Annotated in this window: 31 protein-coding genes and 9 pseudogenes (1 of these 40 running past the window's edge); 17 read left to right on the plus strand and 23 right to left on the minus strand. The window is 48.8% G+C overall.

All coding sequences use genetic code 11. The features are described 5' to 3' along the window. Window positions 1-532: 532 nt before the first annotated feature. On the minus strand, window positions 533-676 hold the full coding sequence (locus tag DW830_RS15830) for a hypothetical protein (protein WP_158573461.1): 144 nt from the start codon (window positions 674-676) through the stop codon (window positions 533-535). 217 nt (window positions 677-893) lie between these two features. Next, entirely contained in the window at window positions 894-2,468 is a 1,575-nt protein-coding gene (locus tag DW830_RS08040) for an ATP-binding protein (RefSeq protein ID WP_119249511.1), read from the minus strand. 538 nt (window positions 2,469-3,006) lie between these two features. Between DW830_RS08040 and DW830_RS08045 the strand changes: the two genes are divergently transcribed. After that, complete coding sequence (locus tag DW830_RS08045) at window positions 3,007-3,606, plus strand: DNA-binding protein (protein WP_119249512.1); 600 nt, start codon at window positions 3,007-3,009, stop codon at window positions 3,604-3,606. A gap of 33 nt (window positions 3,607-3,639) precedes the next feature. After that, on the plus strand, window positions 3,640-3,732 hold the full coding sequence (locus DW830_RS15835) for a smalltalk protein (protein WP_158573462.1): 93 nt from the start codon (window positions 3,640-3,642) through the stop codon (window positions 3,730-3,732). Window positions 3,733-3,783: 51 nt separating this feature from the next. Here DW830_RS15835 and DW830_RS08050 read toward each other — a convergent pair whose 3' ends face one another. The 12 genes and pseudogenes from DW830_RS08050 to DW830_RS08100 form a co-directional block, all read right to left on the minus strand. Then, a complete protein-coding gene (locus DW830_RS08050) occupies window positions 3,784-6,411 on the minus strand; it encodes a glycoside hydrolase family 2 TIM barrel-domain containing protein (protein ID WP_119249513.1) in 2,628 nt (875 codons plus the stop codon). Between the two features lies 1 nt (window position 6,412). Further along, a pseudogene (locus DW830_RS08055) lies at window positions 6,413-9,365 on the minus strand (TIM-barrel domain-containing protein). 181 nt (window positions 9,366-9,546) lie between these two features. After that, entirely contained in the window at window positions 9,547-13,137 is a 3,591-nt protein-coding gene (locus DW830_RS08060; protein WP_119249514.1) for an ATP-binding protein, read from the minus strand. Beyond that, window positions 13,119-13,700, minus strand: a complete 582-nt coding sequence (locus DW830_RS08065; RefSeq protein WP_119249515.1) for a two-component regulator propeller domain-containing protein — start codon at window positions 13,698-13,700, stop codon at window positions 13,119-13,121. Before DW830_RS08065 ends, DW830_RS08060 begins: the two co-directional genes overlap by 19 nt. 148 nt (window positions 13,701-13,848) lie before the next feature. Next, window positions 13,849-14,486 (minus strand): annotated as a pseudogene (locus DW830_RS08070) (DNA-binding response regulator). Window positions 14,487-14,600: 114 nt separating this feature from the next. Continuing rightward, window positions 14,601-17,152, minus strand: a pseudogene (locus DW830_RS08075) (DUF5686 family protein). Between the two features lie 110 nt (window positions 17,153-17,262). After that, on the minus strand, window positions 17,263-18,117 hold the full coding sequence (locus tag DW830_RS08080) for an HAD family hydrolase (protein ID WP_119249516.1): 855 nt from the start codon (window positions 18,115-18,117) through the stop codon (window positions 17,263-17,265). Further along, a complete protein-coding gene (locus DW830_RS08085) occupies window positions 18,117-19,175 on the minus strand; it encodes a lysylphosphatidylglycerol synthase transmembrane domain-containing protein (protein ID WP_119249517.1) in 1,059 nt (352 codons plus the stop codon). Before DW830_RS08085 ends, DW830_RS08080 begins: the two co-directional genes overlap by 1 nt. Before the next feature lie 18 nt (window positions 19,176-19,193). Beyond that, window positions 19,194-20,108: a CDP-alcohol phosphatidyltransferase family protein gene (locus DW830_RS08090; protein WP_119249518.1), complete on the minus strand. Its 915-nt coding sequence runs from the start codon at window positions 20,106-20,108 to the stop codon at window positions 19,194-19,196. Between the two features lie 17 nt (window positions 20,109-20,125). Continuing rightward, entirely contained in the window at window positions 20,126-20,272 is a 147-nt protein-coding gene (locus tag DW830_RS17330) for a hypothetical protein (protein ID WP_199656086.1), read from the minus strand. Beyond that, a complete protein-coding gene (locus DW830_RS17335; RefSeq protein WP_199656087.1) occupies window positions 20,266-21,756 on the minus strand; it encodes an NTP transferase domain-containing protein in 1,491 nt (496 codons plus the stop codon). The genes DW830_RS17330 and DW830_RS17335 overlap by 7 nt, the downstream gene beginning before the upstream one ends. Window positions 21,757-21,795: 39 nt before the next feature. Beyond that, window positions 21,796-22,946 (minus strand): annotated as a pseudogene (locus DW830_RS08100) (N-acetyltransferase). A 207-nt stretch (window positions 22,947-23,153) separates the two neighbouring features. On the opposite strand from DW830_RS08100, the pseudogene DW830_RS08105 reads away from it, so the two are divergent. From DW830_RS08105 to DW830_RS08180, 15 genes and pseudogenes are all read left to right on the plus strand, one after another. Continuing rightward, window positions 23,154-24,499: pseudogene (locus DW830_RS08105) on the plus strand (MATE family efflux transporter). Window positions 24,500-24,587: 88 nt separating this feature from the next. Further along, window positions 24,588-25,528: pseudogene (locus DW830_RS08110) on the plus strand (serine O-acetyltransferase). Next, complete coding sequence (locus DW830_RS08115) at window positions 25,512-27,059, plus strand: class I SAM-dependent RNA methyltransferase (RefSeq protein WP_119249519.1); 1,548 nt, start codon at window positions 25,512-25,514, stop codon at window positions 27,057-27,059. The pseudogene DW830_RS08110 and the gene DW830_RS08115 overlap by 17 nt, the downstream one beginning before the upstream one ends. 212 nt (window positions 27,060-27,271) lie before the next feature. Continuing rightward, window positions 27,272-29,518, plus strand: coding sequence for a S9 family peptidase (locus DW830_RS08120; RefSeq protein ID WP_199656088.1), 2,247 nt, complete (start codon window positions 27,272-27,274; stop codon window positions 29,516-29,518). A gap of 101 nt (window positions 29,519-29,619) precedes the next feature. Next, complete coding sequence (locus DW830_RS08125) at window positions 29,620-31,584, plus strand: HD-GYP domain-containing protein (protein ID WP_119249521.1); 1,965 nt, start codon at window positions 29,620-29,622, stop codon at window positions 31,582-31,584. Between the two features lie 167 nt (window positions 31,585-31,751). Continuing rightward, window positions 31,752-33,020, plus strand: a complete 1,269-nt coding sequence (gene purD, locus DW830_RS08130) for a phosphoribosylamine--glycine ligase (RefSeq protein ID WP_117663491.1) — start codon at window positions 31,752-31,754, stop codon at window positions 33,018-33,020. Between the two features lie 124 nt (window positions 33,021-33,144). Further along, window positions 33,145-34,104 (plus strand): hypothetical protein, encoded by a 960-nt coding sequence (locus DW830_RS08135; RefSeq protein ID WP_147487238.1) that lies wholly within the window; start codon window positions 33,145-33,147, stop codon window positions 34,102-34,104. Window positions 34,105-34,119: 15 nt separating this feature from the next. Then, complete coding sequence (locus DW830_RS08140) at window positions 34,120-34,572, plus strand: YqaA family protein (RefSeq protein WP_089544912.1); 453 nt, start codon at window positions 34,120-34,122, stop codon at window positions 34,570-34,572. 74 nt (window positions 34,573-34,646) lie between these two features. Then, on the plus strand, window positions 34,647-35,561 hold the full coding sequence (locus DW830_RS08145) for a metal ABC transporter solute-binding protein, Zn/Mn family (protein ID WP_119249523.1): 915 nt from the start codon (window positions 34,647-34,649) through the stop codon (window positions 35,559-35,561). Window positions 35,562-35,581: 20 nt separating this feature from the next. Continuing rightward, the gene (locus DW830_RS08150; RefSeq protein WP_119249524.1) at window positions 35,582-36,328 is read left to right on the plus strand and encodes an HNH endonuclease; all 747 of its coding nucleotides are present in this window, start codon (window positions 35,582-35,584) and stop codon (window positions 36,326-36,328) included. A gap of 419 nt (window positions 36,329-36,747) precedes the next feature. After that, complete coding sequence (locus DW830_RS08155) at window positions 36,748-38,037, plus strand: DNA cytosine methyltransferase (protein ID WP_119249525.1); 1,290 nt, start codon at window positions 36,748-36,750, stop codon at window positions 38,035-38,037. A 327-nt stretch (window positions 38,038-38,364) separates the two neighbouring features. Then, the gene (locus tag DW830_RS08165) at window positions 38,365-39,117 is read left to right on the plus strand and encodes a metal ABC transporter ATP-binding protein (RefSeq protein WP_233544442.1); all 753 of its coding nucleotides are present in this window, start codon (window positions 38,365-38,367) and stop codon (window positions 39,115-39,117) included. A 269-nt stretch (window positions 39,118-39,386) separates the two neighbouring features. Further along, window positions 39,387-42,821, plus strand: coding sequence for a DUF2723 domain-containing protein (locus tag DW830_RS08170; RefSeq protein ID WP_119249528.1), 3,435 nt, complete (start codon window positions 39,387-39,389; stop codon window positions 42,819-42,821). Window positions 42,822-42,898: 77 nt separating this feature from the next. Next, entirely contained in the window at window positions 42,899-43,510 is a 612-nt protein-coding gene (locus tag DW830_RS08175) for a polysaccharide deacetylase family protein (RefSeq protein ID WP_089544915.1), read from the plus strand. 58 nt (window positions 43,511-43,568) lie between these two features. Beyond that, window positions 43,569-44,312, plus strand: a complete 744-nt coding sequence (locus DW830_RS08180; RefSeq protein ID WP_117663496.1) for a hypothetical protein — start codon at window positions 43,569-43,571, stop codon at window positions 44,310-44,312. Window positions 44,313-44,442: 130 nt separating this feature from the next. On the opposite strand, the pseudogene glmM reads toward DW830_RS08180, so the two are convergent. The 9 genes and pseudogenes from glmM to DW830_RS08225 all read right to left on the minus strand — a co-directional run. Next, window positions 44,443-45,833 (minus strand): annotated as a pseudogene (glmM, locus tag DW830_RS08185) (phosphoglucosamine mutase). Window positions 45,834-45,862: 29 nt separating this feature from the next. Then, window positions 45,863-46,573 (minus strand): DUF4827 domain-containing protein, encoded by a 711-nt coding sequence (locus DW830_RS08190; protein ID WP_119249529.1) that lies wholly within the window; start codon window positions 46,571-46,573, stop codon window positions 45,863-45,865. Window positions 46,574-46,738: 165 nt separating this feature from the next. Then, the gene (locus DW830_RS08195; protein WP_119249532.1) at window positions 46,739-47,773 is read right to left on the minus strand and encodes a DHH family phosphoesterase; all 1,035 of its coding nucleotides are present in this window, start codon (window positions 47,771-47,773) and stop codon (window positions 46,739-46,741) included. Window positions 47,774-47,788: 15 nt separating this feature from the next. Next, window positions 47,789-48,700: a nucleotidyltransferase gene (locus tag DW830_RS08200; protein ID WP_089544919.1), complete on the minus strand. Its 912-nt coding sequence runs from the start codon at window positions 48,698-48,700 to the stop codon at window positions 47,789-47,791. A 151-nt stretch (window positions 48,701-48,851) separates the two neighbouring features. After that, window positions 48,852-51,251 carry a BamA/TamA family outer membrane protein gene (locus DW830_RS17340; RefSeq protein ID WP_119249533.1) on the minus strand — a complete coding sequence of 800 codons (2,400 nt, stop codon included), beginning with the start codon at window positions 51,249-51,251 and terminating at the stop codon, window positions 48,852-48,854. Between the two features lie 93 nt (window positions 51,252-51,344). Further along, a pseudogene (locus DW830_RS17345) lies at window positions 51,345-55,991 on the minus strand (translocation/assembly module TamB domain-containing protein); the annotation flags it as partial. Window positions 55,992-56,010: 19 nt separating this feature from the next. Continuing rightward, on the minus strand, window positions 56,011-56,679 hold the full coding sequence (locus tag DW830_RS08215; RefSeq protein WP_117663501.1) for an RluA family pseudouridine synthase: 669 nt from the start codon (window positions 56,677-56,679) through the stop codon (window positions 56,011-56,013). A gap of 27 nt (window positions 56,680-56,706) precedes the next feature. Continuing rightward, window positions 56,707-57,465 (minus strand): 3-oxoacyl-[acyl-carrier-protein] reductase, encoded by a 759-nt coding sequence (gene fabG / locus DW830_RS08220; RefSeq protein ID WP_119249530.1) that lies wholly within the window; start codon window positions 57,463-57,465, stop codon window positions 56,707-56,709. A gap of 45 nt (window positions 57,466-57,510) precedes the next feature. Beyond that, window positions 57,511-57,671: pseudogene (locus DW830_RS08225) on the minus strand (TetR/AcrR family transcriptional regulator) (it continues 435 nt past the right edge of the window).

Raw genomic sequence — 57,671 nt, forward strand, 5'->3', positions numbered from 1 at the left:
ATCTCTCAAAGGTGTACCTGCTTTGATTGCTTCTCTTGGATAATGACCTGTAGGGATCAATACCATCGAAAAACACGCTCTATTAGTGTTCATATCGGCCATTTTAAGCCCTTATGACGAATTGTTTAACATAAACTAAAATTTTAAGATGAAAAAAGATATGCCTTAGAGGGGCTTAGGTGGAGTCGTGATAGCGGTTCTGCCCTCTATGATACACCCCCAAACGGCCGTTCTCGGACGGGCTGGGGGGGGTAATTTGTCTGATATTCATATAGTTACGTCGCTTTTTAGTTCTACATTCTATCAATTTACTCCCCCAAAGGTACAATAATATTTTGAAACTCGCAAGAGTTTTTCGATAAAAGTTTGGAAAATGTTTTTAGCAGTACGCTGGCAAGCTTGATTCTTATCCCCAGCTTAAGGTGAAAGTTTAGTAAAATGGGATGCAATATAAATTTCCCCCAAGTTGGGGGACTTTTATATTTATCTGATATTGAGCAGCATATAACTACCATCTAATACTCCTCTTTCATCAGAACAAAAATTCAAAGTCACACTTCTCTATATGGCGCAACTTCTCCAGTTGCTCAGCTTTATGAGCCTTCAGTTTCTTCAACCATTCTGCCATCTTGGGAGAAGAGCTCTTGATTACTATCGTTTCATTTACATATACCATAAGCCTATAGATTAAAATTCGAATATTTTTAAAACTTTTGCCCTTTCAGGGCGTTAGTTTATATTCCGTTAATACCCAGGGCGCTGCCCTGGGCTAGGAGCTTCTGCCCTTTCAGGGCGTGTGGGGCACAGTGAAGGAGCTTCAGGGCGTGTGGGGCACAGTGAATGAAGCTTCAGGGCGTGTCTGCACGGTGAATGAAAATTCTGCTTTTGTGATATTATACTTCCTTCCAATCAACCAGTCCCTTTCCCATATCATCCAGCTCTATGGCAAGGGCGATTACTTTTCTCTTATCCGCCTTGAAAGGTTCGGCATACTGCTTGGCTTTCATCTGCTCTTCGGCAGCATCCACGCCACCGTTGTTGCTCAGCTTCAGCTCCAATACATAGATGAAGTTGGTTACTTCTACCACCATATCAATCCTGCCCGTAGCTATCATCTTCTCTACTTCCACCCGGCAACCGATGGCATTGAAGATGGTGCTCATAATCAGGCGGTAGCGCTCCTCCATATCCATACTGGCAAGCTTCTTGTTGCTGTAGGGCACATCTGCAATGAGCGCCTTCAGGCATTTCATGGCTTCGGGAAGATTGCCCAAGCTGAGGTGAACATTCAGAAATGCCTGGGTTGACTGGAGGTCATTGTTCTTACGCATGGCCAATGTTGGCAACACGATTTCATTCAAGGCTTGCCTTACCTCGAAGTTAGGAATGCCAAGAAGATAAGTTCCGCTTACGTAACCCTTAATCGTGAGATAGCCCGACTGATAAAGAAACAGCTCTGCTCCGCCGCCCGTCACGTCAGAAGTCTCTATGATTGTGTCCAACAGGGCACTATGGTCAAAATCCTTCAAACGAATCTCCAGGTCATCCACAAACTTTGGAAGCAAAGAGGTTGCCCCAGATGAAGCCCAATAATTCCTCAGTTTGGAATCAGCAAGGGCATTGATAAGGCTGAAAGGATTAAAGATATCCACCATATTTTCATGGCTGAAATGATAGCCATCGTAATAAGCTGTCAATTGCGCTACGGCTTCATCGAACGTCCATCCTTTCCTTGATGCCAACTTATTGATTTCCGGCTTGAAATCACGTAGCACCTCTTCTTTCGTAATACCACAGATGGCTGCATATTCCGGCTCAAAGCTGATGTTGCTCAGATTATTGAGTACAGAGAAAAGCGAGATTTGCGTGAACTTGGTGATGCCGGTGATGAAGACAAACTTCTCGTATTTGTCATCTGCCTTGAGAATGGCAAAAACCTCTCGATAGATAGCGGTACATGCTTCGTGCTGAGGAGTGTTCCAGGAATGCTGCAATGGAGAGTCGTATTCGTCGATGAGGATGGCAACCTGCAGTCCGGTTTGCTCATACGCCCCCACGATTATTGCATTGAAGCGGTCGGCAAGCTGGGCAGTTGGCTTAGGAGTAATACCATATTCCTCCTCTAATCTGTCGAAAGTTATGTCAAGATAAGAGCGCAGTGTGTCCGGCTCTGCGCCGGCACGGCTCATATCCAGTCTGATGACAGGGCGCTTCACCCATTCCGTCTCCATCTGCATGATCTTCAAGCCCTCGAAGAGTTCTTTCTTACCCATGAAATAGGATTCGAGCGTATCGACAAGGACGGATTTACCGAAGCGGCGTGGGCGGCTCAGGTAATTATACTTTTTCCCCCTGTTGGCAAGTTGCCAGATGATATCTGTCTTGTCAACATAAAGGTATCCATCCTTTCTGATTTCCTCAAAAGACTGGATGCCTACTGGCAATCTTCTATCGTTTGTCTCTACCATAATTCCTAATCTGTCTTTAAATCAACTTTTCCGCAAAGTTACGACTTTATTTTCATACCTGCAAGAGTTTTCTGATAAAAGTTGAGAAAATGTGATGATTCCCTGCACTTCTCAGGAAAGTATCAAGAGGCAGAGGAGGGGGTTACAGTGGTTACGGTTACAGAAGTTACAGTTTTCATGGAGGGGGTAAAGTGCTTTCGGGGACTTACGGATTGTAAGTAGTATATATATAGATTATAAATATATAATTAATATATATTTATAATCTCTTTCTAAAGACGGAAGAAGGTAAAGGGGATTCGGAAAACTGTAACTTCTGTAACCGTAACCGCTTCTACCGAAAAACATAGGGAAACTCTCGGCTACTCATAGTTTTCTCATAGCTAACTGATAGACTTGTTTTTATTAACGGAAAACGGCGCAAATGTTAACGGCGTTTAACAGAACTCTGCGGGGTGATTTTTGGCGGTATCGGATATTTGCAGTACCTTTGCATCATCAAAAAATAATTATTAACCCTTTAAAAAACTGATTGACTATGGGACAAGGAACTAGTAAGTATCGTAAGATTATGCGTACCCCTCAGACAGATGAGAACGCTGGTAAGAAGCTCTGGTATGCTACTGCCGTGAGCGACCGTGAGGTGAGTTTCGAGAACTTCGTGACTCATATCTCTGAACACAACTCTCCATACAGCCGAGGCACCATCCACGGTGTGCTGATGGATACCCTCGACTGCCTGAAGCATCTGATTCTGGACGGCAAGAGCGTGCGTTTCTCCGACCTCGGACTGTTCTCCATCGGTATGACCTCACGTGGCGAGGTGAGCAAGGAGAAGGTGACGGCGGCTAGCGTGCTGGGCGTGCATCTGATTGTGAGAAACACGAAGACCTGGAGCAATGCCGAGCTGAAGAAGCTCACCAAGATCGTGGCATACGATGACTATACCACCGGAGCTGATGACGGCGGCGGAACTGAGAACACGCCGGGCGGTGGTGGTACCAGTCAGGGCGCTGGCGGGGAGACCAACAAGGATAACGGCGGAACATCGCAGGGCGGCGGTGGCACTAGCCAGGGCGGCGGTACTAGTCAGGGCACCGGCGGAACCGATAGCGGCGACGACAACGTAAGTTTGTAAATCACTAATCATTAATCACTAAAAAAACTGCCTATGAAGAAAGAAACCTGGAAAACTGTATTTCAGATAGTAATATCTATCTTGACTGCTATTGCTGCCTCTCTGGGCGTGACGAGCTGTATGTAACTTAAATGAGCATGCCAAAGTCGAAATGACTTTGGCATGCTTTTTTTGTTTTTATAATTGAAGGGTAGCTTGTTGTAAGTCTATGGATTCGGCACGGAGCGTGCCGTGACCTCGCAAGACGATGATGCACTTGCCGAAGAATGCCTTCCTCTTTGGATCGGTAAAACGCTCCAGGGAGGTTTGATTGCCGTTATCTGTGCCCAGAATCTCGGCGGTAGAAGAGAAATAGATCTCGTTCTCGGCATTCGGACAGAGATTGCCATCCTTATCTACTACATTTACTTCTACGAAGGTTGTAGGGGATGATGGGGATTGCAAATCCCCAGGGAGAGAGGTCGAACCTTTTCTGACTGCGGATTGCAAATCCGCAGGAACGCCTGACGGGGTCGGAGTGCACGATTGCAAATCCGCAGGAACGCCTGACGGGGTTTGGGCTGCGGACGCAAGGGTGTTCTGATAGGTCTTCTTCAAGACGAGATGATGAGGAGGACCGGCTGTCTTGATGGTCTGGGATGAAATCTCCCTGCCCTGCTTTCTCGCTACGACCTTTACTTCGCCCGGCTCGAAAGTTACTCGCCACATCACGTGGTACTCGGTACTGCGATCAAAGTCGCCAGCATTGGCATCGGTTTCAGCAGAAACAGCATTGGCTGCGGCACCATTTCCCTCTCCATGCACCTTCTTCTTCCGGATGCCCTGGCTCTTGCCATTGATGAACAGCTCTACTTCATCTGCCTGGTTGTAATAGCACCACATATCTATCTGCTGACCCGGAAGCCAGTTCCAGTGAGGGAAGAGATGAAGAACAGGCTTCTTCGTCCACTCACTCTGATACATATAATAGCTGTCCTTAGGAAGACCAGCCAGGTCGATGATGCCAAAATAACTGCTGCGTGCCGGATAAGCATACGGAGTCGGTTCGCCGATATAGTCGAAACCTGTCCAGATAAACTGACCGCCCACAAAGTCATTGTGCTTCACCACATCCCAGGTCTCCTCGTGCGTACTGCTCCAGGAGGCATGCATATTGTCATACGCCGAACACTTGAAGGATGGATCGGTATATGGCAGCCACCACTCCACCGGAGCCGTATAGATGCTGTCGCTCGGCATCCGGTAATAACCGCGCGTCTGTAGTGCCGAAACACTCTCGGAGAAGATGAACGGCTTGTCAGGGAAGTTCCTTGGAACATCCTTCGCCCACTGATGATGATAATTGAATCCAATGACATCGATGGCACCGCTCTTGAAGAGATGATTCTTCGGATCAGGCTCGTTGCATCCGGCAGTAACCGGACGGGCGCCCCACGGATCATACTTCTTCACGATATCTGCCAGATGACGGGTGAGAAGAGAATTCACGCTCAGCTCATCGCTATGTGCCAGGGTAGAGGCATCATGACCCGCATTCAGGATGAGATTCGCCTGCTCCAGACTCAAGGTATCGGCAGCGGCATCCGACCACTGTTCGAGCACCTCGTTGCCGATGCTCCACATGATGATGCAAGGATGATTCCTGTCGCGCTTCACCAGATCAGAGAGATCACGCTGGTGCCATTCATCGAAGAAACGGGCATAATCGCCATTCGACTTCTTGCGGCGCCACATGTCAAAGCTCTCATCCATCACCATGATTCCCATGGAATCACACATATTCAGGAGTTCGGGAGCCGGAGGATTATGACTGCTCCGGATGGCATTCACACCCATATCCCTGAGGATGGTGAGCTTGCGATGAAGCGCATCCTCGTTGAGGGCGGCACCGAGACATCCGAAATCGTGATGCTCGCACACGCCATTGATCTTCATATTCTCGCCATTGAGAAAGAAACCTTTCCGGGCATCAAACCTCACTTCACGGAAGGCGGTCTGCGTAGTGGCGGTATCCACCACCTTGCCATTCACCACCAGTTCGCTCTTCACAGTATAGAGATAGCCCTTGCCGATAGACCAGAGATGAGGTTTCCTTACCTTGAGCTGCTGGCTCTGGGTGCCCTGGCTCCTTGCCACCACCTTGCCAGCCGCATCGTAGATGGTATTGCGGATGGAGAGCTTCATCCTGCTGCCACTGGCATGGAAATCCACCTTCACCCTGACATCACCCTTCGGCGTGGTAGCCACATACTGCCCCCACTGCGGGATGTATGCCTTCTTCAGGGTCTTGGTAAACCAGACGTGGCGGTAGATGCCACAGCCCGAATACCAGCGGCTGTTGGGCTGGTCGCTGTTATCCACCTTCACGGCAATGACGTTATCACCCTTCTTATATATATAAGGTGTAAGATCGTACTCGAAGGTACTGTAGCCGTAGGGACGGGTGCCGAGCTTGTGACCGTTGATATAGACGGTGGAGTTCATATACACGCCATCGAAGGTGATGGTGAAGCGGTCATACTTCTCGTCTGGCGAAAGAGAGAAGTGCTTGCGATACCATCCGATGCCGCCCGGAAGAGCACCACCGCTGGCTCCCGAAGGATTCGATGGAGAGAAATCGCCCTCTATCGCCCAGTCGTGAGGGAGATTCAGGCGGCGCCAATGCCCGTCGGAATACTCCGATTTCTGCATACCGGCACTATCAGTCAAAACGAAAAGCCAGTCTTTATCAAAAGACTGGCGATCGCGGGCGCTCAAAGACTGAGCGCCCAATAGTAGAATTGCTAAAGCAAATATCTTCTTCATATTATTTCAATTTTACAGTCATTGCCTGACCTGCATACTTCACTACCTTGCCCTTAGGCGACTTGGCGAGATTCACGCCCTGCTGCTTCTTCTGATCTACCAGGATGATGTTGAAGCGGCGCTTCTGGAGCATGCCGTCAAAACTACCCTTGCGGGCACCGATGGTAACCTGCTTCTGGGCATCATCATACTTGAAATCGATTACAGCATACTTACCCTTCTCGTAGTTATAGTTCGTACCCTCATCCTCGTACAAGGTATAAGAGCCATCCTTGCCGGCATAGACATAGAGGTCGATCAACTCCGGTTTCTTCTCATCACTCCACTGCATCTCAGGACCTATCGGAAGGATGGCGCCTTCTGGAATGAAGACTGGAATCTTATCGTATGGCGCATCAGCCACGATGGTCTGACCGCCTGCATGATATGCTCCGGTATAGAAATCATACCAGCCTTCTGCTTAGGCAGATAGACTTCGCGTGAATACTTCTGATACTCGCCTACCGGACAAGCCATCAGGCAGAACCGAACATCCACTGGTCCTTGATATCCAACACCTTCTCATCGCCATTGAAATCCATCACCAGTCCGCGCATCATGGTGTAATCCTTGAGATGCACCATACCCGCCATACTGTAGAGGTAAGGCATCAGGCGATAGCGGAGCTTGTCGTAAGCTACGATGGTCTTGTAGGCAGGATGATCGGCTGGAGCGATGTTCCACACCTCACGCAATGGCCACTGACCGTGGGCACGATAGAGCGGAACGAAACAGCCAAACTGGTTCCAGCGAGCCTGCAACTCACGCCACTCCTTCAAATCGGCATTCTCCTTACCGGTCTTGTCAAACTCCTGCTGGGCAGCCACATAGCGGTTTTCTACACAGAAACCACCCTGGTCCATTCCCCAGAAAGGAAGACCTGCCATGGAATAGTTCAGTCCGGCAGTCATCTGCGCACGCATATCTTCCCAGCGGGTTGCGATGTCGCCCGACCAGGTAGCCGTGCTGTAACGCTGTTCGCCAGCAAAGCCCGAACGGGTGAGGAGGAAGACACGCTGGTTAGGGTTCACGCTGCGCTGACCATTGTAGATGGCGTCGGCATTCACGATGCTGTAGGCATTGAAATACTCGGTAGCCGTACCCAGGGCGGTAGGACCGGAGAGCGCCTTGCGGTACCACATCGGCGTGCAGTCACGCACATTCGGCTCAGAAGCATCCATCCACCAGGCATCGATACCGAACTTATACTTGGTATAGAGATTCTCATCCATCTGTCGCCAGAACATCTTTCTGGCTCCGGCATCGTAGGCATCATAGAAGGAGCCGCGGAAACCGAGCCAGTCGTGGATATCATCCTTGATAGCCTGGTGATACATCCAGCCCTTGGCATCCAGTTCCTTGTAATTCTTCACGGTATCATAGAACTTCGGCCAAACCGAAATCATGAATCTTCCATGCAGGGCATGCACACTGTCGAGCATCGCCTGAGGGTTCGGATAGCGTGCCGCCTCAAACTCGTGGCTTCCCCATGAATCCAGCTTCCAGTAGTTCCAGTCCTGTACGATGTTATCCACCGGAATCTTCAGGTCGCGGAACTTCTTCATGTTCTCCTCGATATCCTTGCTGCTCTGATAGCGCTCGCGGCTCTGCCAGAAACCGAGCACCCACTTAGGATATACCGGTGCCTTGCCGGTAAGGGTGCGATAGCCCGAGATTACTTCGTCCATATTCTTTCCGGCGATGAAGTAGTAATCCATATCCGGCGACATCTCGCTCCAGATGCTCAGCTGGTTCTTCTCAGCCTCAGAACGTGGGGCAGCCACACGGAGTCCGCAGTAGGAAACATCGCCATCCGGCTGCCATTCGATGCGGATAGGGGTCTTCTTGCCCTTCGGAATGGCTGTCTCAAACTTATAGGAATTCGGATTCCAGGCGGTACGCCAGCGCTCAGGCACCACCAGCTTGCCGTCGATATAGATCTTCATATAGCCGGCATAGTAGAGGATAAACTGATAGAAGCTGTTGGTAGGCGCCTCTACATATCCCTCGTAAACCACCTTGGAGCCATTCAGCGCAAAGCCCTTAGGCAGGTTCTGTATGCCGCCCTTATCAGTCTTGTTGCAGATTTCTGAAGTCTCAGGCATGGCATATTCAAAGTAGATGCTGTCCTCGCCACGAACAATCTTCTGTCCGTTCTTAGCCACGTAGGTACCGGTGAGCTGTCCTTCCTTACCGTCCTTGTCGTAGAGCTTGAAGGCACGGTTCAGCTGGAGATAATCGTCCGGATTACCCCAGCGGCTGTAGGAATAGGAATCCCAGAGGATGCCGTAGTTCTTGTTAGAGATGACGAAAGGCACGCTCACCTTGGTGTTATACTGGAAGAGGTCTTCGTTCTTGCCCTTCATGTTGAGCTCTTCGCTCTGGTGCTGACCGAGACCATAGAAGGCTTCATTGTCTGGCGAATCGAAGAGGGCACGCCATGACCATCCGTGCTTCTGTGCCTCAGGTACCTTGGCGATATCCACACCGATTTCACGGGCGGGCACGGTGAAAGGCTTGAAGGTCTTTCCTCCCTGTGCCACCTCTTTCAACAGTACCTGATCCTTGAGATCGTAGAAGGTAATCTGTCCGGTAGCCTCGTTCAGCACGGCACGCATGGCAGCGGTGGTGATGATGAGGTCATCGCCCTGCTCCTCCACCTTGTAATTTGCCTTGCCCTTCTGAGGCACGATGATAAGACTCTGCTTGTTGCGGAAGCTCTGCTCGGCAGTAGCCTGCACACGGATGATGCGGTCGCTGACCACCTGGAGGCGGATTTGCGACGGACCATAGTTCTGATGCTGTTTCAACTGTACGGTAAGGTAATTACCTTTCTGTACGAAGCCAGCAGCCTGGGCACCTGTGGCGCTCAAGAACAATACTGCTGATACGAATAACGATTTAGTCAGTTTCATACTTGATATTATTTAGTTTTATTTATTGATTCTTGTTTATTCTTGCTGCGGTTATTAAATTCTGCTGCAAAAATACATTTTTTTATTGGTAATCAAGTTCTGATATGTAAACAAAGAGGGTATAAAATGTTTCCTATTTCATTTTATACCCTCTTGTTATCAAAAAAACAGGATTTAACTCCTAGACAGGTTCCCCGTTCATCTGTTTCCGGTACTGCGAAGGAGTTACGCCATAGGCATCCTGGAAGTACTTGGAGAAATAGCGTGGATTGTTGAATCCCACCTTATAGGCAATCTCACTGACGTTCAGATCTCCCTGATGCATCAGTTCCTCGGCATATCTGATACGCATGGAGCGGAGATATTCTGAAGGCGTGATGCCCTTGATCGAGATGAGTTTCTTATATAATTGTACGCGCGAGATGCCGAGATGTTCGCTGATAGACTCCACCGAGGTATCCGGATCGCACATGTTCTCCTGCAGATAGGTGTTGAGCTGGTCGAGGAAGCGCTGGTCGGAGGCATTCAATGCAAACCGTCCGTCGTCGTGCTGCTTCTCCTTCACCGGTTCATCCTTGCGCTGCGGCATAGCTCCCCCCGAACGCTTCACGAGATTCAGGAGATTGCGGAGCCGGAGGTTGAGCATATCGATATTGAACGGTTTGGTGATGTATTCATCAGCCCCGCTCGCCAGTCCCTCCTTGCGATGCTCATCGGCAAGACGGGCTGTGAGCATGACGAAAGGAATGGAAGCCGTCTCGTCATTCTCCTTCACCTGTCGGCAGAGTTCGTTGCCATCCATCACCGGCATCATCACATCACTGAGTATGATGTCAGGCCGCTGTTCAATGATCTTATCCAAGGCATCCTTGCCGTTCACCGCCTCTACTACCTGGTAATCGGAGAGGAGTTCGCGCATGAACTCACGGAAATCATCACTGTCATCTACCAGCAGCAAGACCGGTTTCTGCGATGCCAGTTGGCTATCCTTTGCCTGAGGTGCCTCATAGCCCATTCCATAGAGTGCATCATCATCTTCTGTAGCACTGGCATTCGCCGTCTTATCCTCTGGAATAGGCAGCTCTACCACAAACACGGAACCGCCGCCCGCATTGTCGCGCACCATGACATTACCCCCATGCAGGGCTGCAAACTTCTTGACGAGATTCAATCCGATGCCACTGCCGCCGGCTGGCTGCATCTCCGTACCGTTGATCTGATAGAAGCGGTCGAAGACCAGTTTTTTCTCTTCATCGCTGATGCCCTTGCCGGTATCGGCTACCGAGAAGCAGAGCCAGTCGTGGTCGCCGCCCTTCATCTCCTGTCGGGTCTTGGCAAACACCGAGACGGTAATCGTGCCGCCATCGGGAGTGAACTTATAGGCATTGCTCAGGAGATTATTCAGGATCTTTCCCACCTTGTCGGGGTCGATGTTCATCGTAAAGCGAGGCAGCTGCGACTCGAAGATGAGCGTCACCTTGTTGTTGGCAAGGATACGGAAGGATGAGCAGATATTGTCGATGAAGCTGACCATCTCGGTAGGAGCCAGATTGAGCTTCTCCTTGTTCTGGTCGAACTTGCGGAAGTCGAGAATCTGATTCACCAGGTTGAGCAGTCGGGTGGCGTTGCGGTGGATGAGTTCCAGCTTGCGGCGCTTGCCGTTATTCGCCTCCTCACGTATCATCGACTCCAGCGGAGAGAGGATGAGGGTGAGCGGGGTGCGGAGCTCATGGCTCACATTGGTGAAGAAATTCAGCTTCAGCTCGTTCAGCTCCTTCGTCTTCTTCATGTTATCTTCCATGCTTCTGCGCTCAAACTGCAGGCGCTGGCGCTCCATCATCCTGCGGCGATAGAGATAGAGAGCAGCCACGATAAGCAGGATATAGACGATAAATGCCCAAAGGGAGAGATAGAACGGAGGCGCCATATGGATCTGCAGTTCGCTGATTTCATCATTCACAGAGCCATCGCCATTCACCACCTTCACCTGCAGGGTATAGCTGCCAGAAGAAAGATTGGTGAAGGTAACCTCCGGACTACCCACCGGAGTGAGGAGCCACTTATCGCTTACTCCCTTCATGCGGTAGAGGAAGCGGCAGCGTGCAGGCACCGTCACCTCGCTTGCAGCCAACTGGATGGTGAAGGCATGATCCTTGTAGTTCAGGTAGATTTCACGGCTGGCATCCAGCGACTTCTCCATCACTACCCTGCCCTCGTACTCCTCGCCTGCCGTCAGGGCATGATCGAAGAGCACCAGTCCGCTGAAAAGCGCACGGATATGCGTCTTCCGGGTCTGTGCCACCCGTGGACTGATGATATTCACACCATCCAGACCACCTATGGCGATATCGCCACTATGCAGCAGACAGGCAGAGCGATAGTTGAACTGCCTCTCCTGCAACCCGTCGAGTGAATTGTAATTGGTCATCTTCAGGTTCCACCTTCCATCCTTGCCCTTCTCTACATTGACATGGGTAACCCCGTATTCGGAAACCAGCCAGATGTGGTGCTGCCTGTCTTCGATGACGGCACAACCCACGGCCCCCGGCGTGCCATTCAGTTCATTGATAGACTCCATCTGGTCGGAATGGGTATCATACATGGCAATGCCGGAAGGGGTGGCTACCCAGAGAAGTCCGCGACTGTCGAGCATGGCATAGTTGACGGACGGACTGATGAACGGCTGTCCGCCAAAGGAATGGTCCAGGTTCTGAATCTTGCCATTTCGGAAATCGAAGACCGACATATACTGGGAATGGCCCAACAGCGCCTGATGGGCATTCTGCATGAAGACGGAGCTGATATAATTGGAAGACAGCTTGGAGTTGCCGGTATGATAGGTAGCAAACTTCCCGGTGACAGGATCGAAGATCTGGAAACCTCCGCCCAGCGTACCTATCAGCAGGCGATGATCGGGTGTTTCGGCGAGACACCACACGCTGTTGCTGCAGAGTCCGCTGGTGCCGGCATGATAGGATTTCCACACACCATGGGCATAGCAGGCCAGTCCGCCATTATAGGTTCCGAAATAGAGAGAACCATCGTGCATGGTAGTACTGCTGACCACCACCTCGGAGCCCAGTCCCGTTTCAGAAGAATGGAAACGGGTGGTCTGTCCGGTGCCCAGATGATACGCCACGATGCCCGCATCATTGGTTCCGCACCACAGAACTCCGTTCCTGTCCTGCGTGATGGTACAGACATCTCCTATCGGAATGGTATAGAACTTGGTGGCTGCCGCCGAATAATAGCTCACGCCATTCTTATAGGATCCCACCCAGAGGGCATCCCTGTCATCTACATAGACACGCAGGAGCGAATTGTCGGAGATGGAAATACGGTTGTTCGGATCGTATAGAAACTGGCGGAAAATCTTCCTGCCGTAATCTACGAGGAACAGACCATTATGATCGGTGGCAAACCACACCCTGCCCTTGGAATCGAAGGCCACATCCTTGAGCAGCACCTTGCCCACCGACGGAGGCACCACGATGCCCACGGAAGCCAGGAAGCTGGCTCCGCTCATAAACCATTTCTTCTGAGCCTGACCATAGACATAGGTACCCACATTGGAAGCTACCCAGTAGTTGCCCTTGTTATCTACGAAGGTAAAAGGAAGCTGATCGGTAGAAAGATGATGGGAGGCGATGAAGCGATCCTTCCATACCACCTCCTGTGCATAGCCGTCGAGGCGGTAGATGCTGCCATCAACAAAGGTGACCAGCGCCTGTCCCCCATGCTCACGGATGCAGCTTACCTGGGTATCAGGCAAGCTGTTTCGGGACGTTTTCCGGGAAGCCTCGGGGAGGAAGGAAAAAGATAGGCAGTCTGATGCTGGGCATCTACGAAATAGATACCCTTGCCATACACGCTGATCCACATATTCTTTTTAGAATCTATGAAGACCTTCTGGGGAGCCCCCTCCACGCCTATCTTCTGGAGCAGACCCTCGGGCTTGCGTTCGAACTGCTCGGTATCATATCTGAAGACACAATAACCCACAGAGGTATGTATCCACAGATCGCCATGGATATCTTCCTGAATCTCATCTACCAGATTGTTGGGAATGGAATGGGGATTGTTGGCATCGCAGAAGAAGGTCTTCATGCGGAAGCCGTCGAAGCGGTTGAGTCCCGACTGGGTTCCCAACCATACATAGCCATGACTGTCTTTCAGTATGGCATTCACCTGTGTATTGCTCAATCCGTCACGATTGGTCAGGCGATTGAATTCCATCGAACCATACGTACCGAAGGCACTGGCAGAAGCGATGGAGAGCATCCAGCAGACGAGCATCAGGATGCATCTGAAAAGATTTCTTCTTATTAGTTTCATTGTATTTTTTCAGAACTTTCACGTATCTTGAGAATCATCGGCACCACCTCCTTGTAGATTTTCTCGACACCAAGCTTATCTGCAAGGTCCTTTAATGACGTTCTACGCTGTTTCATGTATAATCAGTTAGTTATGTGATGAATTTCTTCTAGATGTAATATTCCGCAGAATCTACCAGTCCGGCGCGAAGTGCATACTTTGTTGCTTCGTGCACGTTGTTCACACCGAGCTTTCTGAAGATATTCTTCCGGTGGGTATTCACGGTATGGAACTGGAGAAACGCTTCTCGGCGATTTCCTTGGTAGTCATACCCAGGGCGATATCCTTGAGAATCTCGGTTTCGGTCTTGGTGAGATTCACTTTTTCTTCTACTTCCTGCGGCGGAGTAAGGAGCACCTCCATCATTCGCTGGCAGACAAAACGCTTGCTATCTACGCAGAAGCGTATCGCCTCCTTGATTTCCATCAGCGGACTCTCCTTCAGGAGCACACTGAACATACTGCTGCTGGCGATGAGCACACGCACGAAATCGGCACTCAGGTCTTCGCTGAACAGCAGCCATCGGGTATAGGGAAAGCGCTGGTTGAGAATGAGCAGTTCGGCGGAATCATTGATATCGAAAAGCGTGTAATCGACTATCACCACCGTATCTTCGTTTTCCCGCAAGGCAAGCATCAGCTCTGTCTTGTCTTCCACATACTTGGTTTCCAATCCTTCCATTTTCTCTATCACGTATATCAGTCCGGCACGCGTGATATCCTGCTTATCTGCCAATAGAATCTTCATAAGCAAATCTCCTTCTTTTATGTTGATATATACTCTTTTATGACCAAACAATTATTATGAAGAATGTTAAGAAGCTAACTCCTTTAACTCCTTAACATTCTCATATTCTGCTTTCTAGAATGACATGAGGAATCCCATTCGGATGCCCCACTTATCTACATTGGCATGATTCAGGTAGTTGATACGGCGCACATAATCGATTCCGAAGAACTTGAAGATGTTGTGCACACCGGCTACCACCTCCCAATATGGCGTGTTGCCAAAGGTGTAGGAGTTGTTAGGGAACTTGAAGATCACGTCATCCGATGTATTCTTCACCGGATTGTTCTTGTCGGTGAGCTGTCCCCATACTCCCTTCACGGCTACATACTCGCGCCACTTCAGCTTCTTGATGAGCGGAATGCGGTTGAGAAGCTTGCCGTTCATATCCCAGGCTACCGACCAGAAGAGCTGGCGGTCGCTCAGGAACTCCCAGTCTTTCATCATACTGATGGTTGCCTCCTGCTCGAAGATGGAGAGGTTGACTGGTGGCTGGACGAGCATGGTGAATGGAACCTTGTTCCACTGCATCTTGCCCACGATGTTGAAGTCCACATATCCGAAGCTGCCCAGCCACTGGCGCTTGTAGATGCCCAGGGTGGTGAGGTTGCTCTGATACTGACCGCCCATGAATCCGTCCAGACCCATGGAATGGCGGAGGGTGAGCTCAGGACTGTCGAGATTGATAGGCAATCGCTGCTGCTTGGTGTTGACATAGGTAACACCCGGGTTGTAGTCGATGCCCACAGATGCCTCGGTGGTGCGTATCTTCTTTACTTCCTCGCCCGTGTTCACCTTGAAATAATGCAGGTTGCCCACGGTGCGGTTGCTCTGCCATCTCATTCCCGCATCGAAGCGGAGTCCCCAGTCGGTCTCATAGACGAAGCTGAACTTCTGTCGCTGGTAGAGATACATCTGGTCCTGCGTAGCGGCACGGATGGTCATGAAGAAGTTATCCTTGTTGTGCAGCAGGTTGTCATCGGATGGAGAGGTGATATCGTGACCAATCTCGAAGACGAACTTACGCATCGGGAACTCGAACGGACTGTTCTTTTTCTTGTTGAGCGAATAGGTGAAGAGATGACCGTAGTACCAGTTGTGGCTCTTCGTACCGTAGGCACCATATCCATCCCAGAAGAAATGAGGGTTGAGTGCCGCCATGGTACGGGCTGCCAGACGCAGGCGCACGCCATCCACGTAGTTGTTGGAGAGGAAGGTGTTGATAGGTCCGAGGTCGAAGAGGCTCTTTCTGCCATCCTTTCCTCCGCTTCCTATCTCTACATAGTTCTCCATGAGCGCCTTGACGCCGAAGATGATGTACTTGAATCCCTTGGAATTCTCCATACGGTGGATGAAACTGTCCATCGAAGACTCACTCTTGGTGAGATCCACCTGTCGGTACTTGTTCCAGTAAGCCTCATCACGGTTCATCGCATCCATATCATGCCTTACCTTCGCCTTGCCCTTGAAGAGCATCTTCGGCAGAGGATCGAAGGCGTAATCGGTGATTCGGGTATTTCGCACCACAAGCAGGTCCTGCAGCAGCTTGTTCATGTGCATCTCTGCTATCATATCATCCTTGGTGAGCACCCACTCGCCATTGTCGAGCTTGGTATATTCCTGCTCAATCTTCATATCCTTCACCCAGTTGACGGCTGAGTTGTGAGGCATGTAGAGATTACATTTCTTGACGTGCAGGGTACTGTCGGCAAGCACATAGAGCTCGCCTCGGAATCCGAAGTCCTGACTGTTGGCTGGGATAAACTGCAGATGATAGCAGAGGTCACGGTTCACATACACCGTATCTTCTATATAATAATGATAGAAGCTGATGGCTGTTCTGCCCAGCGGAGACGGGAACGGATACTGGAGCAGTCGCACGTAGTCATCGTAGATATCCACATCGGTAAAGACATCCTTGATGGCTGTATTCAGGATTTCTCCGGTCTGGATCACCTGTCCGATACCATTGCTCTGCTGACCCTTGATGATATCCTTTTCGCTCTTCGGGTCCTTGCGGTAAACGTGCTGCGAAACGGTCTCATCAATACTTACCGGCAGGGTGAGCTTGCCGTTGTAAGGCGAAAGCTCTACCTGGTCGAGGAGATACTGTCGCTTGCTGAAGAACTTGCCCTCCATCTGTTCCTTGGTGATATCATTGAGTGCGAGGGTGATCTTCTGATATTTATCATACTGATAATAATCATAGTTGCTGAGGTCGCTCTTCTTCTTGGCAGCGATGACACGTCGCATGAGTTCCACGGCAGGGTTATCCTTGCGCTTGTATCTTCCCTTCTTCGATTTCACCACGACTTCTCCCAGCTTGTGGGAATCGTCCTTGAGCTTGATTTCGAGGAAGCTGGTTTTCTCATCTACCTTGACCGTAGCGGTCTTGTAGCTCAGAGCGCTGACGGTAAGCATCAGTCCCGGCTTCTTTTCGATGGTAAACTTACCTTCTCCATCACTGGAAACGGCAATCTTGTGTCCCTTGTACTGCACGCTTGCATACGATACGGCAAAGCGTCATCGTCAATGACACGACCTGTTATCTTCTGCTGCGCCATCATCTGGAGTGTAGAAACCACCAGGAGGATGAGCACCAAATACAATTTTCTTATACCTTTCATTACCTTATTATATATATAGGGGCCTTGCGCCCATTATTAATTCTTTCAGGCTGCAAAGTTATAACATTATTCGTAAACAGCTGCAAAAACCTATTATATATTTCAGTTTTTTATGAGATTTTCAGAAAATTCTCCATCTCAGAGAGTTTTCTGATGATGCCATCGGGGATGGATTCATCCACCTTCTTCTCTTCCCACTGCAATCCCTTGATCCAGAGGGTGTGGCAACCCAGCTTATGGGCAGGGATGATATCCTTGCCATAGGTATCGCCCACTACCAGCACCTGAGAGGCTGGAAGATCGAGGGCACAGACTCCGAGGGCGAAGATGGCTGGGTTCGGCTTGCGCACACCCACTACTGCCGATTCTATCACGTCCTCGAAATAGCCATCGATTCCTGCATCCTTCAATACCTGATTGATGTTGCCGTAGAAATTGGATACCAGCACCATCGGATACCCCGACTGCTTCAGATGCTCCAGCACCTGCCTGTTCTCATTCAGCAGAGCAAGGGTCTTGGCATTGATATAGCGAGCCATATCCACTGCTATCTGATGAATTTCTGAATCAGAAAGGGAGAGGAAAAGGCTTTCTGATGAAGCATCAGAATCTTTTCCGGGATTCCCAAGCTTCGCCTGTTTCTCAGAATCATCCTTTCCTGTCTCCAGCAATTCCTTTCCTGCCAGGAAATTCAATTCCAGGATCAGTTTTTCTCTGAGAATATCCTCGAAATGGAAATCGGGAGTCACGATGGGATTCACAGCCAGTGCTCGCTCACCATACACGTAGGCATCGCGAAACGCCTGCTTGTGGATACTTACTCCTGGCTCTACTTCCTCGTCATCAGCCACACCGATGCCGAAGTGCTCGTAGCCCTGCCACAGCACTTCCGACCAGTGGTCGCCCCTGGTATCGAGCGTGCCACCATAATCAAAGATGATTCCTTTTATATCCAGTACTTTCATTATTTTCCTTTATTAATTGTTTGCTGCTGGCTCTTCTGATCAGCCTCGTATTCTTCCTGAATCTTCTTCAGGTCCTTGTTTCCCACCTTGATGAGCAGAATGCCGATGGCTATCCATACCAGCTCACGGATTCGGGTGATGAGACCGGTATATACACCCAGGGCACCCGTAAGATGCAGACCATCCACCGCCAGAGCCAAACCACCCTCTCGGGCTCCCAACTGCATAGGAGAGAAGAAGATGAGGTTACTGAAGAGCGATGAGAAGGCAAGAATCAGAATGCTGTCGGCGATGCTGATATCCGCCGCAAAAGCCTTCAGGATAAGATAAATCTCCAGGCTCTGGAGCACTCTCGCCATCACCTCGAAGAAGAGAGAACTGTAGAAGGTGCTCTTATGCTGACCATGCAGCAGGGCTATCTGCGAATCTATCTGCTCCAGGGTCTCCTGCTTCTCCTGCGCAAACCGCTTAGCCCAGTTCTTCACGAAAGGAATATGGGTGAGCAGACGGATGCCCTTCTGTGCCATTCCCGTCTTGTAGCCGCGGGCGAAGAAGTAGATGCCTAGCAGGCAGAAGGCTGCGATGAAGCCCAGCATGATGCCCATAGGGACACCTATCGGATACAGGGCGATATAGAGAAATACCGACAGGAACCAGAACCAGAAATGGGAGAAGATGTGCATCATCACATAGAGAATGACCGATGATGTAGCCTTGCTCACACCCGTAAAAGGCTTCAACTCCATAATGCGGTAAGGTTCGCCGCCCATCAATCCGCAGGGAGTGGTGTAGTTCAGGGCAAATCCGCTCACGGTGAGCTTATATACTCGCCAGAACGAGAGTCCCTTCACCCTACCCTCATCGTTGATGATGAGCCACCAGGAAATGGTGTTCACCCAGTAAACCACGAGCCACAGACCGAGAATCAGCGGGAAATAGATGCCCGCCTGCTTCAGATAGCGCCAGATATCGGTATAGTCCATATCCATCGTGCAGAGCATGATGATGATGGCGATAATACCGAACGCCATGAATATATTTCTGAACTTGTTATTCATATAAGTATTTGTTATTGTTTATGCCCCGTACTCTCCCTTCAGGACCTTCTGGTTGAGCTTCAGACAAAGACGCTCGTGGGTTCCTCTCATATAGAAGAAAATCAGGCTGAACACGGTAATCTCGATAGCCGGATAAAGCCATGGAAGACCTATCAGGATTGAGATGAACAGCGTGATGCTGCGCCAGTTGAAGGTAAGGATATTGGCATATTTCATCAATGGAAGACTGCCCGCACGGAAGTCGGCACGCAACTGCTCAGGCAACTGCTGCGGATATCTTTCGCGCAGATTTCTCTTGAATATCTGGAAGATAGGAGTATCCCGCTCCTGTCCCAAGGTATAGTTCTTGTAGAAGAACTGGAAGAGCTTCTGCACAGGCTCCTTCTTCCACTTCATCTGCTTCCACAGCTCTACCTGCTTGCTGGCATCATCCAGTTCGCTTCCCTCCTTTCCTTTCAGGAAGAAGAGGTGAATCTGACGGTAGTAGTCGGCAAGACGGCTCTGAATGGCATGGCATCCGAAACCGGCTACGATGCAGAGTGCCCAGATCTTCCAGCCCCACTCTGGCATCAGACGGAAGGAGATGGCGAAGTAGATGCTGACAAACCAGAAGTCGCCAGCAGCACCATCGAGGATTCTGCCCAAGGCACTCTTCTGGTTGGTGAGTCGCGCCAGCTGTCCGTCGCAGCTATCATATACGTTTGCCCAAATGAGCAAGAAGATGCCCAAGATGTTGATTGCCAAATCGTCGAAATAGAAGCAGATGCCCGCTCCTACGCCGAGGAAAATGGAAAGAATGGTCACCACGTTTGGGGTGACGTGAAGCATGCGGAAGAATCGCGCCCACTGGTAACCAATAGGACGATAGAAATAAATATCAATGTGCTCCTCGGTATCCGCAGATTTCAGAGAAGCCTTAAATTCCTGATTCATCTTTTTTTATTTTTTTGTTATTCCTGTATCATTTTTGTTGCTATATAGAACGCAGCCTCATCACGGCATGGCGCAAAGCTAGGCCAGTCGTTGAAGTCGATGATGCGGATGCTGCCATCCTCGCTGACCACACAATCGCCGCCATATACCGGCACATTCAGCATGTCGGCAGCTTGTCAGCCTCAGCCTTCAGAGCCTCGGCATCGAAGGCGATGCCCTGAGCCTCACCATTGATCACCTCCAGTCCGAACTTGGAACGATGACCGCATTTCGATGGATAGAACCAATAGAAGAAATCGGTACCCGATACGCCGTAGAACTTGATGAGGTCGCCCTTCAGGTGCTCATTCACCACCACCGATGTGATGCCGCGCAGCCAGAATTCCTTCAGCAGCGCCTCAGCCTCCTGCTCGTTCTGCACATAGCAGGTATCCTCCTTCTGCTGCGCACAGCCGTCTCCACGCTTCAGCCAGCAAGGATAGTGGATATCCTTCACCATCTCTCCGTTTCTGCCGATGATGCGGCTCTCGGGAGTAGCGATGCCTCCGGCGATGAAACGCTCGGTCATGATGCGGCGGATGCAGCGGTTTACACCCAGACTGGAGTTCACCACCAATACGCCTTCCTCCTCTATTCTGCCGAGAATATCGAGTGCCTGCTTGCTGCGTGCCATCGAGAAGAAGCCATCCACGCCCACTGTCACACGGCAGCGAGGCCATCCGTAGGCTCTCTCCAACACAGTTGCCTTGCGGCAGAATTCCTTCTCGCACATCAGCATCACCTTCGCACCGAGTGCCTCCAGCTGCTGTTTTACGGCATTCATGATGGCAGCATCGTTATCCACGCAATTAGGCGAGAACTCGTTGCCGCGGCATACCCCCACCAGGGTCTTACCCTCCAGCGGATGGATGAAAGCCTCGGCCTTCGCAATATCCTCCTTGTGATCTACATCGAGAATCTTGTTGATAGGATAAGCCTCCAGCTTCAATCCCTCTACCACCAGCTGGCGCTGGAAGTTGCGCATACGGCTCATGCCCTGCTCCATGCAGTGGTCGAGCACATCCAGCGCCTTGTCGCCCAAACAGTAGATGCCACCCGAAATCAGATGGTCATCGCCCTCCTGCTTATCATGGAAGCCCGTAATTCGGGGTTTCTTGTGCGAACCCTGCTTGTCGAGCAGACTGGCACCCTCGGCATCCGCCTGCTTCTCCACACCAACCCACAGCGGTTTTTCATCATCTACGTATGGGGTGACAGCCATGCAGCCGTCAATATCCTTTGCCTCCTGGAAGTGGCGGATATACTTCTTGAATTCCTCCTCACGGAAGATGGTATCCACGGTGGTGAGGCAGAAGCGCTCGCCACGGAGATATGGCGAGAGGGCATGCAGACTGTGCATGGAACTAGGAGTGGTCTTTACCACCAGGCGCAGAGGCACCGGCAGCTTCATCTGCTCCAGATGTTCACGCACCGCCGTGCTCCATTCGTTGACAATCACTACGATTTCGGTAGCACCGCAATCTACGAAGATGCGTAGAAGGCGCTCTATCATCGGTTCGCCGCATACCGGCACCAGGGGTTTAGGCTGTTCCACGCCTTCCTGTGCCAATCGACTTCCCTCGCCTGCGGCTATAACTGCAAATCTCATTCTATCTATTTCTAATTATTTTTATTTTTCTTCAATTTCCTATAACTTTCTTCTGTAGCAGCGGCGGCGACGGTGCTGCACGCTTTCCAGATACTGCCACTGGCTCTGCACTCCCTTGTTGCTCTCCATCTGCGGCATCGCCTCCGCCCATTTGAAACCGTAGCGGTGGTACTGCTCGATGAGGTCGGCGAAGATGAGGGCATTGGCACCCTTGCTGCGATATTCCGGCAACACACCGATGAGCACCAGATCCACGGTATCAGTGGCATGGCACTTCATCACCCGCAGGAGTCGAAGCCATCCCCAAGGGAAGAGCTTGCCGTTGCGGTTCTTCTGCAACGCCTCGGTCATGGATGGGAAGGATACGCCGAAACCGATCAGGCGGTTGTTGTCGTTGCCATCTACCACACCGGTGATGAGGTTCATATCCGCCATCTTGATATACGAATCCACATACCCGTCGATCTGTCGGTCGGTGAGTTGCTGGAAATCGTAGAGATCCTTGTAGGTTTCGTTGACGATGCGGAAGACTTCCCTGCCCATGCCGCCCTGAACCAGTTCGTGCTTGGTAAACTTATGCACATGCAGATTGTAGCGGCTCTCGATGAGCTGGGCTGTCTTGGCAAATTTCGGAGGGGTTACCTCAGGCACCTTGATGCGGTACTCCAGCCAGTCGTTGTCCTTCTGGAAGAGCTCCAGAGCATCCATGTGCTTGGGATAATAAGGGTAATTGTAGTTGACGTACATGGTGGATTTCTCGTGGAATCCTTCGATGAGCATTCCTTCGCGGTCCATATCGGTAAAGCCAAGTGGTCCTACCAATTCTTCCATGCCACGCTCTCTGCCCCACCGGGCTGCGGCATCCAGCAGCATACTGGAAACCTCGAGATTATCGATGAAGTCGAACCATCCGAAGCGCACCTGCTTCTTGTTCCACTGGTCGTTGGCACAATGGTTGATAATGGCGGCAATGCGGCCTACCACCTCGGGATGCTGTAATCGATAGCCAGGAAATATTGCGCTTCGCAGAAATCGAAGGCAGGGTTCTTGCCTTTGCTCAATGTATTCCACTCGTCAAAACGCAAGTAAGGAACGGCATATTTGCTACCTTCATAAAGGTCGTAATAGAACTGTATGAAAGTTCTCAATCCTTTCTTGGTAGTAACGGGTATGATTCTAATATCACTCATTGATCTGATTTTTTCTAAAACTTTTTGCTCTGATTTTTCTTTTTTATAATAATGTATCATCAGAAAAACGGTGCAAAAGTACGAGTTTTTTCCGAGATGGCAAACGAAATCCGTGTTTTTTTTCCTGCCGAGCGTTAAAATCATCGAATATTTCCCCCCTTTCGGAAATAAAGCAGTAACTTTGCAGGCTGAAAGGATTCTAGAAATATGAAGAAATCGAGAGATAATTATACATTCCTGACCCATGCACCGGTGCATCGGGTGATTTTTACGATGGCGATTCCTACCATTATCAGCATGTTATCGACGAGTATGTACAACCTCGCCGACACCTACTTCGTGGGCAGCATCAATACCCAGAGCGTGGCGGCGGTAGGCGTTTCCTTCGCCATGATGGCAGTAATCCAGGCTGTTGGTTTCTTCTATGGTCATGGCTCAGGCAACTATATCTCACGAATGCTGGGAGCCAAGGAGATGGAGAAGGCGAAGAAGATGGCATCCACGGGCTTCGTGCTGAGTTTTCTGACGGGACTTCTCATCGCCATTCTTGGGCAACTTTTCCTTACACCGCTGTGCATTCTCCTGGGTTCCACCCCCACCATCCAGCCCTATATCGAGCGCTATCTCGGCATCATCCTGCTGGGTGCTCCCTTCATGACAACTTCTCTGACACTCAACAACCAGATGCGCTTCCAGGGCAATGCGATGTATGCAATGAAGGGAATCATGTCGGGAGTGCTTCTCAACCTCATCCTTGCCCCGCTGCTCATCCTTTATTTTGCCATGGGCATCACGGGTGCCGCCATCGCCACCCTCACCAGCCAGTGCTTCGGCTGCGCCATGCTCTTCTGGATGACGCATAAGGGAGGAAACATCCGAATCCATCTTCGCAACTTCACGCCATCCTGGGCTTACTTCAAGGAGATTATCTTTGGCGGCACGCCTTCCTTATCAAGACAGGGCTTGGGAAGCATCGCCACACTGGTGCTGAATGTGGCTGCCGGAGCCTACGGAGATGCAGCCATTGCGGGTATGAGTATCGTGACGAGAATCTCGTTCTTCACCTATGCCGTGGTGATTGGATTGGGGCAGGGTTTCCAGCCGCTCTGCGGTTTCTGCTATGGAGCCAAGTTGTACGACCGCGTGAAGGAGGCTTTCTTTTTCTGCATCAAATGCGGCACGGTATTCCTGGCGGTATGTGCCGTCATCGGCTTCATCTTCTCTGAACAGATCATCGAACTTTTCCGTGATGATCCTCATGTCGTAGCCGTGGGTTCCGTAGCCCTGAAGTGGCAGGTAATCAGCTTCCCTCTGGTTGCCACCATTGTGCTGACGAATATGTTGACTCAGACCATCCGCAAGCCTGTACGTGCGAATATCGTGGCAGCAGCACGTAGCGGTTTGTTCTTCATTCCGCTCATTTTCATCCTCCCTCATTTCTTCGGATTACTGGGCGTGGAGATGTGTCAGGCGTGGCAGATATCTGCTCCTTCCTCGTGGCGGTACCGATAGCCTGGAGTGCATTCAGGGATATGAAATTGCAGCAACGCTAAAAAAATCACAAAAAACAAGAACGAATTCTTTGCAGTTCAAGAAATTAATCGTATCTTTGCACTCGAATTTTATTGATACATTAAGAACATGAGTAAAGATACATTAACTCATCAGCTGACAGAGACTATCGACGAGCTTTCAAGCGCCGAATCGCTTAAGGGTCTCTTCCATCAGCATAGAGACGGAAATCCACTTCCTTCGGGCAAGGCGCTCGAAGACATCATCAATCTGTCTCGCTCCATCCTCTTTCCGGGATATTTCGGAAACTCATCCGTGAATATCTCTACCATCAAATACCATATCGGAGTAAGAGTTGAGAAACTCTACGAGATGCTCGCAGAACAGATTCTCGCCGGACTCTGCTTCGCCAACGACTGCGAATCGGAAACCCAGGCAGAACTGCAGCACCAACGTGCCAAGCAGGTGTCATCGCCGCCAAAGCCATCATGGAATTTCCCAAGCTCCGCAAGATTCTCGCCACCGACGTAGAGGCAGCCTACAACGGTGACCCGGCGGCGATGAGCCACGGAGAAATCATCTCGTGCTATCCCGTGATCAAGGCTATCACCAACTATCGTATCGCTCATGTTCTGCACAAGCTCGGCGTGCCACTCATCCCAAGAATGATGACGGAGCTGGCACACTCGGAGACGGGTATCGATATCAATCCGGAGGCTACCATCGGCCACCACTTCACCATCGACCACGGCACGGGTGTGGTTATCGGTGCCACCTGCATCATCGGCAACAACGTGAAGCTCTACCAGGGTGTTACCCTCGGAGCCAAGAGTTTCCCGCTGGATAAGGACGGCAATCCTATCAAGGGAATCCCTCGCCACCCTATCCTGGAAGACGATGTCATCGTATATGCCAACGCCACCATCCTGGGCAGAATCACCATCGGAGAGGGCTGCATCGTGGGCGCCAACGTGTGGGTGACCAAGGACATGAAGCCGAAAACAAAGAAATATAGAAAAGAAAAACAAAGTTTATTAGATATAGAATTCAATAATGGAACAGGAATTTGAACTCATTGCCAAGACCTTTATGGGTCTGGAGCCAGTCTTGGCTGAGGAGCTCACCCAACTGGGTGCTAACAATGTACAAATAGGTCGCCGCATGGTATCTTTCACTGGCGACAAGGAAATGATGTATCGTGCTAACTTCCAGTTACACACAGCCATCCGCATCTTGAAACCAATCAAGCACTTCAAGGCTCGTTCTGCCGAAGAGGTGTACGACGAGGTTCAGAAGATCAAATGGGATGACATCTTAGACGTGAAGAAGACTTTCTCGGTAGATTCAGTAGTCTATTCTGAGGAGTTCCGCAACTCACGCTTCGTGACTTACAAGGTAAAGGATGCCATCGTGGACTGGTTCCGCGAGAAGCAAGGCACACGTCCTAACATCAGCGTGTCTAACCCAGACATCCGCCTCAACATCCATATCGCAGAGGATAACGCTACCCTGAGTCTCGACTCAAGCGGTGAGAGTCTGCACCGCCGCGGCTACCGCCAGGAGCAGGTAGAGGCACCTCTGAACGAGGTTCTCGCTGCAGGTATGATCCTGATGACCGGCTGGAAGGGCGAATGCGACTTCATCGACCCAATGTGCGGTTCGGGAACCATCGCCATCGAGGCTGCCCTCATCGCCCGCAACATCTCTCCAGGTGTATTCCGCAAGGAGTTTGCCTTCGAGAAATGGAACGATTTCGACCAGGATCTCTTCGATATGATCTATAACGACGACTCTCAGGAGCGCGAGTTCGAGCACCACATCTACGGATATGATGTAGATATGAAGGCGGTGAACACTGCCAACCTCAACGTGCGTGCAGCCGGTCTGAGCAAGGATATCACCATCGCCCAGCAGGATTTCAAGGACTTCACACAGCCTGCCGAGAAGAGCATCATCGTGATGAACCCTCCATACGGCGAGCGCATCTCTACCCCTAACCTGCTGAACACCTACAAGATGATCGGCGAGCGATTCAAGCGTGCCTTCGCAGGCAACGAGGCTTGGGTACTGAGCTACCGCGAGGAGTGCTTCGAGCAGATTGGTCTGAAGCCATCTATCAAGATTCCGGTATATAACGGAAGTCTGGAGTGCGAATTCCGCAAGTACGTGATGTTCGACGGCAAGATGAAGGAGTTCCGCTCTGAGGGCGGTATCGTGAAGACAGAGCGCGAGAAGAGCGAGATGGCGCAGAAGCACCGTTTCAAGAAGGAACGCGAGTTCAAGAAGCGTGTGAGCGAGGAGACTGAGAACGAGGAGGCAGATATCCGCAGCTTCCAGTTCCACAGCCATCGCCTGGAGGACTTCGAGAAGCGCCGCAATGAGATTCGCCGTGGCGGACGTCCACGTGTGGGTGCCGGAAGACGCGACGATGATGATGACCGCAAGGGCAGCCGCAGCTTCGGAGGCAAGCGCGGAGGCGACCGTAACGACCGTAACAACAAGCGCGGTGGTTTCAAGGGAGACCGCAGAGGCGGCAAGAACTTCGGAGGAAAGCGTGGCAGCAAGCCTAGCTTCGACACCGACTTTGATGACGAGGATTAAGATTTTCTAGCAATGCGGTGAAACGCCGTATTGCTAAGAATCTAGCAATGCGGCGAAACGCTGCGTCGCTAAAGATAAAATCCTAGTTATCAAATAGATAAACCACATAACACCACAAAACGTGGTGTTAAGTGTTACAAAAAAACAAGAAAAAAATCATGAATCTGAAGAATTCAATTTATAAATTATCTTTTGCAGCTATGATTTCCATGATGGCAATGAATGCAACCGAGATACAGGCTCAGGGCGTGGTTCCTGCGCAGAAGGGCGAGAAAGCCTTCACACTGGAAGACCTGAACTTCGGTGGCAACAACTACCGCAACATGGTGGCAAAGAACCGCTGGTGCACCTGGTGGGGAAATGAACTCATCCATCAGGACATTGAGGCATGCTATCTCGTAAACAAGACTACCGGAAAGGAGACAAAACTCTTCGGTATCAACGATATCAACCAGTGGATTGCTCCTACCAAGGACATCAAGGTAAGAGCCCTCTACAACGCTCTGTTCCCTTTTGCAGGCAAGAGCATCGTGATGGTAAGCAACGGCAGCAAGACCTACACCATCGACTTCAAGAAGCATAAGCTGCTGAGCGAGATGGAGTTTGAAGATGGCGAGAACCTCCTCGAAGCTAACGCACAGCAGAATGCATTCGCCTATCTGAAGGGCAGCAACCTCTATGTGCGCACCTTCGATGTAACCAACAATGCCATGACAAGAGAGAAGAAGTCTCACGATTTCCAGATCTCTACAGACGGCAGCCGCTCTATCGTCTATGGTCAGAGTGTTCACCGCGATGAGTTCGGCATCAGCAAGGGTACCTTCTGGAGCCCTAACGGCGAACTGCTCGCCTTCTACCGCATGGACCAGAGCATGGTGACAGATTATCCGCAGGTGGATATCCCGGAGATTGATTACTTCAATCATCCTGAGACAGAAACCTGCTGCGCCAAGCCTGCACCAGACAAGTATCCGATGACAGGCGAGACATCGCACAAGGTAACCGTGGGCGTATTCGACTGCATGACCGGCAAGACCATCTATCTGAAGGCTGGCGATCCTACAGACCGCTACTTCACCAACATCGCATGGAGCCCAGACAGCAAGACCATCTATATGTTTGAGCTGAACCGCGACCAGAATGACTGTCGCCTCACTGCCTACAGCGCAGAGACCGGCGAGAAGACCGGCGAGCTCTATCGCGAGACCGATGAGAAGTATGTAGAGCCTTGTCACCCAATCCAGTTCCTGCCTTGGGACAGCAACAGTTTCATCATGCAGAGCCGCAAGGATGGCTACAACCACCTCTATCTCTGCACCCTGGGCAAGCACGGCAGCCGTATGGCGAGCAACACGGAATCGCTCGAAATCAAGCAGTTGACATCGGGTAAATGGGAAGTGATGGAAGTGCTCGGCTTCAACGCCAAGCGCAAGAGCATCATCATCGCATCCAACGAATGCTCTCCTATCCAGCGAAACATCTTCACCGTAGATACCAAGACCGGCAAGCACACCATGATGGACGATTGCGGCAAGGGCTGGCACAACGCTACCCTGAGCGGGAACGGACAGTTTATCTATGACAACTACTCTACTCCTACCGTGCCTCGCAAGATTGCCATCGTAAACACCGAGAACGGCAAGCGCACCGCTTACTTCACAGCCAAGAACCCTTGGAAGGGCTACAACGTGCCTGAATACAGCTGCGGTTCGATCAAGGCCGACGACGGCGTAACCGACCTCTACTGGAGAATGGTGAAGCCGGTGAACTTCGACCCTAACAAGAAGTATCCTACCATTATATATGTATATGGTGGACCTCACGCCCACAATGTGGATGCCCGCTGGAACTACAGCAGCCGTGGCTGGGAAACCTACATGGCAGAAAAGGGCTATCTGCTCTTCATTCTCGACAACCGTGGCAGCGAGAACCGTGGCAAGGCTTTCGAGCAGGCTACTTTCCGCCAGCTGGGTCAGGTGGAGATGAAGGACCAGATGAAGGGTGTGGAGTATCTGAAGACCCTGCCTTACGTAGATGCCGACAAGATTGGCGTACACGGCTGGAGCTTCGGAGGATTCATGACCATCTCATTGATGACCAACTATCCTGACGTATTCAAGGTAGGAGTAGCCGGCGGTCCGGTTATCGACTGGCACTGGTACGAGGTGATGTATGGCGAGCGCTATATGGATACCCCACAGACCAACCCAGAGGGTTACAAGAAGACATCCCTGCTCTATCAGGCTAAGAACCTGAAGGGTAAGCTGCAGATTATCCAGGGCTTGAACGATGTGACCGTAGTGCCACAGCACTGCCTCACCTTCCTGAAGGCTTGTATCGCAGCAGGTACCCAGCCAGATTTCTTCGTATATCCAGGTGAGCCTCACAACATGAGAGGTCATCAGAGCACTCACCTGCACGAAAGAATCAGCAACTACTTCTTCGACTACCTGAAGTAAAAAGAATAATAATTAATGTATAAGAGACTCAATCCGAAAATAATACGGATGGAAAATATAAGAGAGTCTATCTGAAGTAAAACAAATCTTCGGAACGAAAGATGATAAACAAGATAAGAAAAGTAATTTTATTAATTACCACTATACTCTTTGCCTGCCACCTGCAAGTGGCAGGTAAAGAGCTTTTTGTTTCTAAACAGAGCATCCCCGACTTTAAATTTATCTTCGACAAGCTATCTCAGAACCGCATCATCTACAATCGCTACAACGACAGCATCTTCAGCATCCACAACCACGACGAATGGGTAAGATTCTTTATGGCAAGAAGCCAGAAGAACCATCAGATCTATCATGAGAACGTGAAGCTGCTGAACAGCATTGCAGATTATTTCGAAACCGATATGGCAGATACGACGAAGGAGAGCATTTTGCCGGATGCTGCCTACGACAGTCTGAATGTACATTTCTTCCGTAACTATGCCTATGCCCTGACGGATCCCTTCATCACGAACAGGATTACCGACATTCTGATCAGAAACTTCAAGAACCGGCAAGACCAGAACTACTATTTTCTGAGAGCCATGAGCTGGAAGGGTTCATCCTATTATCAGATATGGAAGCTGAACAGAGACAACGAGACTTTGAAAAAAGCATACGATTGCATCGCATACGTAGCCGACAGTGCACACTGCCATACGCCCGAAGAACTGGGGCTGTACGGCTATGCCCTACAGGATCTGTGCCTATCTGCATGGACACTCCACCATATCCAACCCCTGAAAAAACTGCAGGAAAGATACGAAAAGCTGGAAGAACTGGCTAGAAATCATACGGCAGACCAACTGGAAGTACCCGAAAAGAGAAGGCAGCTATGGATTAACCGAATCAAAAACAGAGACTTGGAGATAGTAAGAGGAATCTATCTCACCAATCCGGAACTGATAGAAAAGAAAGAAGGAGACGCATTGGTAAAACGAGTGATAAGACAATATCCGGATACCGTAGGACTCAGCACCTCTACGAAGCTCAACCTCATCGTCTTGAAGCTAAAAATGGGAGAAATCCGGACAAGAACAGCCTTGAAAGAAGCCGTGGGAATATACGAAACGTTAATCAAACCATTTACACGACAAAAAGTTCTGGGGGAAAGTGCCTTCTATTCGCTGATGTCTCATTATCCCAACCTGGCATTCATCGTAGATACCGCCAGAGTTTCAGCCAATTACAAAAAGAAGTACGTAAAGATGTTCTGTGAAGACATTATCAGGATGTTCAGACATCGCAAAGACCAGCAGAACTCCACACAGTATAATCAGACACTGGAAGATGTGAGCACCTATCCCCGACTCATCAAATACCTGAACGATGAGGAAAGAATAGGATTCGTGATGGAACTGAACGTAGCAACCCAGGTTACCACCTACGCCCACTCTACCCACGTGGCACGACTTGCAGAAACGATGATGAAAGCCATCATCAGGTACCGGCGCGAACTCCTGGTAGGAAAGCTGGGCATCAGCAGCAAATGGCAGGTAAGGCTTCATCAGCGACAGCTCATCCACTTCATCACCCGTGCTGCACTCTGGCACGACGTGGGCAAGAACAGTATCGTAAGCGTGGTGAACAACGACTATCGACAGCTGTGCGATGAGGAGCGCAGCATCATCAGAATGCATCCCCGAATGGGACTGAAATACCTGAAGATATCGCAGGAACTGAAATACTACTACGATACCACGCTGGGACATCATAAATGGTACAACGGCAAGGGAGGCTATCCAAGCGACTTCGACAACACCAAGTCGCCTTACCGCTTCATGATAGACATCATAACCCTGTGCGACTGCATGCAGGCTGCCACCGAGCGAGTAGGCAGAAACTACAAGCAGGAAAAGAGCTTCGAAAAAGTGATGGAAGAACTGAGAGAAGGCGCAGGAACCCGATACAATCCCGACCTGGTGAAGCTGATAGATGACATACCGGAACTCTACAAGGAACTGGAGAGGATTGCCATCTACGGATGGCCGGATATCTATTATGAAATCTATAAGCACTATATGCGATAAAGATTTTAGGCTTTTTGCTTGTATAGTTCGCTGAAATTTAGTAATTTTGCAGCAAATTAGGAATTTGGATGCAAAAAGGAGTAAATATCTATCCTGATTGTAAAAGAAGGAGAAGACCAATATCCTGATTGTAACATGTAATAGAAGAATTATTAAACGTAACTACGATGAAAATATTATTGTTAGGAGGCGGTGGCCGCGAGCACGCCTTAGCTTGGAAAATCGCTCAGAGCGAGAAGTGTGAGAAACTCTTTATCGCTCCTGGCAATGCCGGTACGCAGAATGTCGGCGAGAATGTGAATATCAAGGCTGACGACTTCGAGGCGCTCAAGAACTTCGCTGTCGAGAACGGTGTTGATATGGTGGTAGTAGGTCCGGAAGACCCACTGGTAAAGGGTGTCTATGATGACTTCAAGGCTGACCCTCGCACCCAGAACATCCCTGTGATTGGTCCATCAAAGGCTGGTGCCGTGCTGGAAGGAAGCAAGGACTTCGCCAAGCAGTTTATGAAGCGCCACAACATTCCGACAGCTCAGTATGAGACTTTCGACGGCGAGCACGTAGAAGAAGGCTTGAAGTTCCTGGAGACTCTGAAGGCTCCATACGTATTGAAGGCTGACGGCTTGTGCGCCGGCAAGGGTGTTCTCATCCTCCCTACCCTGGAAGAGGCCAAGAAGGAGTTCAAGGAGATGCTCGGCGGTATGTTCGGCAACGCTTCTGCACGCGTAGTTATCGAGGAATTCCTCAGCGGTATCGAGTGCTCCGTATTCGTATTGACCGATGGCAAGAACTACAAGATTCTGCCTGAGGCTAAGGACTACAAGCGCATCGGCGAGCACGATACCGGTCTGAACACCGGCGGTATGGGTAGCGTTACCCCTGTGCCATTCGCAACCAAGGAGTGGATGCAGAAGGTGGATGAGCGCATCATCCGTCCTACCGTAGAGGGTCTGGCTGAGGAGAACATCGACTACAAGGGCTTCATCTTCTTCGGTCTGATCAATGTAGAGGGCGAGCCTATGGTTATCGAGTACAACTGCCGTATGGGTGACCCAGAGACTGAGAGCGTGATGCTCCGCCTGAAGAGCGACATCGTGGATCTCTTTGAGGGTGTAGCTGCCGGCGATCTTGACAAGCGCAGCATCGAGTTTGATGAGCGTGCTGCAGTCTGCGTGATGCTCGTAAGCGGTGGTTATCCAGAGGCTTACAAGAAGGGTTATCCTATCCAGGGTATCGATGAAGTGGAAGGTTCTGTAGTTTTCCACTCTGGTACAGCCATGAAGGATGGAAAGGTTGTAACCAATGGCGGCCGTGTAATCTGCGTAAGCAGCTACGGCAAGGATAAGGAAGAGGCTCTGAAGAAGAGCTTTGCCGAGGCTCAGAAGATTCAGTTCACAGACAAGTACTTCCGCTCTGATATCGGACAGGATCTTTAATCCATAGGCTCCACACGCCCTGAAAGGGCAGAAGCTCTCAGCCCAGGGCATCGCCCTGGGTTATGATTCAAGGGAGAATGTCGCCCTGTAAGGGCAAAAGCTTCATCATATTTCAAAAAATTAGATGTTAAGAAAGAAAACTTTTCAAAATAAAGTGGCGGCTAGCCGCTACGCTCTACCTGTAACAGCAACCCTTGCCGCCTTGGTATGGGTTGCTGTAGGTTTTTTAGTAGCTAACATTTGGGTGCAGTTCGCCTTCACCATTCTCTCTACCCTGCTGATGGTGGAGCTCAACAACCATAATTCCCTGATGCGAACCTACAGCCGAATGGTGTCCTGCAGTTTCCTGGTGTTCATCACCATGACCTCTCTGCCTACACCCTCCTTCAAGGCAAGCATCGTGACGATGTGCTCCATCGCCTTCTACCTCATCATCTGGAACAGTTACCAGGACAGGCGGGCGGCAGGATGGACCTTCTATGCCTTCTTCTGCGTAGGACTCGCCTCAATGGTGTTCATCCAGGTGGGATATTTCCTGCCCTTCCTGTGGCTGATGATGATGGTATTCACCAATTCCTTCAGCATCAGAAACTTCTTTGCATCTATCATCGGACTCATCATGCCGTACTGGTTCTCAGCGGGTTACTTCGCCTACACCAATAATATCGATGGACTGATCAGTCATTTTGCGGAATTCATCAACTCTCAGGATCTGTTCGATTATTCGCAGGTTACCGACCACGAGGTGGTGAATCTCCTGTTCCTCATCATCCTGAGCACATTGGGCAGCATACACTTCCTGCATACCTCTTATGCAGATAAGATCCGTACCCGAATGATCTACAATTCATTCATTCTGATCAACTATGTGAGTCTTGCCTTCATCATCCTGCAGCCTCAGCATATCAAGGAGTTGAGCAGCATCATGATTGTAAATACGGCACCACTCACCGCTCACTTCATCACCTACACTAAGGGAAAGCTGGCGAACATCGTCTTTATCTCGGCGCTGGTCATCATGGTATTGATATTGCTATACAATATCTTCATTCCGGAAATGGTATTGCTGCAGGCTATTCAGTAAAACAAATAATATTCAATGGGTTACATAATAGACTTTTTAATCAACTGGGGCTATTGGGGCATGCTTGTTTCCGCCTTTCTTGCCGGCAGTTTCTTTCCTTTCAGCAGCGAGGTAGTGATGTCGGGCTTGCAGGCAGCAGGACTGGATCCCATCCCTCTGGTGATATATGGCAGCATAGGAAATGTATTGGGATCGCTGTTCAACTATGGCGTGGGCAGACTGGGCAAAATGGAATGGATAGAGAAATATCTGCACGTGAAGAAGGAAAAACTGGATCAGGCAGAAAGATTCATGGCTGATAGAGGTGCCTGGATGGGCTTCTTCGCCTTCATCCCGATTTTGGGAAGCGCCATCACCATCGTGCTGGGACTGACAAGAGCCAATATCATCATCTCTACCATCAGCATCACCATCGGAAAAGTGCTGAGATATATCCTCTTGGTTTATGGCCTCAGCTTCATCGTATAAACATATAAGCAGATTTATAACATAAGGAGATTTTTCAATATAAGGAGATTATAACATAAGGAGATTTTAAGAATATGAAGAGATTTCTATACCTTATTATATTATGTGTCATTCTTGCCGGATGCAAGGGTACACCTCAGAAACAGGCTGATTCGGGAAAGACTTCCGGAACTGAGAAGCCTGCGGGTACGGTTACAGTTACAGTTACGATTTCCCCCTACAAGTATTTTGTAGATCAAATTGCCAAAGGCAAGGTGGATGTCAACGTGATGGTACCGAATGGAAACAACCCGGAGACTTACGAGCCATACGCCCAGCAGATGATGGAACTTTCGAAGAGTGCCCTCTATCTGAAAGTGGGCAGCATCGGCTTTGAGCAGACCTGGATGAAGAAGCTGCAGGACAACGCTCCAGATATGAAAGTGATAGATACTTCCGTGGGCATCAAGCCTGCCAAGACTCCGGGTGGCAATATCGACCCGCACGTATGGATGAGTTGCAGCAACGCCCGCATCATAGCCAGCAACATCCTCAAGGCGCTCTGCCAACTGGAGCCAAAGAACAAGGCTTTCTTCGAGAAGAACTATCAGTCGCTGCTCAGCATCATCGACAAGAGAGACAGCACCATCAAGGAGAGCTTCAAAAAGGACCCAGATCTGGTTCGCAAGTTTGTGATTTATCACCCTATCCTCACCTACTTTGCCCGTGATTACCAGCTGGAGCAGCTTGCCATAGAGGAAGAAGGCAGGGAGCCTAGTGCCTCCCAGCTGAAGAGCCTCATAGAGAGAGCCAGAAAAGAGAATATCAAGTTCTGCCTGATACAAGCAGAATTTGCCAACCGCAATACCACTACTTTCATCAACGAAAGCCACACCAAGCCAATGAATATCAATCCATTGCAGGGCGACTGGAACAGGGCGATGCAGGAAGCAGCAGCCGCAGTACTGGGCAAAGGAACGGCGGTAGCTGGAAAAAAACAGCACAGATAAACAAAACAATTATTTATTCAATGATTCAAACTAACAATCATCAATTATCGGAAAGACTTTCCGATTTTTATCGCTTCCTTTCAGGAGAAGGAGGCGTGAACACCCATTCGCGCACGAACTATATTTCATGGCTCAAATTTCTTGATGGACAAGGTTACGAACTAGAAAGTTTGCAGTCTTATGATGATATAGACGATTTGTTAGAAAAGGAAAAAGAATTACAACCAAATCGTTCGAAATACAATAAGACAAAAGACCTTGTCAATTTCAAGTCGGCATTACGTAAATTTTTACAGTTTCGCAATTCGGATTTTGCCAAGCAACAAGAAGAGACCATTTTGGAAAAAATAAAGAAAGTGGAGAACGACACCACTCTTTCTGTTACGGAACGAGAGTCTATCGTAAAGTCAAGGATAGGACAAGGAGAATTCCGAGACAAGTTGATTAAATATTGGAATGGATGTTCCATTTCGTCCTTTTCACATTTTGACTTGCTTATCGCCTCCCATATCAAGCCGTGGAAGGACGCAGACAACGAGGAACGGATAGATTTATACAACGGCTTGCTCCTCTTGCCTAATTACGACAAACTATTTGACAGAGGTTATATCTCTTTCGATAAAAATGGAGTCGTTATGTATTCTCGCTATCTAGATGTTGAAGATCGTAAACTCTTGGGAATGGACAACCATGTACATCTCCTCAAATTGGAAGATAAGCACAAGGTGTTCTTGGAATATCATCGTGAAAATTGCCTGATGTTGTAATGTGATTACACCATCAGGCATTTCTCTTGCCTTTTCTCGCATGCATTTTTTAACTTGCCCGCATGCATTTCTTAACCAAATATTAGATGATTTATATTCTTTTTTTTCGTACTTTTGCAGCGCATTTTAATGATGCATAGATAAGAATTATATTATAAATAAATTGCGATTGACAATGAATTAAAAGAAATACGTAACATCCTTGACACGACTGGGTATCAGAATTTGCACTTCAACAGAACCTCCATAGCTGTCAATATCATCGGATGCTCACGCACCTTCTGAGGGCGTGGACATGGGCTGTTATTGATTGGAGTGGCCGTGCAAAGCCTTGATACCAATAATTTCCCCCACGCCCTCATTCGTTTGGAATGGGGGATTTTTCGTTTCTCTCATCATCGCATTCAAAGATTGTGATTATGAGTTTTCTACGTAAAATACAAAGAGAATATACTATTGGTGAGGTTGCCAAACTGATGGGAACCACCCAAAAGATAGTGAGACGCTATGTTGCTTCAGGTGAGTTGAAGACAATAAAAAGCAGCAATGCTTTTCGAATTAGCGAAGATGCACTAAGAACTTTCCGTCAATATATGGTAGAGGGAGGCAATGTAAAACGCTTAGAAAAGATTACCACACCCTCCAAGTCTCCCAAGAACAACAGAAAGAATAAAGATAAGGTTAATTGGGCAGACATTACCCCATACTGGTATAGAACGAGCAAGTCGAAAATGACCTTCGTTGATTTGTTTTGTGGTGCTGGTGGTCTTAGCAAGGGACTTGAAATGGCTGGTCTAAAAGGTATTTGTGGTCTCGACAGTTTTCACGAAGCTTGTATGACATACAGACATAATTTCAATCATCCGGTAATAAACGGAGATATAAAAGATGCAGAAACCAAGAAAACATTTTATGAGACTGTAAGAAAGCAATTGGGTGGAAGCCAGTTAAATATTGTGGCTGGAGGTTTTCCTTGCCAGGGCTTTTCTATGTCCGGAAACCGCATCATAGATGATCCTCGCAATTCGCTTTACAAAGAACTGATAGAGATTGTTGTAGAATTACAACCCGATTTTGTAATCTGCGAGAATGTCAAGGGGCTTAGAACGATACAAAAAGGACTTGTGGAAAAGAAGATTGTAGCCGACTTTAAGGCTATAGGCTATGAGGTAAACGTAGCCACACTTTGTGCTGCTGATTATTATACTCCACAAAAACGAGAGCGTGTTATCTTTATCGGAAACAGAATCGGAGCTAAGAATTTCCATCCACAGCCCATCCTCTCCCCTAAAGATTATGTAACAACAGGGCAAGCAATAGGCGATCTTATAAATCACCCTATAGACCCAGCCTTCAATCATGTACCTACAGTGCATCGCATAGACATGATTCAACGGATTATGACTACCCGAGAAGGAGAAAGCTTATATAAAGGATATGGCGATGCTTGGAAAAAATGCCCATGGAACGCTCCCTCTTGTACCGTTAAGGAGAATCATGGCGGCGTGAACCTTCATCCTAAGCTTCCTCGTGTGCTGACAGCAAGAGAAATGGCTCGGCTTCAGTCGTTCCCTGATGATTTTATCTTTGAAGGGAAGAAGAGCAAGCAACTTATCCAAATTGGAAATGCAGTTCCTCCACTATTAGGGAAAGCCATAGGATTGGCTATTCGTCTTTCTTTCCTTGATTTAAAAAGGAATAGCGAGTAATAAAATGCTTTTTTCTAACTAAATGCATTTTTTCATTTCCTAATTTGTGAGATTCGATTTTTTTATTTATCTTTGCAAACTCTATGGGTATGTTGTTCCTAAAAAGATAAAGTATGTTGGTTCCGAATCAAGAGCGAGCGAGGTGGAGCAAAGCAATAAGTTTTCGTTCACAAAACTGAAAATAGAACAATGGAATGAGAGTAACACCGTAAAGTATGACGGACTTACCATTGGAGAATTTCAAGTTCATAACCATCGTTCTTGCTTTAAGTTTCGGTTCCAAATGGCAAATCTATTGATGTTGTTAGAAAAATAAAAAAGAAAATGATGACTCCAATCATAAAAATCGAGCACTTATCTGCCGGATATGACGGAAAGCAGGTGCTCAGCGACGTAAATCTCACAGTATATCAAGACGATTATCTTGGCATCATCGGACCAAACGGTGGTGGCAAGACTACTCTCATGCGCCTCATTCTGGGACTGATGAAGCCTACGGAAGGAACCATCAGATACTTCCGAAAAGTGAAAGATGAGAGCGGGGAAACGGTTCTTGATGAAAACGGCGAAACAAAAGTTGAAGAAACAAAGGAGATTTCGATGGGCTATCTCCCACAATACAACCAGCTCGACAAGCAGTTTCCTATCTCTGTATATGAAGTTGTACTTGCCGGACTCAGCAAGACCAAAGGTATCTTTTCGCGATACACCCAGGCGCAGCACCAGCAGGTGCTCGATACCCTGGAGCGCATGCAGCTGACGGAATTCAAAGACCGACACATCGCTGCCCTCAGCGGCGGTCAGCTTCAGCGAGTGCTCCTCGCACGTGCCATCGTATCCAAGCCAGATGTCGTGATTCTCGATGAGCCTAACACCTACATCGACCGCCGATTCCAAAAGCAGATGTACGAGATGCTGGAGCAGATCAACAAGGAGTGCGCCATCATCATCGTCAGTCACGATGTAGCCGAAGTGCTCAACAACGTGAAGCATATCGCCTGCGTAAACCAGCACCTGCATTATCACGATACGGCAGATATGCCAAGAGAAAAGCTGGAAGAGCATTTTCTGAATGTATAAATACATACCGCAATTACATTTTACCCCCTTTATATACGTCCCGACGCAGGAATTCCTACGTCGGGACGTAATATTTCATACGTGGCGACGTAATAAATATCCCATCCTAATGCTTATTTTTCTACAACATCCTTCATTTTAATTTAATATAACCTAAAAAAGAGAAGCAATCCTACGCTATCTCTTTACTTTTTAGTATCTTTGCAACGTTTTATACACATTATATAATAGGAAACATAGAAATATAATACATTAAAGTTTAAACAATAATGAAACAGTACAGATTAGTGGACAATATCTTCGGATGGGTCGCATTCATCATTGCGGCATTCGTATATTGCTCCACAATTGAACCGACAGCCAGCTTCTGGGACTGTCCTGAGTTTATTACAACTGCCTACAAGCAGGAGATCGGTCACCCACCTGGGGCACCATTCTTCATGCTCTTGGGCAATTTCTTCACACATTTCGCCAGTGATACCACGCAGGTAGCCAAGATGGTGAATACGATGAGCGCACTTCTCAGTGCCGTCTGCATCATGTTCCTCTTCTGGACCATCACCCATCTGGCACGCAAGCTCATCATCGGCGACTGGAAGGAGATGACCACCAGCAAGCTGATTGCCATCGAGGCATCAGGTATGGTGGGCGCACTCATCTACACCTTCAGCGATACCTTCTGGTTCTCTGCTGTAGAGGGTGAGGTTTACGCCTTCTCTTCAGCCTTTACCGCTGTGGTATTCTGGCTGATCCTGAAGTGGGAAGACCATGCCGACGAACCTCATAGCGACCGATGGCTCGTGCTCATCGCCTATATGACCGGTCTGAGTATCGGTGTGCACCTGCTCAACCTGCTCTGCATCCCAGCCATCGTGCTGGTATATTACTACAAGAAGGTACCTCATGCCAACCTGAAGGGTTCGCTCATGGCGCTCTTCCTTTCATTCCTGGTGGTAGTAGCCGTACTTTATGGTGTGGTTCCAGGCATCATCACCGTAGGCGGATGGTTTGAGCTGTTCTTCGTCAACACACTCGGTTGCCCATTCAATACCGGTGAAATCGTATATATCATCTGCCTCGTAGCCTCTGTTATCTGGGGTATCTACGAGACCTACAATGCATCAGAGAAGAACGAGAAGAAGCAGAACATCGCCTTCGTTCTCGGTTTCGGCATGCTCGGCATCCCATTCTTCGGATATGGATGGAGCGCAGTCATCACCGGCATCATCATCCTGGCTATCCTCTGGTTTGTACTCAACTACAAGCGCAAGAAGGAAGTAGTAACCGACGTTGACCAGGCTACAGGCATCGAGAAAAAGAAGATGCAGCTGCTGCCTCTCATCTCTGCACGCATCAAGAACACGGCACTGCTCTGCATGCTGATGCTGATGATCGGTTACTCAAGCTATGCGCTCATCGTAATCCGTTCATCTGCCAACCCTCCTATGGACCAGAACTCTCCTGAGGATATCTTCACCCTGGGCAGTTATCTGAGCCGCGACCAGTATGGCGATACTCCATTGCTCTATGGTCAGGCTTACACTTCTCAGGTGGCTCTCGAAGCTGACGGCAACATGTGCAAGCCTGTGACGAAGGAAGGTGCACCTGTTTATCAGCGCAAGGAGAAGGCTTCTGCCGATGAGAAGGACTCTTACTTCGTAGTAAGCCATAAGAACAAGTATGTATATGCACAGAATATGCTCTTCCCACGTATGCACAGTTCTGCTCATGTCCAGGCATACGAAGACTGGATGGGTGGCGTAGAGGGTAACCAGGTGCCTTACGACCGTTGTGGCGAGAACATGATGGTGAAGGTTCCTACACAGATGGAGAATATCCGTTTCTTCCTCTCCTATCAGTGCAACTTCATGTACTGGCGCTACTTCATGTGGAACTTTGCCGGACGACAGAACGATATCCAGGGCAACGGTGAGCCTGAGCATGGTAACTGGATTACCGGTTTCTCATTCATCGACGATGCTCTCTATGGCGACCAGAGCAAAATGCCAGACGACCTGAAGGCAAACAAGGGACACAACGTGTTCTACTGCATGCCGCTGATTCTCGGTCTCATCGGTCTCTTCTGGCAGGCTTGGTACACCCGCAAGCGCAAGGTCATCAAGAACGGCGTGGAGACAGAGGAGATTCTCCCTGTAGGTATCCAGCAGTTCTGGGTGGTATTCTTCCTGTTCTTCATGACAGGTCTTGCCATCGTGCTCTATCTGAACCAGACTCCTATGCAGCCACGTGAGCGTGACTATGCCTACGCCGGTTCATTCTATGCATACGCTATCTGGTGCGGTCTTGGCGTTCGCGCCATCATCGACCTTCTGAAGGAGAAGATGAAGCTCAGCGGTACTGCCGTAACAGCTATCGTGGCTGTGGTAACCCTGCTCGTTCCTATCCAGATGGCATCACAGACCTGGGATGACCACGACCGTTCAGGACGTTACACCTGCCGCGACTTCGGCCAGAACTATCTGATGTCGCTCCAGGAGAAGGGCAACCCTATCATCTTCACCAATGGTGATAACGATACCTTCCCACTCTGGTACAACCAGGAGGTAGAAGGCGTAGGTACAGATGCCCGCGTATGTAACCTGAGCTATCTGCAGACCGACTGGTATATCGACCAGATGATGCGTCCTGCATACAACTCACCATCCGTGCCAATCACCTGGCCTCGTCTCGACTTCTGTTCGGGTACCAACGAGTATGTTTCTGTCCAGCCAGAGGCTAAGCAGCAGATTCTCGACTTCTACAAGCAGGACCCAGTGAATGCCAAGAAGCAGTTTGGTGATGAGCCTTTCGAGCTCAAGAACATCCTGAAGTACTGGGTACGCAGCAAGAACTCAGACATGCACTTCATCCCAACAGACACCGTCTATGTAACAATCGACAAGGAGGCTGTGAAGAAGAGCGGCATGATGATGGCTTCTGATACCATCCCAGACAAGATGGTGATTTCACTCGCAGGCAAGAACGCTCTCTACAAGGGCGACCTGATGATGCTCGAAATGCTGTCACAGTGCAACTGGACACGTCCTATCTACGTGGCTCTTACCGTGGGACAGGAGAACTACATGAACCTTGGCGACAACTTCGTACAGGAGGGTCTTGCCAACCGTATCACTCCATTCACCACCAACAAGCCAGGTGCGAAGAACTTCGATGCAGAGAAGACCTATCACAACATCATGACCCGATTCAAGTTCGGTAACCTGAAGCAGAAGGGACTCTATATCGACGAGACTACCATGCGTATGTGCTATACCCACCGTCGCCTGCTCGCCCAGACAGCCCTCCAACTCATCGCCGACGGCAAGAACCAGAAGGCTATCAACATCCTGAAGAAGGCTGATGTGGAGATTCCTGCATACAATGTCACCCTCGATTACATGAGCGGTGGACTGGATATGGCTCGCGGCTGGCTGCTCACCGGTCAGAAGGCAAAGGGTAAGGAATATGTAGAGGCTATCTGGAAGAATGCTCACCAGTATCTCAACTATTACCTCTCATTGTCCAACGACCGCTTCCTGCAGAGCCAGAACGACTGCATCCGTCAGATTATGATTATGCAGAGCATCTGCGATGTGGCAGGTATGGTAAGCCCTCAGTTGCAGAAGAGTTATGAGAAGCAACTCAATGCTCTCTATACACTCTATCGCGGCAGAGGCGGCAGCATGCCACAGGGCAATCAGTAAAATAAAGAATATCAAGGAAGACCTGGCGTTTTTGCTAGGTCTCCCTTTTTGTATCATCCCCTAATCAAGTTATTCCTATGTTCATAGAGCAACCAGCCAAATGGCTCAGATGGTTATATCCGAAGGCAATATGGAGAATGGACAAGAACGACCATTCGGTGTATCTCACATTCGATGATGGTCCGATTCCCGAATCCACCCCATTCATCCTGGAAACCTTGAGAAAGTACAACATCAAGGCTACCTTCTTCATGGTGGGCGAAAACGTATTGCGCAACCACGATCTCTACAACCAGATTGTAGCAGAGGGGCATCAGATAGGTAACCATACCTTCAATCATATCGGTGCCTTCAAGCATCGTGTCATCTCCTACGTGCTCAACACCAACAAGGCGAATGACATCATCCATGCCCATCTCTTCCGTCCACCTCACGGCTGGATGCGACAGAGCGAGTACTGGTGGCTGCACCGCACCTACAAGGTAATCATGTGGGATGTGGTGACCCGAGATTACTCCAAGTGGATGACGGCAGAAGATGTGGTGAACAATGTGAAGAAGTATGCCCGCAACGGCAGCATCATCACCTTCCACGACTCGCTGAAAAGCATCGACAAGCTGAAGACGGCGCTCCCGCAATCCATAGAATGGCTGATGGAACAGGGATATGAATTTAAGATTTTTGATTAAATCATCTTTGATTAAAACATTTTGATTAAATCATTTTTGATAAAACATTCAAAAGACAATGAGCAAGAGAATCAATAGTTATCAGGCTGTAGCCTCTTTCGTAAGAGGATTCTTCGAGGCATACGCACGCGGCATCATGGATGCTGCGGTTGGCGGCGATGACTTCCAGAAGAAGAACGACCCCAAAGAGGTGAAGCAGATGATGCTGGAACACTATGGAGAAGTGAACCAGTACTTCTTCGACATCATGTTCTCTACCCTCGTACGACTCAACTACAAGAGTGCGGAAGAGGCTAACGAGCGCATGCAGAAGAATTTTGAGAGCATGAAGAAGACCGATCCTACCTTCGAGCCTACCATGCTCGACTATCTGCGCATCGCCTGCAAATCAAACCAGCTGTACAAGGCAATGGAAGCTGAATACAAGCGCAACTTCACCTGGCTCCTGCAGGGTAAGTTTACAAGCATAGAGGAGCACGTACGAGATTATACCCACGGTGTACTCATCAGCCTTGCCGATGAACCGATGGCTATCCATCTGCTGGTGCGCATCATCGTGAAGGCATACGCTGCCGGACTGAAATGTGGCAGCAAGGAAGGCACCCAGCAGCAGCTACACATGCCTACCCTGCACGGTATGCTGCTGAACAATGTGAACATCCTTCTGAACGAGGCTCCGCTGAAGGGCGATTCTGAAGATCCTGTCGCTCTCTTCAAGGAGGCGTGCAAGAACCAGGAGGAAAACATCAATGTACTGTTCAATACATTGAATGATGCCATGAAGGAGCTGGCTGAGCAATAAGTTTTCCATCATATCAAACCGGAACTTTTATAAACGAGAACGACTTCCAACGCTTATAAGCATTGCTGCCTATAATCGTTGGAAGTCGTTTCTTATATATGATACAGTATCTTATATATAATACAGTATCTTACTGCATATCATAAACTACCTGCATGAGCTTCTTTCCAAGCTCATCAGCCTGCTCCATAGTAGAAGCCTCACTATATACGCGGATGATTGGCTCGGTGTTACTCTTGCGAAGGTGAACCCACTTGTCAGGGAAGTCGAGCTTCACACCATCGATATCAGTAACAGTTACATCCTTCTCCTTGCCATACAGCTCCTTCACCTTGACGAGGATAGCATCTACATCGGTAGAAGCGGTCAGGTCGATGCGGTTCTTGGCGATGAAGTAGTTAGGGAAGCTGGCACGAAGCTCGCTTACCTTGCAACCCTTATGAGCCAGACTGCTCAGGAAGAGTGCGATACCAACGAGGGCATCACGGCCATAGTGGCTCTCTGGATAGATAACTCCACCATTGCCTTCGCCACCAATCACTGCGTGAACATCCTTCATCTTGGTAGTTACATTCACCTCGCCTACGGCAGAAGCACAATATGAACCACCATGCTTCTCGGTTACATCGCGGAGAGCACGGTAGATGAAAGGTTGCTGACAGTATTACCAGGAGTCTTGCTCAATACATAGTCGGCTACACTCACCAGAGTATATTCCTCGCCAAACATCTTACCATCCTCGCAGATGAAAGCCAAACGGTCAACATCCGGGTCAACAACGATACCCATATCGTAGCCACCCTTCTTCAACTCATCCATGATACCACCAAGGTTCTTCTCCAATGGCTCTGGATTGTGAGCAAAATCACCGGTAGGCTCAGCATTCAGGAATGTATATTCTACGCCGAGAGCATCGAGCAACTCTGGGAGAATAACACCACCTACAGAGTTGATGGCATCCACACAAACCTTGAAATGAGCGTTCTTGATAGCCTCAACATCCACGAGCTTCAATGCTAGCACTGAATCGATATGGCGCTTGTTGAATGTATCATCTTCTGTATATTTACCGAGAGCATCTACATCAGCATACTCGAAGTCTTCCTTCTCTGCAATGCTCAATACCTCGCTACCATTGGCAGCAGTCAGGAACTCACCCTTCTCGTTGAGAAGCTTGAGAGCATTCCACTGGCGTGGGTTATGAGAAGCTGTGATGATGATACCACCGGCAGCACCACTCATGGTTACAGCCAACTCTGTAGTAGGAGTAGTAGCCAAACCGATGTTCAATACATCGTAACCCATACCCATCAAAGTTCCACAAACTACATTCTTTACCATCTCGCCTGAGATACGTGCATCACGACCAACCACGATGGTGTTGCTCTTAGAAGCACCGCTACGACGGATGAATGTAGCGTAAGCAGATGTAAACTTGACGATGTCGAGCGGATTCAAAGTATCGCCCGCTGGACCGCCGATTGTTCCACGGATACCAGAAATAGACTTAATCAGTGTCATAATAATATCTTTTAAAAAATGAAATTATCTTATCTGCCTCTCTGTAAGGTTAAATCATAGAGGCAGGCATATACGCTTCCTGATGCCGATGTAGTACCATAGGTATGAGGAACTACCAGACGAACGTGAGCTATTCTCTCGCCCTCGGCATTACCACGACCAATCTTTACCCAACTGAAAGGAACCAGCCAGCCACTAGGTACTGTTCCGCTATAACCGCCGGAGTAGTTTTTGTTGTAAGTGGCTACCATCAAGCTGCTATTCACATCAAAAGTACCGGTGAAAGTGCCGGAATTATTGGTCACGGTCATCTTATCAGTATAGAAAGAGTACTGCTTCAGATTATTGCTCAACTGCAAAGATTTGAGACTCATCTCTGCTGCGGTATTCAGATTGTATTCTGAGAAACGAACGAGCACATCAGTAGTCTCGCCCATCTTGATATAGTCGCCACAGCCCATTTCCAATACCTGCATATAGATACCGTTACTATTGAAGAGCACATACTCGTTGTTGTTCTTGGAAGTATCAGTAAGAACCACGCTGTTGTCCTTCTGCTTCTTCTCCCAACGACTCTTGAATTCCTCTTCTGAAATGACCTTAACGTTTTCATGACGCAAGAAAGAACTGATAGAGTCCAACTCGCGGTCACGCAAATCCTTATATGTCTCAGTATCGTTACATGCAGCAAACGAGAAAAGTGCTGCTATAGCCATGATGGCAAACAAAAATTTCTTCATTCCTTTTACTAAATTCTAATTTATTGGGCAAAGGTACAAAAAAGAAAAGACAACACCGAGAAGTATAGGATGATTTTATTATTATTTATCACTTATTATCATCCTAATGCCTCTTTCGGGGTTGTTTTTCCTTATTTTTCTGTTTTTTCAGGCGCAAAGTGCTCCTTATCTCAGCAAATCGGCAAAGGCAAGAATTGCCTTCTGGGCAATTTTCTCTGCCTCCTCGATACTGCAAAGCAGCTTACCACCTGATGCGTTGCGATGACCGCCACCATTGAAGAACTGCTCCGCCATCTTATTGCATGGGAAATCATCCACAGAACGGAGACTCACCAATATGCGGTTGTCGATATCGGTATCCTCTCGGAGCGAGATGGAGAGCTTGTGACCTCTGATGGTAAGAGGCACGTTCACCAATCCTTCCAGATCGCCCTTGATGAAATCATACTCCTTCATCTCCTTGCGGGTTACGGTATAGTAACTGGCATGGAGCGACTCGATGACCTGCAGCTTCTCGTTCATCAGATGACCACGGAAGCGGACTGCAGAAACACGGGCGTTGTTGAAGACGCTGCGATAAATCTTATCCTTGTCGATACCCTTGGTAAGCAGCTGGCAGATGATGTAGTAGATGTCCGGATTGGTAGAGTTATAGGTGAATCCACCCGTATCGGTCATCATACCGCAATAAACGCAGGTAGCCCAAGTCTTATCCAACTCAGGGAAACCACCCAACTGCCATATCACACGGAACACCAGTTCGCTGGCGCTGCTGGCATGAGGCTGCGAAATCATCAGCTTAGCCTCCAGGTTAGGAGCCAGATGATGGTCGATGACAACACGCTGGGCCTTGCAGCCAGCAAGCACATGATCCATCTCATCCAGTCGGCCTGTGCTGCCGAAATCCACGCAGCATACCAGATCAGCCTCATCAAAAGCCTGCTGTACCTTCTCAGGCTGCTTGTCGTATCTCACGATATCATCACAACCAGGCAACCAGGAAAGGGCATCCGGTATCATATCAGGCACACAGATGACTGGTTTCTTACCAAGAGAGCGCAAAAAATAAGCCCATCCCAAAGATGAGCCAATAGCATCGCCATCCGGCGACTTGTGGGCACAGATGACAATATGCTGAGAAGCCGCTATCGTCTCTCGAAGAATAGCGGCTTCCTTTTCGTTTAAAATATCTAATTGAATATCCATCTAATAGAATTAGAAGAGCTTGTTAGGATATACACCCTCGTCGATGAGACTCTGGATTCTATCTACTACACTCTGACGGTCGGCTGCATAAGTTACACCAAACCACTTGCTGGTGGTATCGAGTACCTTGACGGTAGATGTACCCTCGTTGATGAGCTTGTTGACCATCAATGGGATAAAGAACTCAGCCTTCTTGTTCTCCATGTTCTTAGGATCGCTCAGGAACTCCTTGAAATAAGCCTCGCTGTGAGCGAAGTAATCTGGAGTAAAGCCCCATACGTTCATAGATACAGGAGTGTTGTCGCCTACAGCAACCCACTTGCCTTCCTCGTCCTTGTAAGATACCTCACCGTTGATACGCATGATTTCGGTGCGCTCTACACAAGTTGTCAGGTTCTCGTTCTCGTCCTTAGAGCAGATACCACGAGCTACTGTACCGTTCTCGCTCAAGGTGTTGCCTACGCGGAAACCTACCATAGCATACTTGTTGGTGCTACCCTCTGGAAGCTCAGAGAGGAACTTGCCGATAACCATGAAGCAGTCACGGTTGTAGAAGTCGTCGCAGTTGATTACGCAGAAAGGCTCCTTGATAACGTCCTTTGCCATCAACACTGCGTGGTTGGTACCCCATGGCTTCTCGCGACCCTCAGGTACGCTGAATCCTTCTGGGAGTGCATCCAAAGACTGGAAACAAAGCTCTGCTGGGATATGGCCCTCATACTTAGAGAGGATTTTCTCGCGGAACTGATCCTCGAAATCCTTGCGGATAACGAAAACGATCTTACCAAAACCAGCCTGAATAGCATCGTAGATACTGTAGTCCATAATAGTCTCACCATTAGGGCCCAGACCATCGAGCTGTTTCAAACCACCATAACGGCTACCCATACCAGCAGCCAAAAGCAATAATGTAGGTTTCATAATCTATATTTTTATTTAATAGTTGATATTTACTTTTAATCACCTGCAAAAGTAATAAAAAAAATGCACCTAGCGGCATCTTTTCCTATCTTTTTTTTGATTTACATCAATATTTGAGTGATTTATGGAGCTTCACCCCAAAAAACCGGTGCTAGAACGGATATCCCACAGCCAAATGCAGGCTCTGGTTCTTCTTGAAGCTTGGAATGTTGTAGAATCCGCTCTTACCCGTATCGTATGGCAGATGCAAACCGACTCCCCAATCCACTCGAACCACAAACATTCCCATATCATAGCGGATACCCACTCCGGTGCCTACAGCCAGCTGCTTGTAGAACTTATCAAACTTGAAGGTCTCGAAAGAGGAAAAGTCTGCATCCTTCATCCAGACATTACCGGCATCCAGGAACAGGGCACCATAAAGATCACCCCAGATCTTAGGACGGTATTCCAGATTCGCCTGGAACTTGATATCTCCCGTACGAAGGATATTGGCATACTTGTTACTCAGGGCACTGTAGTCTTGCTCGCCTGGTCCGACACCTCGCACACTGAAGGCACGGATACTGTTGGCTCCACCTACATAGAACATCTCCGTATAGGGTGCCTGAGTCGAGTTGCCGTAACTCCAGATCATTCCGGCATTCAGATGTCCCACCAGGGTGGATGTTTCATTCAGTTTCCAGTACTTCACGAAATCTGTTTCCAGCTTGAAGAACTGAGAATACTCGTTCTTGAACATCGTCTTACCCTTGTCGTTCCATTTTCTGCCGCCCAGGAGATAGCCCAGCGACAGAATGTTGCCGGCTTCGCTCACCGTAGTTGACCATACGATAGGACTGCGGTATTTCTGCGCACTGCGATAGGTGTAGGTATAGCTCATCTTCGGAATGAAACGGTCGGCCATCGAAGTTGCCACATACACATTGTTATTCATGATGCTGTCGAACTTCGGAGAAGTATAGTTCATATACTCATACGAAAGAATCAGCGGACTGAACGAATGGCGATGCTGATAAGAGGTAGCCCAATCATAAGTCAACTCTCCTCCTGCCACATGACGGCGGAAATAGCCGGCACGGTTCAGGATGTTCATGGATGCCTTGATGGTGGTATTCGGCGTACCGTAGTAACGGCGAGGGATATGACCTCTGCGGAATCTGCGCTCATTCTGTGCCATCGTGCGGAAAGCATTCCAAGGGGTGATGATGCTTGGGAACGACAGCGTGACATCTGATCCGAACTCATAGGAATTGATCTTGCTGGAACTCCCCCCCTGCCCCGTGATGGTCTGCCACTCATGAGAACCATGGATGTTGATATCCAGCTTCTCGCCACCCCGGAAGGCATTGCGCTTGGTTAAACCCACCACCAGCTCTGGACCTACCCTTCCGGTAGTCTTGCCCTTGGCGTTGGCTTCTACATAGAAATCGTAGGATTTGTCGAATACCAGATCGATGTTGGCATCCAGTGTATCGCAATATTGCACATTTCCCAGGCTATCCAAAACCTGAGTGCTTCTAGGCACAAACTGCAGGTTGGTATAACTGAAGAGTCCCATCGACTGCAATCCTGCCTTTGCCGTATTTTCATCATCCACCATATAAAGCTTTCGTGGTCGGAGCTTCAACTCCCTGAGCACTACTCCGGCACGAATCGGCATCTTCTTGCCTGCATATCTGAAACTCAGATAACGGCGCACAAAGCTATCGGTCATCTCCTCCATGAACTGCTTCTTGAAGTTGATGTTGATATTGCCGATATACCACTGTCGGGTTGCTTCCGGCTCAATGCTGTCCACCATCGACAGACGGAGGTTCACCTTGCCGGGCGTATTCACGGTATCTGCAAGATAAGAAGCATAGCCATTCTGATAGAAGTAATAGCCATGGTTGCGGAAAAGACGGGTGAGTCGCTGACGCTCCTGCTCCAGATTGGAGACATTGAACGGGCTTCCCTTTCTGATAACTGCCTGCGACATCGTAGAATCGATGAGCTGCTTGCCATGCTCCGGGAAGTTGAGATAAGCCACGGAATCCAATCTCCACAAATGTCCCATATTCACTTTATATGCCACCTTGGCTTCCTTCGGATTGCTCTGGGTGAGCACTTCGTAATCTACCTTGCCATTGAAATAGCCCAACTTGTCGAGCTGATGCTCAGCTACCTGTGCTCTCAACTTCGGATTCACATTCTCCATCAACTTAGGCTTCGACCCGAATACCTTGGTAATCCATCTGGAAAGAGCATCATCCGACGGAGAAAAGGCATTCCATATCCACAGACGGACAGGAAAAGGAGTACGGAAATAGCTGCTTCCCATAAAAGCTCCCGTAGGGGCTGATGCAAGGGCAAACTCCATCTCTTCCTTCACCGAGTCGGCATAGGTATTCGCCTCGTAGTTGGAGTATTCTATAGGCTTCAAACCGGTAAACAGCTGCTCGTTTTCCTTCAGGGCACTCGTAGAAGAGCACCCTGTAAACAGGAAGCTGAACAGCATCACCGCTGCCGCTATATATATAATAAGGTGAAGTCGATTCTTCTTTCTCATATTCACTAGCTTATTTTTCGTTGTTTCTAATAACAGATCCTTGCGGGTTCGCAGCATCACTGAATCCTTGCGGGTTCGCAGCATCGGAGAATCTGCAGGCACCTGCTGCTTCTCTGTCTTCCATCTGAAGATATCCGAGAACTTGGAGAGTTTTCTGCGCCAGGTGAAACCGCCGCCATACTCCCCAATCTGACCATCCAGCCAATCGTAGGTATTGGCATTATAGAAGGCTCTGACATACATGCTGGCTCCTTCGTTGAGACGATACTGAACCTCCACATTGTTGAAGAAAGACTCATTCTTGTTGGCATTCTCCAGTTCTGCACCGGTTGAAACCTGTCCTCCCACTGAGAAACTCAGGCGATTATTGAAGAATCGCTTGGCAAACTTGAAGTTGTAGTCGGTATGCGTTCCGCCAGAGGCATTGGTCTGGTTATCCACCGACATACCCACATCAAGTCCGATGCTTCGCATGGCTGTACCTGCAATGTTGTTGATCTCGGAGTTGAGGAATGAAGTCAGGGCAGTATTCATCGAGAACGAACTGGTGGTTCCACTCGCCAGATACATACCCGAAGCCAGCATCGTGATGGCTATCTTGCCACGCTCCTCTACACTCATCGAATTCAACTCATCCTGGATGGTCTGGTCGTTGGATGCCGAGATGATAAACTGGATACCCGGTTTCTCCAGAGTCTGACTCAGTTTCACGCCACAGATGAAATCAACCGAGCGTCCACTACCCTCACCCTCGTTGACGGTGGTCTTGATATCCTCCGTTGCCGTAATGTTCAGGGTAGGATTAAACGGATCACCCGTAAACTGGATATAGCTTCCATCCTGGATATCAAAGGTCTTCAATGGAATGATAGGCAGAGAATACTTCATCTCACCATCATTCAGGGTATATCGACCCGTCACTCGGATACCGTCAGCCGTATTGTAACGCATCTGCAAATTGCCTCCTCCCATCAGATCCACATAATTGGTCTTATCGGCATTCAAGGCACAGAGAATACGCGCCGACTCATCGATTGACATACTCAGCAACATATCGAAACCATCCAGCGTAGGCTTCTGAACCACAACCTCCTTGCCACTCTTGAAATTGGTAAACTTCACCAGTTCCTCCAGCTGGTTATCGGTAGTGAGTTCCGACTCACGCAAGATATAGGTCATATTGGTCTTGCCCAGTACATCCAGCTTACCCATCATCTTCAGATTAGACAATGAGCCCTGCATGCTTCCGAAGAAGTTGACATACGCCTTGCCGAATGCCTCTGAGCGGGCATTCTCCTCTGCATCAATCAGCAGGAAGTCCTGCGCTCTCATCCGGATATTCAGCTTCATATTCTCCACATCCGTGAAGTCGAGGGCACCCTGGATATTGAGCGGACTCTCGTTGTTGGCATACATCATGAAGTTCTCGAAGAGCAGCTTACTGTCGGTAATGCGCACAGGATCGTTGGCAAATCGCATGGAAATACCGTATGGCACACTTACCAGATAAGCTGAATCGAGATATACCTCACCATCGATATCAAGATTGCTCAAGGCACCCTTCATCTTCAGGGCACCTTCGCCATATCCCTTCAAACCGATGAGCTGATCAGGTACAAAACCATTGATAAAGTGCAAAGGAAGCTTCTCTAATCCTACCTCTGCATCCAGATCGCCGGCACCTTCCGACTTATAAGTACCCGTAACGGTAGCCACCTCATCACCCTCATAGGTAAGGATGGCATCTACATAGTGAGAGCCGTCACTCTTTGGCATATAGGTAAACTCCGAGCTACATTGCCCATCGGACATTTCCCGTAAGTCATGTTATCTATCTTCAGATTAGAAGAAACAGAGAGTTCTTCCTTGGTCTGGATAAAGTGGAAGTCACCATTCATGATACCCGTAATATCCGGCATATATGGAATCACACTCAGCACCTTGTCTAGGTTGAACCTGCTCATGCTGACAGTGATATCCTGCAGGGCATCCTTGTTTTCATCGTTGGAATAGACACGCATACCCATATTGCCCGCTGCAGCCTTCAGTACCAGATCGGCAGATACACGGCCGTCATCACTCAACATCACATAGTTGGAATCATTGGCTACGAACTCCTTATAACCCAATATCGGATGGGTATCTATCAGGGAAACTTTCACACCATTAGGCTGCAACATGGCAGCGAGTCCCACATCCACACCCAACTTATTGGATGCATCATAGAGGCGAGCCTTGACATTGGAACCATGCTCCTGAACCTCGCCATCTACCAAAGCACGGAACACATACTGCGGATTATGCTTATTGTTCTGAACACGAGCCGAATAACGGATGGTATCTCCCTGCGTATGAACCATGGCACGGATGGTATCCAGTTGCATGCCACTCGCCACCAGGGAGTCAATGTTCATATATCCTTCGAGTCCTGCCACAGGCGAGGCATTCAGCTCCATCTCCACCGACTTGAAATGGTAACCCATATATTCGATGAATCGGGATATGAAGTTATCCTTACCTGTAGAAAGATAGATATGTCCGCTAGGGAAACTGTTGCGAATCATCACCTGATCAATGCGACGGTTCTTGAGCTGCTTCCATAATTCCTTCTGCAAACCGGTAACTCTGCGCAGGAGTTTCTCGTAGCCTCCATGTGCATCCATGTTCAGACGGAAATCTCCACACTCTGCTATGGCATGGGTGGTATCCCTATCGGTCAGGATATCTACCTTCACACCTACTGGGCGATAGACTTTCTTTTCTGTCCTTACGGTGATATCATCCAGGTTAGCCCATACCTTGTGACTATCCTTCAGATCGGAATGAACATCGATCTGACCACAGAGCGAAACATCCACTGGCTTATCGGTAATCTTCAACTGATACATATCGGCATGGCGCACATCTGCACCAGTGTAGCCTTCAACTTCTTGGTATTAGCCAGGGCATCCACGGCGATGTTACCATTCAGCAGATCATTCCTACTATCCAGCTTGGCATGGATTCTACCGTTGACAACCTGCGCATCAGCCACCATGTCATGCAACTGATACTGGTCATAATGTACCTGGTTAACCTTGCTTTCGCCATCAGTCGGGTTCGAGGCGACAGGAAATCAGTACCCACGCCCTTTGCCTCTACCTCTCCCGTAAAGGTGTAGAGATTCTGGTGAGGCAGGAAATGCTGGGCCTGAATCTGTCGTGCCTGCAACTTTGCCTGATAAGCCAGGCGATTCATATCGATACTGCCATCCCTACGGGTCTTGGCATCGATGGCAGCATCCACCTTCATGCTTCCCTTACCTTCGGTAAGAGCCAGTCTGGTGGCATACTTCGTTCCATCCATCTTCACATTTCCCTGAATGCCGATGCCGCTAGGGATGCGGATTTCCTGTGTCAAGGCAGGATCGAGCATGGCTGTTACCATACCGAGATTGTAGGTACGTGCCTTCAGATTGACATTCGCCTTCAGACGATTCATATCTGTCATATTAGCTACCATACCATCCGTGCTCAAGTCGAAAACAGTAGGCAGATTCACCTTGACTCCCGAGAAAGAGGCACGCTGCATGTTTCCCTTCAGCGAACCTTCCAGTTTCATCGGATAGTAAGGCCATCGGCTCTTCATCTGCTTCGGCAATGCATCACCGATGAAGAGAAAAAGATCAGAACGTCCCAAGGCACCTTTCACACGCGCCATCACTTTGCCAGGATTCTTCTCGGCAAAGGCATTCATATCCATATCTACGGTAGCCTGCAAATGAGATTCCGGAGTACGGAAATAGAGATCCGGCAACTGCAACTTCAAGGAATCCATCACAAATCTGCCATTAAGCTGTTCTATCTTCAGTCCACTCTTCTCCTTCATCCTTGCTTCCCTGATTTTTACATCAATCCTGGAATCGCAGAAATAGAAGGAATCGGCCTTCAATGCCATATCGTGGAAGGCAAGATGGTTGAAGTCCAGACCGGATACAGGACGTTCGAAATTCTGGTCGTAGTTCACCCTGCCGTTCTTCCAGTCCAAGTGCTTGACCTGATACAGACCTTTGAACAGGTCAAGGTAGGTGGTGCGGGCGAGCGCATCACCGAAATAAGCATTCACCTGAAGGGTATCTCCAGGCATGTGTAGGGTAAAATCGGTATTCTTTAGTTTCAGTTTCTGTAAGTTGATCTTCCAGTAATTGGTACTTGGAGTCGTATCCGGCGGAACGGTATCGCTCAACTCCACGGACAATCTGGCATCTGAAATCAGAGCATCGTTCACATTCACGCGCTCCTTGCCCAGATCTATACCATGCGCCATCAGCTGCAATCTGCCCACATCTCCCTTGATTCGGGCCTCGTGGATAAAGTTGGTGGTGTTCACCTTCATCTTCGTGAAGTTCAGTTCATCCACCATCACCTGATTACTGAAGAGTGGCAGCAACTGCACATCTACCACCATCTTCTGGATGTCGGCTACGGTATCTTTTTTATTTCTTAAAGCAAGGTTTCTGCTGTTCTTCAAAGAATCGACAGGTTGCAGTACCTTCACGCCTTCCACTCCCAGCTTGAGAGGGAAAACGAGTTGTACATGCTCTACGGAAATATCCATGCCCGTCGATTCTGAAGCATAAGAAGCAACTTGCTTTACTGCCCAGTTCTGTACTGGAGGCAAATAAAGCAAAACAGCTAACAATAATATGAGCACGAATGGGGTAAGAACAACGATCCCCACCCATTTCGCATACTTCTTCATAAGCATGGATATTAAATTGTTATGGAGCAATAGCTCTCCATAGATTATCATCTGGCAGAGGAGCTTCCACTACAATGGTTTCTTTTGATACTGGATGCACAAACTCTACCTTGTGCGAGAGAAGAGAGATACTTCCGTCGGCATTGCTGCGAGGAGAACCGTATTTCAGGTCGCCCTTGATCGGGCATCCCATCTTAGCTAACTGGCATCTGATCTGATGATGACGGCCTGTCATCAGGTTCACTTCCAAAAGGGTGTAATGATCAGTATGCCCTATCACCTTATACTTCAATATCGCCTTCTTCGAATTCTTCACCTCATGGTCGTAAGCGTAGCTTTTATTCTGCTTTTCGTTTCTTACTATCCAATGAGTCAATGTTGCCTCTGTCTCACGTGGCATATTCTTCACGATTGCCCAATAGGTCTTGTGCACCTCACCATCCCGGAACATATTGTTCAGACGACTCAACGCCTTGGAGGTTTTGGCAAATACCACGAGTCCTGAGACAGGACGATCAAGTCGATGAACCACTCCCAGAAATACATTTCCAGGTTTCTGGTATTTCTCCTTGATATATTGTTTTACCGTCTCAGAGAGAGGCTCATCGCCGGTCTTGTCGCCCTGCACGATTTCACCACTTCTCTTTGAGACGATAATTATATGGTTGTCTTCGTAAACTACCTGCATGTTTTATCTAAAACAGATGCCAATAGATTACATATTCATACCACCATCGATCTGGATTACCTGACCGCTTACGTAGCTTGACATATCAGAAGCGAGGAAGAGACAAACATTTGCAATATCCTCTGTCTGACCACCACGACGCAAAGGAATCTTCTTCATCCAGTCCTTACGGATTTCCTCTGGCAACTGTGCTGTCATAGCAGTCTCGATGAAACCAGGAGCTACTGCGTTAGCACGTACACCCTTAGGACCCAACTCCTGGGCAATAGACTTAGCCAAAGCAATCATACCTGCCTTAGAAGCAGCATAGTTGCACTGACCAGCATTACCATGAACACCAACAACAGAAGCCATGTTGATGATAGAACCGCTGCGCTGACGGAGCATGATAGGAGAACAAGCGTGGATAAAGTTGAAGGCAGACTTCAAGTTTACATTCAAAACTGCATCCCACTGAGCCTCAGTCATACGAAGCATCAAACCGTCCTTAGTGATACCTGCGTTGTTAACGAGAATATCGATAGAACCGAAATCTGCATGAATCTGCTTAACGGTCTTCTCAGTCTCCTCGAAGTCAGCAGCATTACCAGCGTATGCGCGGCATGTTACACCAAGAGCCTCAATCTCCTTGCGAGTAGCCTCCAAGCCTGCTGCCATATCATCATTGAGTACGAGGTCTGTGAATGCGATGTTAGCACCCTCAGAAGCAAATTTCATAGCGACAGCCTTACCGATGCCGCGAGCTGCACCTGTTACAAGGGCAGTTTTACCTGTTAATAATCCCATTTCTTTCTTATTTAATTAATAATCAGTTTATTATGAATATCTTATTTAAAGTTTTAAGCCTGATTTACCCAAGGCGCCATAAACAACCTTTGCAACCAGCGGTTTACTTGACTCCACATTCATACCATGGCCTAATCTTCCATAAATGAAAGGTACTTCCAGCCCCTTGATACAATAGTGGGTAATATCAGCAACTAAATCAATAT

It is taken from the genome of Prevotella sp. AM34-19LB, from assembly GCF_003468525.1.
Taxonomy (GTDB): Bacteria; Bacteroidota; Bacteroidia; order Bacteroidales; family Bacteroidaceae; genus Prevotella.

Bases quoted from the DNA above. Each gene is read 5' to 3' on its own strand.
- DW830_RS15830 (WP_158573461.1), bottom strand. From the start codon at position 676: ATGGTATATGTAAATGAAACGATAGTAATCAAGAGCTCTTCTCCCAAG.
- DW830_RS08040 (WP_119249511.1), bottom strand. From the start codon at position 2,468: ATGGTAGAGACAAACGATAGAAGATTGCCAGTAGGCATCCAGTCTTTT.
- DW830_RS08045 (WP_119249512.1), top strand. From the start codon at position 3,007: ATGGGACAAGGAACTAGTAAGTATCGTAAGATTATGCGTACCCCTCAG.
- DW830_RS15835 (WP_158573462.1), top strand. From the start codon at position 3,640: ATGAAGAAAGAAACCTGGAAAACTGTATTTCAGATAGTAATATCTATC.
- DW830_RS08050 (WP_119249513.1), bottom strand. From the start codon at position 6,411: ATGAAGAAGATATTTGCTTTAGCAATTCTACTATTGGGCGCTCAGTCT.
- DW830_RS08065 (WP_119249515.1), bottom strand. From the start codon at position 13,700: ATGAAACTAATAAGAAGAAATCTTTTCAGATGCATCCTGATGCTCGTC.
- DW830_RS08080 (WP_119249516.1), bottom strand. From the start codon at position 18,117: ATGAAAGTACTGGATATAAAAGGAATCATCTTTGATTATGGTGGCACG.
- DW830_RS08085 (WP_119249517.1), bottom strand. From the start codon at position 19,175: ATGAATAACAAGTTCAGAAATATATTCATGGCGTTCGGTATTATCGCC.
- DW830_RS08090 (WP_119249518.1), bottom strand. From the start codon at position 20,108: ATGAATCAGGAATTTAAGGCTTCTCTGAAATCTGCGGATACCGAGGAG.
- DW830_RS17330 (WP_199656086.1), bottom strand. From the start codon at position 20,272: ATGCTGAATGTGCCGGTATATGGCGGCGATTGTGTGGTCAGCGAGGAT.
- DW830_RS17335 (WP_199656087.1), bottom strand. From the start codon at position 21,756: ATGAGATTTGCAGTTATAGCCGCAGGCGAGGGAAGTCGATTGGCACAG.
- DW830_RS08115 (WP_119249519.1), top strand. From the start codon at position 25,512: ATGGAACAGGAATTTGAACTCATTGCCAAGACCTTTATGGGTCTGGAG.
- DW830_RS08120 (WP_199656088.1), top strand. From the start codon at position 27,272: ATGGCAATGAATGCAACCGAGATACAGGCTCAGGGCGTGGTTCCTGCG.
- DW830_RS08125 (WP_119249521.1), top strand. From the start codon at position 29,620: ATGATAAACAAGATAAGAAAAGTAATTTTATTAATTACCACTATACTC.
- purD (WP_117663491.1), top strand. From the start codon at position 31,752: ATGAAAATATTATTGTTAGGAGGCGGTGGCCGCGAGCACGCCTTAGCT.
- DW830_RS08135 (WP_147487238.1), top strand. From the start codon at position 33,145: ATGTTAAGAAAGAAAACTTTTCAAAATAAAGTGGCGGCTAGCCGCTAC.
- DW830_RS08140 (WP_089544912.1), top strand. From the start codon at position 34,120: ATGGGTTACATAATAGACTTTTTAATCAACTGGGGCTATTGGGGCATG.
- DW830_RS08145 (WP_119249523.1), top strand. From the start codon at position 34,647: ATGAAGAGATTTCTATACCTTATTATATTATGTGTCATTCTTGCCGGA.
- DW830_RS08150 (WP_119249524.1), top strand. From the start codon at position 35,582: ATGATTCAAACTAACAATCATCAATTATCGGAAAGACTTTCCGATTTT.
- DW830_RS08155 (WP_119249525.1), top strand. From the start codon at position 36,748: ATGAGTTTTCTACGTAAAATACAAAGAGAATATACTATTGGTGAGGTT.
- DW830_RS08165 (WP_233544442.1), top strand. From the start codon at position 38,365: ATGACTCCAATCATAAAAATCGAGCACTTATCTGCCGGATATGACGGA.
- DW830_RS08170 (WP_119249528.1), top strand. From the start codon at position 39,387: ATGAAACAGTACAGATTAGTGGACAATATCTTCGGATGGGTCGCATTC.
- DW830_RS08175 (WP_089544915.1), top strand. From the start codon at position 42,899: ATGTTCATAGAGCAACCAGCCAAATGGCTCAGATGGTTATATCCGAAG.
- DW830_RS08180 (WP_117663496.1), top strand. From the start codon at position 43,569: ATGAGCAAGAGAATCAATAGTTATCAGGCTGTAGCCTCTTTCGTAAGA.
- DW830_RS08190 (WP_119249529.1), bottom strand. From the start codon at position 46,573: ATGAAGAAATTTTTGTTTGCCATCATGGCTATAGCAGCACTTTTCTCG.
- DW830_RS08200 (WP_089544919.1), bottom strand. From the start codon at position 48,700: ATGAAACCTACATTATTGCTTTTGGCTGCTGGTATGGGTAGCCGTTAT.
- DW830_RS17340 (WP_119249533.1), bottom strand. From the start codon at position 51,251: ATGAGAAAGAAGAATCGACTTCACCTTATTATATATATAGCGGCAGCG.
- DW830_RS08215 (WP_117663501.1), bottom strand. From the start codon at position 56,679: ATGCAGGTAGTTTACGAAGACAACCATATAATTATCGTCTCAAAGAGA.
- fabG (WP_119249530.1), bottom strand. From the start codon at position 57,465: ATGGGATTATTAACAGGTAAAACTGCCCTTGTAACAGGTGCAGCTCGC.